Annotated in this window: 55 protein-coding genes and 2 pseudogenes (1 of these 57 running past the window's edge); 30 read left to right on the top strand and 27 right to left on the bottom strand. The window is 61.9% G+C overall.

All coding sequences use genetic code 11. From position 1 onward, the window contains the following. The 4 genes from ggt to AC07RO_RS22950 form a co-directional block, all read right to left on the bottom strand. Nucleotides 1-445, bottom strand: partial view of a gamma-glutamyltransferase gene (gene ggt, locus AC07RO_RS22965; protein ID WP_495087175.1) — the beginning only. Its footprint begins 1,289 nt before the window's first position; 445 of the gene's 1,734 nt are visible here — the first part of the coding sequence; the start codon lies at nt 443-445; the stop codon falls past the left edge of the window. Between the two features lie 87 nt (nt 446-532). Beyond that, nucleotides 533-784, bottom strand: coding sequence for a YfhL family 4Fe-4S dicluster ferredoxin (locus AC07RO_RS22960; protein WP_065991092.1), 252 nt, complete (start codon nt 782-784; stop codon nt 533-535). 99 nt (nt 785-883) lie between these two features. Continuing rightward, a complete protein-coding gene (coaD, locus tag AC07RO_RS22955; protein WP_282368658.1) occupies nt 884-1,366 on the bottom strand; it encodes a pantetheine-phosphate adenylyltransferase in 483 nt (160 codons plus the stop codon). Between the two features lie 345 nt (nt 1,367-1,711). Then, entirely contained in the window at nt 1,712-3,151 is a 1,440-nt protein-coding gene (locus AC07RO_RS22950; protein ID WP_495087136.1) for a coniferyl aldehyde dehydrogenase, read from the bottom strand. Nucleotides 3,152-3,298: 147 nt separating this feature from the next. Between AC07RO_RS22950 and AC07RO_RS22945 the strand changes: the two genes are divergently transcribed. From AC07RO_RS22945 to AC07RO_RS22935, 3 genes are all read left to right on the top strand, one after another. Continuing rightward, nucleotides 3,299-4,495: an MFS transporter gene (locus AC07RO_RS22945; protein ID WP_346627259.1), complete on the top strand. Its 1,197-nt coding sequence runs from the start codon at nt 3,299-3,301 to the stop codon at nt 4,493-4,495. Nucleotides 4,496-4,567: 72 nt separating this feature from the next. Beyond that, complete coding sequence (locus tag AC07RO_RS22940) at nt 4,568-5,254, top strand: TetR/AcrR family transcriptional regulator (protein WP_346627258.1); 687 nt, start codon at nt 4,568-4,570, stop codon at nt 5,252-5,254. A 62-nt stretch (nt 5,255-5,316) separates the two neighbouring features. After that, a complete protein-coding gene (locus AC07RO_RS22935; protein WP_346627257.1) occupies nt 5,317-6,171 on the top strand; it encodes a sulfurtransferase in 855 nt (284 codons plus the stop codon). An 18-nt stretch (nt 6,172-6,189) separates the two neighbouring features. Here the strand turns inward: AC07RO_RS22935 and AC07RO_RS22930 are convergent, their stop codons facing one another. The 6 genes and pseudogenes from AC07RO_RS22930 to AC07RO_RS22905 all read right to left on the bottom strand — a co-directional run bounded on the left by AC07RO_RS22930 (nt 6,190) and on the right by AC07RO_RS22905 (nt 11,769). After that, complete coding sequence (locus AC07RO_RS22930; RefSeq protein WP_495009668.1) at nt 6,190-6,513, bottom strand: AzlD domain-containing protein; 324 nt, start codon at nt 6,511-6,513, stop codon at nt 6,190-6,192. Next, complete coding sequence (locus AC07RO_RS22925) at nt 6,510-7,238, bottom strand: AzlC family ABC transporter permease (RefSeq protein ID WP_495087135.1); 729 nt, start codon at nt 7,236-7,238, stop codon at nt 6,510-6,512. Before AC07RO_RS22925 ends, AC07RO_RS22930 begins: the two co-directional genes overlap by 4 nt. 68 nt (nt 7,239-7,306) lie before the next feature. After that, the gene (locus AC07RO_RS22920; protein ID WP_192172992.1) at nt 7,307-8,323 is read right to left on the bottom strand and encodes a hydrolase; all 1,017 of its coding nucleotides are present in this window, start codon (nt 8,321-8,323) and stop codon (nt 7,307-7,309) included. Beyond that, entirely contained in the window at nt 8,307-8,927 is a 621-nt protein-coding gene (gene rsmD / locus AC07RO_RS22915; RefSeq protein ID WP_065991110.1) for a 16S rRNA (guanine(966)-N(2))-methyltransferase RsmD, read from the bottom strand. Before rsmD ends, AC07RO_RS22920 begins: the two co-directional genes overlap by 17 nt. Continuing rightward, nucleotides 8,927-10,303, bottom strand: a pseudogene (locus AC07RO_RS22910) (M16 family metallopeptidase); the annotation flags it as partial. The pseudogene AC07RO_RS22910 and the gene rsmD, both read right to left, overlap by 1 nt. 113 nt (nt 10,304-10,416) lie before the next feature. Further along, nucleotides 10,417-11,769, bottom strand: a complete 1,353-nt coding sequence (locus AC07RO_RS22905) for a M16 family metallopeptidase (protein ID WP_108121025.1) — start codon at nt 11,767-11,769, stop codon at nt 10,417-10,419. A 250-nt stretch (nt 11,770-12,019) separates the two neighbouring features. On the opposite strand from AC07RO_RS22905, the gene ftsY reads away from it, so the two are divergent. From ftsY to rpoH, 4 genes are all read left to right on the top strand, one after another. Then, entirely contained in the window at nt 12,020-13,573 is a 1,554-nt protein-coding gene (ftsY, locus tag AC07RO_RS22900) for a signal recognition particle-docking protein FtsY (RefSeq protein WP_346630916.1), read from the top strand. Continuing rightward, nucleotides 13,570-14,241 (top strand): cell division ATP-binding protein FtsE, encoded by a 672-nt coding sequence (gene ftsE / locus AC07RO_RS22895; RefSeq protein ID WP_037018829.1) that lies wholly within the window; start codon nt 13,570-13,572, stop codon nt 14,239-14,241. Before ftsY ends, ftsE begins: the two co-directional genes overlap by 4 nt. Next, nucleotides 14,238-15,263: a permease-like cell division protein FtsX gene (gene ftsX, locus AC07RO_RS22890; RefSeq protein ID WP_192172988.1), complete on the top strand. Its 1,026-nt coding sequence runs from the start codon at nt 14,238-14,240 to the stop codon at nt 15,261-15,263. The genes ftsE and ftsX overlap by 4 nt, the downstream gene beginning before the upstream one ends. Nucleotides 15,264-15,410: 147 nt before the next feature. Next, on the top strand, nt 15,411-16,265 hold the full coding sequence (rpoH, locus tag AC07RO_RS22885) for an RNA polymerase sigma factor RpoH (RefSeq protein ID WP_065991120.1): 855 nt from the start codon (nt 15,411-15,413) through the stop codon (nt 16,263-16,265). Between the two features lie 206 nt (nt 16,266-16,471). Here the strand turns inward: rpoH and mtgA are convergent, their stop codons facing one another. Then, complete coding sequence (gene mtgA / locus AC07RO_RS22880) at nt 16,472-17,182, bottom strand: monofunctional biosynthetic peptidoglycan transglycosylase (protein WP_346630917.1); 711 nt, start codon at nt 17,180-17,182, stop codon at nt 16,472-16,474. A gap of 75 nt (nt 17,183-17,257) precedes the next feature. On the opposite strand from mtgA, the gene AC07RO_RS22875 reads away from it, so the two are divergent. From AC07RO_RS22875 to AC07RO_RS22855, 5 genes are all read left to right on the top strand, one after another. Beyond that, nucleotides 17,258-17,641, top strand: a complete 384-nt coding sequence (locus AC07RO_RS22875) for a DUF423 domain-containing protein (RefSeq protein ID WP_065991125.1) — start codon at nt 17,258-17,260, stop codon at nt 17,639-17,641. Nucleotides 17,642-17,779: 138 nt separating this feature from the next. After that, nucleotides 17,780-17,980: a sulfur carrier protein ThiS gene (gene thiS / locus AC07RO_RS22870; RefSeq protein WP_346630918.1), complete on the top strand. Its 201-nt coding sequence runs from the start codon at nt 17,780-17,782 to the stop codon at nt 17,978-17,980. A 66-nt stretch (nt 17,981-18,046) separates the two neighbouring features. After that, entirely contained in the window at nt 18,047-18,841 is a 795-nt protein-coding gene (locus tag AC07RO_RS22865; protein ID WP_192172986.1) for a thiazole synthase, read from the top strand. Between the two features lie 55 nt (nt 18,842-18,896). Then, nucleotides 18,897-19,610, top strand: coding sequence for a tRNA (guanosine(46)-N7)-methyltransferase TrmB (trmB, locus tag AC07RO_RS22860; RefSeq protein ID WP_282368673.1), 714 nt, complete (start codon nt 18,897-18,899; stop codon nt 19,608-19,610). Between the two features lie 206 nt (nt 19,611-19,816). After that, nucleotides 19,817-20,260, top strand: a complete 444-nt coding sequence (locus AC07RO_RS22855; protein WP_495087134.1) for a hypothetical protein — start codon at nt 19,817-19,819, stop codon at nt 20,258-20,260. Between the two features lie 92 nt (nt 20,261-20,352). Here the strand turns inward: AC07RO_RS22855 and AC07RO_RS22850 are convergent, their stop codons facing one another. The 8 genes from AC07RO_RS22850 to AC07RO_RS22815 all read right to left on the bottom strand — a co-directional run bounded on the left by AC07RO_RS22850 (nt 20,353) and on the right by AC07RO_RS22815 (nt 26,795). Beyond that, complete coding sequence (locus tag AC07RO_RS22850; RefSeq protein ID WP_192172985.1) at nt 20,353-20,676, bottom strand: DUF3392 domain-containing protein; 324 nt, start codon at nt 20,674-20,676, stop codon at nt 20,353-20,355. Nucleotides 20,677-20,698: 22 nt separating this feature from the next. Further along, entirely contained in the window at nt 20,699-21,913 is a 1,215-nt protein-coding gene (gene hemW, locus AC07RO_RS22845) for a radical SAM family heme chaperone HemW (RefSeq protein WP_346627250.1), read from the bottom strand. Continuing rightward, complete coding sequence (rdgB, locus tag AC07RO_RS22840) at nt 21,910-22,518, bottom strand: RdgB/HAM1 family non-canonical purine NTP pyrophosphatase (RefSeq protein ID WP_346627314.1); 609 nt, start codon at nt 22,516-22,518, stop codon at nt 21,910-21,912. The genes hemW and rdgB overlap by 4 nt, the downstream gene beginning before the upstream one ends. A gap of 141 nt (nt 22,519-22,659) precedes the next feature. Continuing rightward, nucleotides 22,660-23,280, bottom strand: a complete 621-nt coding sequence (gene metW, locus AC07RO_RS22835; RefSeq protein ID WP_192172983.1) for a methionine biosynthesis protein MetW — start codon at nt 23,278-23,280, stop codon at nt 22,660-22,662. Nucleotides 23,281-23,287: 7 nt separating this feature from the next. Continuing rightward, a complete protein-coding gene (metX, locus tag AC07RO_RS22830) occupies nt 23,288-24,427 on the bottom strand; it encodes a homoserine O-succinyltransferase MetX (RefSeq protein ID WP_192172982.1) in 1,140 nt (379 codons plus the stop codon). 237 nt (nt 24,428-24,664) lie between these two features. After that, the gene (locus tag AC07RO_RS22825; protein ID WP_192172981.1) at nt 24,665-25,255 is read right to left on the bottom strand and encodes a YggT family protein; all 591 of its coding nucleotides are present in this window, start codon (nt 25,253-25,255) and stop codon (nt 24,665-24,667) included. A gap of 10 nt (nt 25,256-25,265) precedes the next feature. Next, the gene (proC, locus tag AC07RO_RS22820) at nt 25,266-26,084 is read right to left on the bottom strand and encodes a pyrroline-5-carboxylate reductase (RefSeq protein WP_346630920.1); all 819 of its coding nucleotides are present in this window, start codon (nt 26,082-26,084) and stop codon (nt 25,266-25,268) included. Between the two features lie 24 nt (nt 26,085-26,108). Beyond that, entirely contained in the window at nt 26,109-26,795 is a 687-nt protein-coding gene (locus AC07RO_RS22815) for a YggS family pyridoxal phosphate-dependent enzyme (protein WP_463582502.1), read from the bottom strand. Between the two features lie 54 nt (nt 26,796-26,849). Between AC07RO_RS22815 and AC07RO_RS22810 the strand changes: the two genes are divergently transcribed. Then, nucleotides 26,850-27,884 (top strand): type IV pilus twitching motility protein PilT, encoded by a 1,035-nt coding sequence (locus tag AC07RO_RS22810; protein WP_192172978.1) that lies wholly within the window; start codon nt 26,850-26,852, stop codon nt 27,882-27,884. Nucleotides 27,885-27,955: 71 nt separating this feature from the next. Here the strand turns inward: AC07RO_RS22810 and AC07RO_RS22805 are convergent, their stop codons facing one another. Beyond that, nucleotides 27,956-28,687, bottom strand: coding sequence for a C40 family peptidase (locus tag AC07RO_RS22805; protein WP_133775605.1), 732 nt, complete (start codon nt 28,685-28,687; stop codon nt 27,956-27,958). A gap of 250 nt (nt 28,688-28,937) precedes the next feature. Between AC07RO_RS22805 and AC07RO_RS22800 the strand changes: the two genes are divergently transcribed. Next, entirely contained in the window at nt 28,938-29,354 is a 417-nt protein-coding gene (locus tag AC07RO_RS22800; RefSeq protein ID WP_346630922.1) for an NINE protein, read from the top strand. A gap of 283 nt (nt 29,355-29,637) precedes the next feature. Here AC07RO_RS22800 and AC07RO_RS22795 read toward each other — a convergent pair whose 3' ends face one another. From AC07RO_RS22795 to gshB, 7 genes are all read right to left on the bottom strand, one after another. Next, complete coding sequence (locus AC07RO_RS22795) at nt 29,638-30,909, bottom strand: dihydroorotase (protein ID WP_346627247.1); 1,272 nt, start codon at nt 30,907-30,909, stop codon at nt 29,638-29,640. Continuing rightward, on the bottom strand, nt 30,906-31,910 hold the full coding sequence (locus AC07RO_RS22790) for an aspartate carbamoyltransferase catalytic subunit (RefSeq protein WP_037018862.1): 1,005 nt from the start codon (nt 31,908-31,910) through the stop codon (nt 30,906-30,908). The genes AC07RO_RS22795 and AC07RO_RS22790 overlap by 4 nt, the downstream gene beginning before the upstream one ends. Before the next feature lie 12 nt (nt 31,911-31,922). Then, nucleotides 31,923-32,444: a bifunctional pyr operon transcriptional regulator/uracil phosphoribosyltransferase PyrR gene (pyrR, locus tag AC07RO_RS22785; RefSeq protein ID WP_495087133.1), complete on the bottom strand. Its 522-nt coding sequence runs from the start codon at nt 32,442-32,444 to the stop codon at nt 31,923-31,925. A 76-nt stretch (nt 32,445-32,520) separates the two neighbouring features. Beyond that, nucleotides 32,521-32,958 carry a Holliday junction resolvase RuvX gene (ruvX, locus tag AC07RO_RS22780; RefSeq protein WP_192172976.1) on the bottom strand — a complete coding sequence of 146 codons (438 nt, stop codon included), beginning with the start codon at nt 32,956-32,958 and terminating at the stop codon, nt 32,521-32,523. Next, complete coding sequence (locus tag AC07RO_RS22775) at nt 32,958-33,527, bottom strand: YqgE/AlgH family protein (protein WP_192172975.1); 570 nt, start codon at nt 33,525-33,527, stop codon at nt 32,958-32,960. The genes ruvX and AC07RO_RS22775 overlap by 1 nt, the downstream gene beginning before the upstream one ends. Nucleotides 33,528-33,634: 107 nt before the next feature. Next, nucleotides 33,635-34,537, bottom strand: coding sequence for an energy transducer TonB (locus tag AC07RO_RS22770; protein WP_192172974.1), 903 nt, complete (start codon nt 34,535-34,537; stop codon nt 33,635-33,637). A 382-nt stretch (nt 34,538-34,919) separates the two neighbouring features. Then, nucleotides 34,920-35,876 carry a glutathione synthase gene (gene gshB / locus AC07RO_RS22765; protein ID WP_495087132.1) on the bottom strand — a complete coding sequence of 319 codons (957 nt, stop codon included), beginning with the start codon at nt 35,874-35,876 and terminating at the stop codon, nt 34,920-34,922. Nucleotides 35,877-36,117: 241 nt separating this feature from the next. Between gshB and pilG the strand changes: the two genes are divergently transcribed. The 16 genes and pseudogenes from pilG to madM all read left to right on the top strand — a co-directional run bounded on the left by pilG (nt 36,118) and on the right by madM (nt 54,955). After that, a complete protein-coding gene (gene pilG, locus AC07RO_RS22760; RefSeq protein WP_065991170.1) occupies nt 36,118-36,528 on the top strand; it encodes a twitching motility response regulator PilG in 411 nt (136 codons plus the stop codon). Between the two features lie 45 nt (nt 36,529-36,573). Then, the gene (gene pilH / locus AC07RO_RS22755; RefSeq protein ID WP_065991171.1) at nt 36,574-36,939 is read left to right on the top strand and encodes a twitching motility response regulator PilH; all 366 of its coding nucleotides are present in this window, start codon (nt 36,574-36,576) and stop codon (nt 36,937-36,939) included. Nucleotides 36,940-36,955: 16 nt separating this feature from the next. Then, nucleotides 36,956-37,495, top strand: coding sequence for a chemotaxis protein CheW (locus AC07RO_RS22750; RefSeq protein WP_346627243.1), 540 nt, complete (start codon nt 36,956-36,958; stop codon nt 37,493-37,495). Between the two features lie 75 nt (nt 37,496-37,570). Beyond that, nucleotides 37,571-39,607: a methyl-accepting chemotaxis protein gene (locus AC07RO_RS22745; protein ID WP_192172971.1), complete on the top strand. Its 2,037-nt coding sequence runs from the start codon at nt 37,571-37,573 to the stop codon at nt 39,605-39,607. A 78-nt stretch (nt 39,608-39,685) separates the two neighbouring features. Next, entirely contained in the window at nt 39,686-45,664 is a 5,979-nt protein-coding gene (locus AC07RO_RS22740; protein WP_495087131.1) for a hybrid sensor histidine kinase/response regulator, read from the top strand. Then, a complete protein-coding gene (locus tag AC07RO_RS22735; protein ID WP_423573795.1) occupies nt 45,657-46,145 on the top strand; it encodes a chemotaxis protein CheW in 489 nt (162 codons plus the stop codon). The genes AC07RO_RS22740 and AC07RO_RS22735 overlap by 8 nt, the downstream gene beginning before the upstream one ends. Nucleotides 46,146-46,648: 503 nt before the next feature. Then, nucleotides 46,649-47,500, top strand: a pseudogene (locus tag AC07RO_RS22730) (Fic family protein); the annotation flags it as partial. 98 nt (nt 47,501-47,598) lie between these two features. After that, complete coding sequence (gene mdcA / locus AC07RO_RS22725) at nt 47,599-49,275, top strand: malonate decarboxylase subunit alpha (protein WP_346627240.1); 1,677 nt, start codon at nt 47,599-47,601, stop codon at nt 49,273-49,275. Then, entirely contained in the window at nt 49,275-50,183 is a 909-nt protein-coding gene (locus AC07RO_RS22720; protein WP_495087130.1) for a triphosphoribosyl-dephospho-CoA synthase, read from the top strand. The genes mdcA and AC07RO_RS22720 overlap by 1 nt, the downstream gene beginning before the upstream one ends. 2 nt (nt 50,184-50,185) lie before the next feature. After that, nucleotides 50,186-50,485 carry a malonate decarboxylase subunit delta gene (locus tag AC07RO_RS22715; protein ID WP_133775589.1) on the top strand — a complete coding sequence of 100 codons (300 nt, stop codon included), beginning with the start codon at nt 50,186-50,188 and terminating at the stop codon, nt 50,483-50,485. Continuing rightward, nucleotides 50,478-51,329 carry a biotin-independent malonate decarboxylase subunit beta gene (locus tag AC07RO_RS22710; RefSeq protein WP_495087129.1) on the top strand — a complete coding sequence of 284 codons (852 nt, stop codon included), beginning with the start codon at nt 50,478-50,480 and terminating at the stop codon, nt 51,327-51,329. Before AC07RO_RS22715 ends, AC07RO_RS22710 begins: the two co-directional genes overlap by 8 nt. Further along, nucleotides 51,326-52,129, top strand: coding sequence for a biotin-independent malonate decarboxylase subunit gamma (gene mdcE, locus AC07RO_RS22705; protein ID WP_495087128.1), 804 nt, complete (start codon nt 51,326-51,328; stop codon nt 52,127-52,129). Before AC07RO_RS22710 ends, mdcE begins: the two co-directional genes overlap by 4 nt. Further along, on the top strand, nt 52,129-52,755 hold the full coding sequence (locus AC07RO_RS22700) for a malonate decarboxylase holo-ACP synthase (protein ID WP_495087127.1): 627 nt from the start codon (nt 52,129-52,131) through the stop codon (nt 52,753-52,755). The genes mdcE and AC07RO_RS22700 overlap by 1 nt, the downstream gene beginning before the upstream one ends. Beyond that, complete coding sequence (gene mdcH / locus AC07RO_RS22695) at nt 52,752-53,687, top strand: malonate decarboxylase subunit epsilon (protein ID WP_282368576.1); 936 nt, start codon at nt 52,752-52,754, stop codon at nt 53,685-53,687. The genes AC07RO_RS22700 and mdcH overlap by 4 nt, the downstream gene beginning before the upstream one ends. A 67-nt stretch (nt 53,688-53,754) precedes the next feature. Further along, entirely contained in the window at nt 53,755-54,189 is a 435-nt protein-coding gene (madL, locus tag AC07RO_RS22690) for a malonate transporter subunit MadL (RefSeq protein WP_192172962.1), read from the top strand. A gap of 1 nt (nt 54,190) precedes the next feature. Further along, a complete protein-coding gene (gene madM, locus AC07RO_RS22685) occupies nt 54,191-54,955 on the top strand; it encodes a malonate transporter subunit MadM (protein ID WP_122624431.1) in 765 nt (254 codons plus the stop codon). Nucleotides 54,956-55,460 lie beyond the last annotated feature (505 nt).

Here is a 55,460-nt window from a genome sequence, read left to right as displayed (position 1 = left end):
AAAGCGGCAATCGGCCATAGCGTTCGGCGAGTTCGACCAGCGCAGCGGGAAGCCCGGGAATCGCGGCCGCCAGAGGTCCGTTGAGGGACAGGTCCGGCTGGAGGATCCCTTTGCGGTGGAACATCTTGGGTTTGGATTTGAGCGGCGCCTTTTCCCGCGCGTCGAGAAATTGATACTGAACGGGGATGCCGGATTGGCGCAGCAGGAAAAACCCGCCGCCGCCGAGGCCCGACCCGTAGGGCTCCACGACGGCGAGGGTCGCGCTGATGGCGATTGCGGCATCGAATGCGTTGCCGCCGTCGACCAGGATTTCCTGACCGGCGGCCGTCGCGATGGGGTGCGGACTGGCAATGGCGGCCTGATCAGGGTGATCGGGGCTGGCCTGGGCCGAAAAAACGCACAGCAGAAACACTGCGCCTGACAAAACAGGTATCCGTTCCAGCATAGAGATCATGCGTATCTCGCTCAATTCAACAGGCGTTAAGCCAGTGTCTTCGGCGAAAGCACGTATGCCGACAGGATATGCGTTCGGTTATGCCTTGCTTGTGATCAGGTTGTACTTGGCCATGAGCTCGTCCTTGCTCTCCACGTGGTTTTCATCCAGCGGGATGCAGTCCACAGGGCAGACTTGCTGGCACTGCGGCTCGTCATAGTGACCCACGCATTCGGTGCACAGGTTGGGATTGATCACGTAGATCTCTTCACCCTGGGAAATCGCTTCGTTCGGGCACTCGGGTTCGCAGACGTCGCAGTTGATGCAATCGTCGGTGATGATCAGGGACATGGATACTCCTGCCACGGTCGACACCGGGGCATATCAAAACGAATGCGGCGGATTGTGCCGCATTAGCGCTCGGTATGCACCTCGCCTCGACGCAAGGCCTCAGGCTTTTTTGAAGCGTTCGCTTAGCGCCTGGGCCACGGCGGGGTGTACGAATTTGGTGATATCACCACCTAACGCTGCGATTTCCCTGACCAGCGTAGATGAAATGAACGAATAGCGTTCGGACGGCGTAAGAAAAAGACTTTCGATGTCCGGGGCCAGTTGCTTGTTCATGTTGGCGAGCTGAAATTCGTACTCGAAATCCGACACCGCACGCAGGCCGCGCAGCAGGATGTTGGCGTTCTGTTCCTGGGCGAAGTGCGCCAGCAGTGTCGAGAATCCTACGACTTCCACGTTTTGCAGGTGTTTGGTCGCTTCGCGAGCAAGCGCAACCCGTTGCTCCAGCGGAAACAGGGGGTTTTTCTTGGGGCTGGCGGCGACGGCAATGACCACTTGATCGAACAGGCGCGAAGCGCGCTCGACCAGATCGCCATGACCCTTGGTGATAGGGTCGAAGGTGCCGGGGTACAACACTCGGTTCATCGCGTCGTCCTGGTCGGAGTTCGTTGGGGACTGGATGGTAGCGCAGCACGCTGAGCCGGCCAAGTCGCGCAAGTCTGGAGTGGGCCTGCCGGCGTGATAACCCTTGGTTTTACGGCGTGACGCCAAATGCATTCCCGGCTAAAGCCGGCCCCACAATGTTCCACAGCCATCCCCGCCGACTGCATGCGGTCTCATAGTAGGACCGGCTTCAGCCGGGAAGAGGCCGGTGTGGGCGCCAACAGATTTGCGGGGTGACGCGAGACGCCTTCCCGGCTAAGCCGGCCCCAGAATGTTCCACAGCCAGTCCTGCGGGGCGCGTTGTGTCGGTGTGAATTCGCACACGCATCAGCGCACGAACAGTCGCTGAATCAATTTCTGGATCGCCTTTCCATAGGGCGGGTAGATCAGGCGTGCGGCGTTGAAGCGTTGTTTGATCAGCACGCCTTTGGCATGACTGAACGTCAGAAACCCTTCGTGCCCGTGGTAATGGCCCATGCCCGACGCGCCGATGCCGCCGAAAGGCAAGTCGTCCTGGGCGACATGCAGCAGGGTGTCATTCAGGCAGACGCCGCCCGAATGCGTCTGCTCCAGCACGCGGTTCTGTTCATGTCGGTCGTAGCCGAAGTAGTACAGCGCCAGTGGCCTTGGGCGTTGATTGATGTAGGCGAACGCGTGCTCGATGTGGTCATAGGGCACGATCGGCAGCAGCGGTCCGAAGATCTCGTCCTGCATGATCAGCATGTCGTCGCTCACATCCAGAATCAGGCTGAACGGCATTCTGCGGTCCTGCCCCTCGGCGAACAGCTGAACCACCCGGGCACCCTTGGTTTGCGCGTCGGCGAGATACGAATTCAGCCGTGCGACATGCCGCTGATTGATGATTGCGGTGTAGTCCGGGTTGTCGGCCAGCGTGGGATAAAAACGCGTGACGGCTTCTTTGTAGGACTCAACGAATTCGTCAACGCGGTCCCTGGGCACCAGCACGTAGTCGGGCGCTACGCAGGCTTGTCCGGCGTTGAGGGTTTTGCCGAAAGCGATGCGTTCGGCGGCGTCCTTGAGCGGGACGTCGCGGGACACGATGGCAGGGGATTTACCGCCCAGCTCCAGCGTCACGGGCGTGAGGTTTTCCGCCGCCGCGCGCATGACATGCCGCCCGACGCTGGTGGCGCCCGTGAACAATAAGTGATCAAACGGCAACCTCGAAAAGGCCGCGCCGACCTCCGCCTCCCCCAGCACAACCCCGACGTGATCCTCCGCAAACACTCGTGCCAGCAGGCTTTTTAGCAAAGCGCCGGTGGCGGGCGTGGATTCGCTGAGCTTGAGCATCACGCGGTTACCCGCCGCCAACGCGCCCACCAGCGGCCCGATGGCCAGATACAGCGGGTAATTCCACGGCACCACCACGCCAATCACGCCTAGCGGCTGGTAAACGACTTTCGCGCTCGCGGGCTGGAACGCCAGGCCGACGCTTCGGCGGGAAGGCCGCATCCATTGCTTCAAATGACGCTGGGCATGGCGGATGTTGTGCAGGCAGGGCATCAGCTCGGCGAGGAGCGTTTCATCGGCGCTGCGGTGGCTGAAATCAGCGCTGATCGCGTCAATGATCGCCTGACGTTCAGTGCTGAGCAGCCTGTGCATGCGGTCGAGCCATTGCTTGCGTTCTTGCAGCGTCGGCATCGGATTGGCCGCGAATGCGCGACGTTGTTCATCGAATACCTGCTCCAGGCTGCTGCGAAAGGGAGGGGCATCGTCTGCATAGGGCAGAAGCTTGGATTCGGCGGGCATCGCAGCAGTCCTTATTAAAGTTATGCACTGGTTTTTAGAGTCATTGCTCTACGAAGTCAACGGTCCTTGCATTCGCTCGCAGACGCACGCCAGACTGTCCCGGCTAAAACTAAACTGCCGCCCTGCAACACCTGACACGGAGTCTCAATGCGCACGGACTATCTGGCGTTTTTCATTTCCTTGTTTCTCTCCCGCCTGGCCGATCAGGTTCTGCTGTTTCTGGTGCCGCTGATTGTCTTTCAAACCACCAACAGCGCGTCCCTGGCGGGGCTGGCGTTTTTCGTCGAGACATTGCCGCGCTTCCTTGCCTTCCCGATTTGCGGCGCGCTGTGCGACAAATACTCGCCCATCCGGTTGCTGCACATCAGCCAGATCTACCGCGCATTGATCTGTCTGGTCGCGATGGGGCTGTACGGCCTGTTTGGCGGCATCGGCTGGCTGATCGGGCTGTCGGCGATCTGCGGCGTCCTGACCACCCAGGGGATCATGGCCCGGGAAGTGGTGATGCCGCATATTTTCCCGGATTACCGCTACGGCAAGACGCTCTCCTACTCTCAGATCGCCGACCAGACCGGCCTGGTGCTCGGGCCTTTGCTGGCCGCGCTGGCCCTGGAAATCTGTCCGTGGTGGGGCGTTGTCATCGGTGTGGCGCTGGTGTTCGTTGCGGCGGATCTCGCCATGGGCGTCTGGCAACGCAAGAGCGACGTCACGCTGGAGCGCTTTGATCAGCACGCAGGCCGCTGGACCCAGCCACTGAAAATCGCTTTCGGACACATCTTCCGACTAGCCGAACTGAAGAAGATCATTTTGCTGGCGGTCGGCGTCAACCTGATCGTCGGCGTCACCCTGGCCAGCTCGGCGGCCATGGTGATCGGCTCGTTTGGCGAGAGCAAAGATTTCTACGCCGGTCTGCAGGCGGCGGGCGCCTTGCTGACCATCGCGATTCTGTTTGTTCTGGCCCGAGTCAGCCTGCCGCTGAAACTGCTCGGTGCGATGTCATACATCGCCTTGCTGCTGGGTGCATTCATTACCGCCACGAGTGCGTCATCCGAGGTCTACCTTGTCGGCTTTCTGCTGATCGTCGGCTTCGACAAGATGTTCAACGTCTACATGCGCAGCATTCGTCAGCGGGTCATTCCGGCGCGGGACTTCGGCAAGACCGTCGGCGTCATCACGCTGCTGAACAACCTGTCGCAACCGCTGGCCGGGTTACTGGTGGGAGTGCTGACGGCGCCGATCGGTCTGCGCGGCGTCATTTTAATCAACGTGCTGGCGGCAGCCGTGCTCGGTGTTGGCGTCGCAGCGGTGGTTCGGCTCAGGGTGGCAACGGCCGTGGAGCGATGAAGTCTGCAACGGATCCGACGCTTGCGTTAAGATCCGGCACATCCCTGTTACGTTTCGACGTTCGAGTTGAACATGGCGCCGCGCATCAAAACCGTACGCATCAACACCCGTGAACGCATCGTGCACAGCAGCCTGGAACTGTTCAATCAGCAGGGCGAGCGCAGCGTCAGCACCAATCACATCGCTGCGCACATGGAAATGTCGCCCGGCAATCTGTACTACCACTTCCCCAACAAGCAGGCGATCATCGCCGAGTTGTTCACCGAATACGAAACGCTGGTCGACAGCTTTCTTCACCCGCCCAAGGGCCGTCTACCGGGTGTCGAAGACAAACGCCATTACCTGATGGCGATCATCGACGGCATGTGGCGCTACCGTTTTCTGCACCGCGACCTCGAGCACCTGCTTGAAACCGATCCCGAGCTGGCAGTGCGTTACCGACGCTTTTCCCAACACTGCCTGATCAAGGCGATGTCCATTTACAGCGGCTTTGTCGACGCGCAGATTCTGAGCATGGACAAGGTCCAGATCGAATCGCTGACGCTCAATGCGTGGATCATCCTCACGTCTTGGGTGCGTTTTCTGTGCACCACCCGGGAAAACGCCGCTTACCTGAATGAGGACGCGATACGTCGCGGCGTTTATCAGGTGCTGATGCTGGAACTGGCCTACGTCACGCCCCAGGCGCGGGAAGCAGTGAATGCGCTGTGCGCGGAGTTTTACGTGCCGCTGGCCAAGGCACTGGAAGACGCTGGCTGACTCGGCCCGGTTGTCTCACTCGATTGTCATATCGCCCTTTTTACTGCCTGCAGGAGCCTGTCATGTCCATCGCGCAATTGATCAGCCCGCAACAATTGTCAGAACGCCTGACCCAGCCTGGACTTGTGATACTGGATTGTCGTTCGTCGCTGGACGATCTGGACTACGGCCAGCGCAGCTACGCAGAGGGCCATATCGAAGGCGCGTCCTACGCTGACTTGCTCAATGATCTCAGTGGTGCCATCACCAAGGGTGTGACCGGTCGCCACCCGCTGCCGGATCCGCAGACGCTGATCGAGCGCTTGCGGTTCTGGGGTGTGAACAACCACAGCGATATCGTGCTGTACGACGATGGCCCGGGTGCGTATGCCGCCCGAGCCTGGTGGTTGCTGGCGTGGCTGGGCAAGCGCGACGGCGTGTATGTGCTCGATGGCGGGCTCAAGGCCTGGCATGGGGCGGGTCTGCCGCTGAGTCTTGATCCACCGCACCAACCCGAGGGTTCATTCGACGGCGTGCCAGATGAATCGATGGTGCTGACGGCCGAGCAACTGCAGGCCCGCATCGGCGATCCCGCCATGACGCTAATTGACGCACGTGCCCCCGCGCGGTTCCGGGGTGAGGTCGAGCCCATCGACCCTATTGCGGGGCACATTCCGAGCGCACAGTGCGCGGCATTCACCGACAACCTCGGGCCGGATGGCCGCTTTCTCCCGGCAGAGCAATTGAAGCAGCGCTTCGCCGAGGCACTACAAGGCCGTCCTGCCCATGCGCTCGTCGCCTATTGCGGTTCCGGCGTGACGGCCTGCCACAACCTGTTTGCCTTGGCCCTCGCCGGGTATCCGTTGGGGGCGCTGTACGCGGGATCGTGGAGCGAGTGGATCAATGATCCGCAGCGAGGCGTCGCGACCGGGGACTAAGGTCGCGGCGTATGTGCCTCACATCTGGCCCATCGCCCAGCGCAGCAAGAAGAACACCAGCAACCCGCCGCCGATTGTCGCCAGAAGGTTACGGCTGAATGCCGCAATGCCAATCGACACGATCCCGGCCAGCAAGTAGGTGTTGTCCAGGGACAACTGCCAGTGCGCGCCGTCGGGCAGCAACATGCCAGGGACGACGATGGCGGTCAGCACAGCGGTGGGTACGTAATGCAGGCCTTGGCGCACCAGCGGCGGGAAACGCAGGTTCGGCCAGGCGAACAGGCTGTAGCGCATCAGAAAAGTGATCGCCGCCATGCCCAGAATCAGCCACCAGTACGTCATGGACGCACCTCGTTCGGGGTCATGTCGTCCAGCCTTGCCGCTTGCCTTCTCTCCAGAAACACCCCCGCCGCGATGCCACTGAACGCTGCGGCCATGAGCCCCAGCTTGTAGGGCCATGACCATGTCAGCAGGGCAACCGCGCCAGCGACCAGCGCGGCGGCGATTTGTGGGTGGGTGCGCAGTAGCGGCACGACGATACCGATGAAGGTCGCCAGCATCGCGAACTCCAGGCCCCAACTGGCCATGTCGGGAAAAGCCTGACCAAACAGCACGCCCACCAGCGAGCTGCTTACCCAGCAGGCATACAGCGAGCTCGCCACGCCCAGCCAGTACCAATGCGCGAGCGGCGTCCGGCCGTGGACCAGGTAGTGGCGTTGAACAATGGCGAAAGTTTCGTCCGTCAGCCAGAACGCCAGCAGCAGTCGCCAGCGCTGGGGCAGCCCCTGAACCTGTGGCTGCAGGGTGGCGCTGTACAGCACGTGGCGCAAATTGACGATAAACGTCGTCAACAGAATCACAACCGCGCCGGCCCCGGCGCCCATCAGGCTGATGACGATAAACTGCGCCGATCCTGCGTAAACGAACATCGACATGCCGACCGCCTGCCACAGGGTCAGCCCACCCACACCGGCGAGGGTGCCGAAGATAATGCCGAATGGGGCAATGCCAACCAGCATCGGCACGCTGTCGCGAAGGCCGCGGACGAAGAGTTGATGACGGGACATGGTTTTTCTCCTTATGCCCCGGATGGTAAGCGGGCGGCGCACACGTGTCTTGAACGATCGTGCAGGCGTTAGCGGCTTGGCTGCGTGCCATGGACGTCCGTCAACCACGCCGGAATCCGTTGCTCCAGGTAATACGTCGGCTTTCTAATCGTGCCGCCGACAAAACCCACGTGACCGCCTTTTTTCTGCAGGTCGAATTCGGTGCTGGACGACAGCTCCGAGCCTTCAGGCAGGCTGTGCTTGAACACGAACGGGTCATCAAGAGATTGAATCAGCAGCGTTGGCGTGCGGATGGCGCCGAGGAAGTACCGACTGGAGGCGCGCTGGTAGTAATCATGGGCGTCCACGAATCCATTGAGCGGCGCTGTCACGCGCCCGTCGAAATCCCAGAACGTGCGCATGTCTTTCAGGGAGCCCAGTGCCGCCAGTTCTGCCAGCCCGTCACTGAGGCCTTCGTGCTGAAAGCGTCGCTGCTTGTCTTTGATGTAGCCGACCATCTCGCGCATGAAGTGCCGTTGGTAAACCCGGGAAAACCCCAGCCCGATCCGGTCGGCGCACTCGTCCAGTCGAAACGGCACCGACACCGCCGCAGCCCCCTGCAGGTGGCTGTCGAACCCGGTTTCGCCAAGGTGCTTGAGCAAAATGTTGCCGCCGAGGGAATACCCGACCGCGTAAAGCGGCGCCAACGGTCGAGCCTTGCGCAGATGATCGATCACGGCGGCAAGGTCTTCGCTGGCGCCGGAGTGATAGCTACGGGGCAACAGGTTCGGCTCCCCTGAACAACCTCGCCAGTTGAGGGCAACGCTGGCCCAGCCGCGTTTTTCCATGGCGTGCTGCAGCCCGGCGACATAGGGGGAGTTGGACGAGCCGGTCAGACCGTGCAGCACCAGCACGACCGGCACAGTGGCGTCGTGCGGGCCGTGCCAGTCCATGTCGAGGAAATCACCGTCTTCCAGCCAGATGCGCTCGCGCCGACGCTCGAGGTGAGTGGTCGGCCGCCAGAGCGGTCCCCACAGGGTCTGCAAGTGCGGGTTGCCCAGGCCGAATGCCGGGACAAACCCGGGAAGGTCAGCTCGCGACCGCACTGCGTTCCCACACCGCGTAGTGAACCTGACCGGCTTTCTTTTCACGGTGCAGGCGCCAGTTGGCGGGCATGCCCAGCGTCGACGGCGCGGTTTCGCTTTCGGTGTAGATCCACGCGCTGTCCGCCAGCCAGTTGCGCTCTTCCAGCAGCGTGCAGGCAGGCATCAGCAAGTCCTGGTGGAACGGCGGGTCGAGGAACACTACGTCGAACTGTTCGGCCGGCTGGGTCTCCAGATGACGGAGCGCGTCGCCGGTAGCGGTTTTGCCGACGGTGCAACGCAGCGTGCCGAGGTGTTCGCGCAGGCTGGAGATCGCCATCGAGTTGGTGTCCAGCGCCAGACCCATGCTGGCGCCGCGGGACAGGGCTTCAAGGTACAGCGCGCCGCTGCCGGCGAACGGATCGAGCACGCGCGCGCCCTCGATGTACGGGGCCAGCCAGTTGAACAGGGTTTCCCGCACACGGTCCGGCGTCGGACGCAGACCGGGGGCGTCAGGGAAACTCAGACGGCGACTGCGCCATTCGCCGCCGATGATCCGCAGTTGGCCCAGGCCCGTGTGGATTTTGTGCCCTTTGTGGATACGCGGCGGCTTGGAAGTCGAGGTCATCAGTGCTCCGGAACACCGAGCGGTTGCTCGGCGGGTTTGTCAGTAGGGGGTGGCAGTGGCTTCTGCGGGACGGTCGGACCTGCGGTCACGATCACCAGCTTGTCGGCGTCCAGATGTTTGTTCATCACGGTCTTGATCTGCTCGACCGTGACGCTCTGGGACTGCGTCATGAAATCTTCGAGGTAGGTCAGCGGCAGATTATAGAAGCCGACTGCGCCCAGTTGGCCAACGATGGCCGCATTGCTGGCAGTCGCCAGTGGAAAGCTGCCGGCCAGTTCGCGCTTGGCATCATCGAGCTCTTTTTGGGTCGGGCCGTTGGCAAGGAAGTCACGGGTGATGTCCTTCACCAGCTTGAGGGTGTTTTCGCTGAGTTCGGCCCGGGTCTGCAGGCTGATCATGAACGGACCTTGTGCCTGCATCGGCGTAAAGCCCGAAGAGACGCCGTAGGTCAGGCCACGTTTTTCCCTCACTTCGCTCATCAGACGGCTGCCGAAGCCGCCGCCACCGAGGATCGAGTTGCCCAGTGACAGGGCCGCGTAATCAGGATCGCCGCGAGTGATGCCCAGTTCAGCCAGCATCAGGTGCGTCTGCTTGGACGGAAACTCGATGTGAGTCTCACTCGGCTTGGGTTCGGTGGGTGCGACGGTTGGCGCCAGCGCCGGGCCTTTGGGGAGCGCAGCGGAAACTTGCGCCGCAACGGCTTCGGCTTCCGCTCGCGTCAGGTCTCCGGCCAGCGCAATCACTGCGTTGCCAGCGGCGTAGGCCTTGGCATGAAAGGCCTTCAGTTGAGCCAAGGTCAGAGGCGCGATGCTTTTGGCCGTGCCCATGCTCGGATGCGCGTAGGGATGATCGCCGTACAACCGCTTGAACAGCTCATCGCCTGCGAGCTTGCCAGGGTTCTGCTTTTGATATTCGAAGCTCGCCAGCAACTGGTTTTTGATCCGCGCCAGCGAGTCCGCTGGGAAGGTCGGTTTGCCCACCACCTCGGCAAACAGTTTCAACGCGGGCTCGCGCTTGTCGGCGGCGCTCAGGCTGCGCAGCGAAGCGATCGCCATGTCGCGATAGGATCCGTTGCCGAAATCAGCGCCCAGCCCTTCGAAACCTTCGGCGATGGCGCTGACGTTCTTGCCTTTGACGCCCTCGTTGAGCATCGCGTTGGTGACCAGCGCAATACCAGGATTGGCGCCGTCCTGGCTGCTGCCGGCCGCGAACAGCAGGCGCATGTCGAACATCGGCAGTTCATGGGCTTCGACGAAGAGCACGCGAGCGCCTTCGGCGGTATTCCACGACTGGATGTTCAGCGAGCGGCGAGCCGGCGCTTTACCGTCCAGCTCTTTCAGGGATTCCAGCGTGTTGGCGGCCTTATCGATGGCTTTCGGGGCTTCGGCGGTCTCTGCCATCGCCGATGCCGCACCGAACAGACCAAACGTGACGGCAAGTGCGAAGGAGCAGGTCCGCGTTCGCGCAAAACGGGATTCGTTGCGCTGGTTCATTGGGCTTTCTCCTCAGGCAAAACATGCGCAACGGCAAGGCGCTCGCGGGTGAAGTACGTACGGGCGGCTTTCTGAATGTCTTCCGGCGTCACGCTTTGCAGCGCGGCCAGTTCCTGATCGATGAGTTTCCAGGACAGGCCGACTGTTTCCAGTTCGCCAATGGTGCTGGCCTGACTGGTAATGGAATCGCGCTCATAGACCAATCCGGCAATCACCTGGGCCCGGACCCGTTCCAGCTCTTCCTTGGCGGGCGGCTTGGTTTTCAGCTCGTCGAGCAGGCGCCAGATGCCGGCTTCAGCGTCGGCGAGGGTTTTCTTCTTCTGCTGATTGGGCGTGGCGCTGATGGTGAACAGGCTGTCGCCGCGGGTGTAGGCGTCGTAATCGGATGAGGCGCCGGTTACCAGCTCTTCGCCACGCTCCAGGCGGGTCGGGATGCGCGCACTATAGCCGCCGTCGAGCAAGGCCGAAATCAGGCGCAGTGCGTTGACCGACTGTGGATCGGTGGCGGTGGCCAGGCTCGGCACATTGAAGCCATACATCAGGCTCGGCATCTGCGTGGCGACATGCACGGTGATCTGGCGCAGGCCGGGCTCGGCCAGCTCCAGCGGCTTTTTCGACGGCGGTACATCGCGGCGCGGCACCGGGCCGAAGAAGCGCTCAGCCAGGGCTTTTACTTCATCGGGCTTCACGTCACCGACCACCACCAGCGTGGCGTTGTTGGGGACGTACCAGGATTCATACCAGTGGCGCAGCTCCTCGACCTTCATACGCTCAAGGTCCGCCATCCAGCCAATGGTCGGCGTGTGGTAGCCGCTGGCGGGGTAAGCGATGGCCTTGAAGCGCTCGTAGGCCTTGGCGTTCGGCTTGTCATCGGTGCGCAGGCGGCGCTCTTCCTTGATGACTTCGATCTCCCGGGCGAACTCTTCAGGGGGCAGGCGCAGGGTGGCCATGCGGTCGGCTTCCAGTTCGAAGGCAACAGCCAGTCGATCACGGGCCAGCACTTGGTAATAAGCGGTGTAATCATCGCTGGTGAAGGCGTTCTCTTCAGCGCCCAGGTCGCGCAGGATCAGCGATGCTTCGCCCGGACCTGCCTTGGAGCTGCCCTTGAACATCATGTGTTCCAGCGCGTGGGAAAGGCCCGTCTGGCCAGGCGTCTCGTAACTGGAGCCGACCTTGTACCAGACCTGTGAAACCACGACCGGCGCGCGGTGATCTTCACGGACGACGACCTTCAGGCCGTTGTCCAGCGTGAATTCGGTGGTGGGTTGTGGGTCGGCAGCCGATGCGGCGAAGGGCAAACAGATTGTGCTGAGCAGCAGGCCTGCGGCACAGCGGGCTAGAGCATTCATTCGTGATTTGAACCTTGGAGACGGCCTGCTTAGCGTCAGCGGGCGCGGGGGTGTTAGGATAGCGGCCAGTTCGCTCGGCGACTATGGCTGTGACGTAGGACTCTTCGTCCAGTGCCGGAAGGCGATGCGCAAAAGGCGTAAACGGAAGGGCTCTGGCTGAACAAGCGGGCTCGATTACAGTCTGTTTCGCATACAGAATTTTTCAGAGGCGCCGCTCTGGCGCGTCGTTACCGTGAGATAGCCGTCCTCCATGTTTGGTTCCAACGACGACAAAAAGACCCCAGCCCCGGCTGGCGAGAAGAAAGGCCTGTTCGGATGGCTGCGCAAAAAGCCGCAGGAAGCCACTCCAGAACCGCCTCAGAATGCCCCCGCACCCGCGCCAGAATCCGTGCCCAACCAGGCGCCGGCTGTTGCTGAGCAGATCAACGCCCCGGTCATCCCCGCCGAGCGCGCGCCGCAACCCACGTCGCAGCCCTTGCCACAAACAGCGACGACTGAAGCGCTTTCGGCCCCGGTCGAAGATCCTTGGCTTCACCTGCCTGTTGCTGAAGAGCCCGTCGCTTTCACCGATGAGCGCGAGCCTCACGTTACGCCGCCCATCCCGGTTCACACCGAGTCCAACGTGGAATCTGCGGCCGCTCCCTTGGCTGAAGTCCCCGCTCAACCGGCGCTCATCGACACCACCTCGTTCGAAGTGGCTCCGTCTGTCGAGCCGACCCCGGTCGCGCTGCCTGATCCGGTGTCTGGCAATGATCTCCCGTCGCTGACGCCGCCGTTGACGACAGCGCCGAGGTTTCCAGCCGCAGCTGCGGTGCCCGTTCTTGAAACCAATGTGCCGCCTGTCCCGTTCGAAGGATCCGCCGCACCCAAGCAGCCTGGTTTCTTCGCGCGCCTGAAGCAGGGCCTGTCGAAAACCAGCGCCAGCCTGGGCGAAGGCATGGCCAGCCTGTTCCTCGGCAAAAAAGCCATCGACGACGACATGCTCGACGAGCTGGAAACCCGGCTGTTGACTGCCGACGTCGGCGTGGAAGCAACGTCGGCGATCGTGCGCAACTTGACGCAGAAAGTAGCGCGCAAGCAGCTCACCGACAGCGATGCGCTGTACAAGTCGCTGCAGAACGAGCTGACTGAAATGCTCAAGCCGGTGGAAGCTCCGCTGGTCATCACTTCGCAGCACAAGCCTTTCGTGATTCTGGTCGTTGGCGTCAACGGCGCGGGTAAAACCACCACCATTGGCAAGCTCGCCAAGAAGCTTCAGCTGGAAGGCAAGAAGGTCATGCTGGCGGCAGGCGACACCTTCCGCGCCGCAGCCGTTGAGCAGCTGCAGGTCTGGGGCGAGCGCAACAAGATCCCGGTCATTGCCCAGCACACAGGCGCCGACTCGGCATCGGTGATTTTTGATGCCGTTCAGGCCGCCAAAGCGCGCGGTATCGATGTGCTGATCGCCGACACGGCGGGCCGCCTGCACACCAAAGACAACCTGATGGAAGAGCTGAAGAAGGTTCGCCGCGTGATCGGCAAGCTCGACGCCGACGCGCCCCACGAAGTGCTTCTGGTGCTGGACGCCGGTACGGGCCAGAACGCGATCAACCAGGCCAAACAGTTCAACCAGACCGTCCAGCTCACCGGCCTTGCGCTGACCAAGCTCGACGGTACCGCCAAGGGCGGCGTGATCTTCGCCCTGGCCAAGCAGTTCGGTCTGCCGATTCGCTACATCGGTGTCGGTGAAGGCATCGACGATCTGCGCACCTTCGAAGCCGAGCCGTTCGTCCAAGCCCTATTCGCCGAGCGGGAGCGCCCATGATTCGTTTCGAACAGGTCGGTAAACGCTATCCGAACGGACACGTCGGCTTGCATGAGCTGAGCTTTCGAGTACGTCGTGGCGAATTTCTGTTTGTGACCGGTCACTCCGGCGCGGGCAAAAGTACCTTGCTGCGCCTGCTGCTGGCGATGGAGCGTCCGACCACGGGCAAGCTGTTGCTGGCGGGTCAGGACCTGGGTCAGATCAGCACCGCGCAGATTCCGTTTTTGCGTCGGCAGATCGGCGTCGTGTTCCAGAACCACCAATTGCTGTTTGATCGCACGGTGTTCAATAACGTCGCGCTGCCGCTGCAGATCCTCGGCCTGTCCAAAACCGAAGTGGTCAAGCGCGTCGACTCGGCCCTTGAGCGCGTTGCGTTATCGGACAAAGCCGAGCTGTACCCGGGCGATTTGTCCACCGGTCAGCAACAGCGCGTGGGCATCGCCCGCGCCATCGTTCACCGCCCGGCCCTGCTGCTGGCGGACGAACCCACTGGTAACCTCGACCCGCGACTGGCAGCTGAAATCATGGGTGTGTTCGAAGACATCAACCGTCTGGGCACCAGTGTGCTGATTGCAAGCCATGACCTCGCATTGATCGCGCGGATGCGCCATCGCATGCTGACGTTGCAACGCGGCCGACTGATCGGCGACGGGGAGGCTGGCGTATGAGTGCCACTCGCAGTCCCAAGGTGTCCGAACGCGTAGCGCCAAAAGCTTCAGACCCGGCGCCGCAAAAGAAAAAGAAACGCGATGACGACGATGGCCCGAGCTTCGGCGAGTTGTTCAACGCCTGGATCGAGGCCCACCGGTCAAGCCTGCTGGACAGCCTGCGCCGTCTCGGCAAGCAGCCCATTGGCAGCTTTTTTACCTGTCTGGTGATGGCCATTGCGCTGAGTTTGCCGATGGGCTTGTCGTTGTTGCTGAGCAATGTCGAGCGTTTGGGCGGATCCTGGCAGCGCGCGGCGCAGATATCTCTGTACCTGCAACTGGACGCATCGCCGAGTGAAGGCGAGGGCCTTGTCCGTCAGATCAAGGAAATGGGCGGCGTCGCCGATGCCGAATACATCAGCCGCGATGAGGCACTGAACGAGTTCCAGAAGCAGTCCGGTCTGGGCGAGGCACTGAAGGAGTTGCCTGAAAACCCGCTGCCCGGCGTTGTGCTGGTTACACCGTTGGAAGTTGACAAAGCCGCGCTGGAAGCATTACGTACGCATCTGGCCGAGTTGCCTAAAGTGCAGCAGGCCCAGCTTGATCTGGTCTGGGTCGAGCGGTTGGCAGCGATCCTCAAGCTGGGTGACCGGTTCGTGTTCGGCCTGACCGTGTTGCTCGTCGCGGCGCTCCTGTTGGTCATCGGCAACACCATTCGTCTGCACATCGAGAACCGTCGTACGGAAATCGAGGTCATCAAGTTAGTAGGCGGTACGGACAGTTACGTCCGTCGGCCCTTCCTTTATATGGGGGCGTTGTACGGGCTGGGTGCCGGAGTTCTTTCCTGGGGTGTTCTGGCTTTCGGGCTAGACTGGTTGAACGAAGCGGTGGTCCGGCTGGCCGGACTCTACGGCAGCAATTTTGCCCTTGCAGGCGTGCCAGTGTCAGACGGCGTGTCGCTCTTGCTTGGAGCGGTGCTGTTGGGGTATATCGGTGCGTGGATTGCAGTGGCACGCCATTTAAGAGAGTTGGCGCCTCGTTAGTGTTGAGTAGCTACAGTGTTCAGGCGCTGCGTCGTTAGTAAATTTTGTTTCACCTATTGACTTTTCAGCTAAGGGAACTTGTCTAGCGGTTCCCGGTCAATTTCGCAGTGCTGAACTGCACGAGTTATGTGTCGGAGGTTTTTCGTAATGACCAATTCTTTGCAACCTGCGTATGCCTTAGTCCCGGGTGCGAACCTGGAAGCCTATGTGCACACGGTTAACAGCATCCCACTGCTGACGCCAGAGCAGGAGCGTGAACTGGCGGAGAGTCTCTACTATGAGCAGGATTTGGGGGCGGCTCGGCAGATGGTGCTCGCCCACCTGCGATTTGTCGTGCATATCGCACGCAGTTATTCCGGTTATGGCCTGGCTCAGGCTGACCTGATTCAGGAAGGTAACGTCGGCCTGATGAAGGCCGTGAAGCGCTTCAATCCAGAGATGGGTGTGCGCCTGGTGTCCTTTGCCGTGCACTGGATCAAGGCCGAGATTCACGAGTTCATCCTGCGTAACTGGCGCATCGTGAAGGTCGCGACCACCAAGGCTCAGCGCAAACTGTTCTTCAACCTGCGGAGCCAGAAGAAGCGTCTGGCTTGGTTGAACAACGAAGAAGTCCATCGCGTTGCCGAAAGCCTGGGTGTCGAACCCCGCGAAGTGCGCGAGATGGAAAGTCGTCTGACCGGCCACGACATGGCATTCGACCCAGCGGCAGAAGCCGACGATGACAGCGCTTTCCAGTCGCCGGCCAACTACCTGGAAGACCATCGCTACGATCCGGCGCGTCAGCTGGAAGATTCCGACTGGACGGACAGCTCGACGGCCAACCTGCACGAAGCACTGAACGTGCTCGACGACCGCAGCCGCGACATTCTGTATCAGCGCTGGCTGGCGGAAGAGAAGGCCACGCTGCACGACCTGGCCGAGAAGTACAACGTCTCGGCCGAGCGTATTCGTCAGCTGGAGAAGAGCGCGATGAACAAGCTGAAGCTGTCGATTGCTGCCTGATCGTTACGCCGTTACGCAAAACGCCCCGAGATGATCGGGGCGTTTTTGTTTGTGGGATGTATCTCAGTAGGACCGGCTTCAGCCGGGAAGAAGCCGGGTTGAGCGCCATTAGGCTTGCGGCGTGACGTGTGACGCGTTCCCGGCTAAAGCCGGTCCTACGAAAGCTTAAAGCCAGTCCTACGAAAGCCATAAAGCCAGACTTGGGCTCACCACTTCCGGCTGTGATTCAACCCCATCAAATACTCATCCCCACCCAGCTGACGCATCTGCTGGCGGATCCAGCCTGCCCGCTGTGAGACATAGCCACTGGGGTGGCTGGCGCTCCATTCCCGTGGGTTGGGCAGGACGGCGGCCAAATAACTTGCCTGCTGCGTGGACAGCTGACTGGCATTCACATGGAAGTGATGCTGCGCGGCCGCTTGGGCGCCGAAGACGCCGTCGTCCCATTCGACGCTGTTCAGGTACACCTCAAGAATGCGCTGCTTGGACCAAAACACCTCGATCAGCGCGGTGAACCAGGCTTCCAGGCCTTTGCGGAAGTAGCTGCGGCCCGACCACAGAAACAGGTTTTTCGACACCTGCTGGCTCAGCGTGCTGGCCCCGCGCAGGGAGCCGCCGCGTTCGTTATGAACCAGTGCCGCCTGAATGGCGTCGATATCGAAACCCCAGTGCTCGGCAAACTTCTGGTCCTCGCCGGCAATGACAGCGATTTTCAGGTCATCGGAGATGTTGTCCCATGACTCCCAGTCGCGCTGCAGGTCAATGGGCTGACCGTCGAACCAGGATTCAATTTTGCGCTCGACCATCAAGCCGGTAAACGGAGGAGGGACCCAACGGAAAATCAGCACCAGCACGACACTCGTCGCTGCAAACCAGAGCAGGCCTTTGGCGACACGACGGAGAAGTAATTGCAGCATAGAGATGGCTTGGCCGAAGCGTTTGAGCGGGCCATTATACAGACCACGCGTCATTGAACTTGCCTGGAGTTGTACATGTTACGAACCTTTCTGATGCTGGCCTCCTTCTTCGGATTCACCGGCGTCGCCCTTGGCGCGTTCGCTGCCCACGGCCTGAAAAACCGCCTGACCCCCGAGTACCTGGCGGTCTTCCACACCGGCGTGCTCTACCAGCTGATTCATGCGCTGGCGATTTTCGGCGTGGCGCTGCTGGCGATGCAGATCCAGGGCCGGCTCGTCACCTACGCAGGCATCTCCTTCACACTGGGCATCATCCTGTTTTCCGGCAGCCTCTACTTGATGACGCTGACCGGCGCGACCAAGCTGGGCATCATCACCCCCTTCGGCGGCCTGTTTTTCCTGATCGGCTGGGCGATTCTCGGCTGGACGGCATGGCGCCTGGGGCTCGACACGCTTTAATCCCGCCTGGGGCGCGCGCCTGTCGCGGACGCGCCCCATACCCAGGCTACGCCCGAGACGAATGGCGTGGCTTTGCCTTGGTCATACCGGCCGATCGGGCTAGAATGCTCGCCCCCTAAAATGATGGCTGCCCCTCGCATGCGCATTCAGTTGAACGGTGAATCCTTTGAGCTGCCCGACGGCGAAACCGTCGCGGGATTGCTCACACGTCTGGATCTGGCCGGGCGCCGAGTCGCCGTCGAGCTCAATCTGGACATCGTCCCGCGCAGCCAGCATGCCGCCACGACGCTGACCGAAGGCGATCAGGTCGAAGTGGTGCACGCCATCGGTGGCGGCTAGCCTTCGACGTGCCGCCGGCCTGATCCGCAGGCACTGCAAAAACCTCAACCGTAAAGAGGATTTCAGATGAGCAACGTTCGCAGCGACAAGCCGTTCACCGTGGCCGGTCGTACTTTTCAGTCGCGCCTGCTGGTCGGCACTGGCAAGTACGCGGATATGGAACAGACCCGACTGGCCATCGAAGCCTCGGGCGCCGAGATCGTCACCGTTGCCGTGCGCCGGACCAACCTGGGCCAGAACCCGGGCGAACCGAACCTGCTCGACGTGCTGCCGCCGGACCGCTACACCATCCTGCCGAACACCGCCGGTTGCTACGACGCCATCGAAGCCGTGCGCACCTGCCGCCTGGCTCGCGAGCTGCTCGATGGCCACAATCTGGTCAAGCTGGAAGTCCTCGCTGACCAGAAAACCCTGTTCCCCAATGTCATCGAAACTCTCAAGGCCGCCGAAACGCTGGTCAGGGACGGCTTCGACGTCATGGTCTACACCAGCGATGACCCGATCATCGCCCGCCAGCTCGCCGAAATCGGTTGCTGCGCGGTGATGCCCCTCGCGGGCCTGATCGGTACTGGCCTGGGGATCTGCAACCCGTACAACCTGCAGATCATCCTCGAAGAATCGAAAGTCCCGGTGCTGGTCGATGCCGGTGTCGGCACTGCGTCCGATGCCACCATCGCCATGGAACTGGGGTGTGAGGCGGTGCTGATGAACTCGGCCATCGCCCACGCGCAACACCCGGTGCTGATGGCCGAAGCCATGAAACACGCCATTCTGGCAGGCCGCATGGCCTACCTGGCCGGCCGTATGCCCAAGAAACTCTATGCCAGCGCGTCTTCGCCGCTGGATGGTCTGATCAAGTAAGAGCCTGTTGATGATTGATTCGCAAACGCCCGACCCACTTCCGGACGATGAAGTGATGAACGACGAGAACACCAAAGCCCAAGGCGATGACAGCCACCATCGGCGCATCAAGAGCTTCGTGATGCGTGCCGGTCGCATGACCGAAGGCCAGCAACGTGGTCTGGATCAGGGCAAGGAGCGTTTCGTGCTGCCGCTGGCCGACGCCCCGGTGGATTTCGATCAGGTGTTTGGTCGCTCGGCCCCGCGCACCCTAGAAATCGGCTTCGGCATGGGCCACTCGCTGCTGGAAATGGCCGCCGCCGCGCCAGAGCAGGATTTCATCGGCGTGGAAGTGCACCGTCCGGGCGTCGGCGCCTTGCTCAACGGCGTGCTGACCCAAGGGCTCACCAACCTGCGCGTTTACGATTGCGATGCGATCGAAGTGCTCAACCGTTGTGTGGCCGACAACAGCCTGGACCGGCTGATGCTGTTCTTCCCGGATCCCTGGCACAAGTCGCGCCACCACAAGCGCCGCATCGTCCAGGCCGAATTTGCCGAGCTTGTGCGCACCAAGCTGAAGCCGGGCGGCGTGCTGCACATGGCGACCGACTGGGAACCCTATGCCGAATACATGCTGGAAGTGATGAACGTGGCGCCGGGTTACCGCAACCTGGCCGAAGACGGCAAATGCGTTCCGCGCCCTGCGGAGCGTCCGATCACCAAGTTCGAGCGCCGTGGCGAACGCCTCGGTCACGGGGTTTGGGATCTGAAGTTCGAGAAGCTGGCCTGATCACTTCTCGACCAGAAGCGGTCCGGTAGCGGCCGCTTTTGAGTTTTTACATCACATTTCAGCCGCTTTTTGCCTTGTATGACGAACCCTTCGATTTCTTCCTAAGGAGGCTACAAGGTCTTCGGAATCGTCCGACATCCATTTTCAGTTCTGATCTTCATAGTCCCCGCCGTTGCATATATCAATATTGATGACGAGGAATGAAGATGAACAAGTTTTGGCAAATGGCTGCGATCGCCACGCTGATTGCGACCACCAGCGGCTGTGTCAGCTATAACGTCAGCCAGCCAAGCGCTTCGCTGTCCGGCGACGTGAAGACTGATCTGAAGGCTGACGTCAAAGTCGGTGAAGCCATCAGCGGCGAGTCGTCCACCAATGTTCTGTTCGGCTGGTTGAACATCGGCGGCGATACGCAATTTGCGGACGGCGTGACCTACGGCGGCGCGAGCGGTGGTGGCGGCATCGACCTGCCTCTGCCGGACCCGATCTCCTCCACCAAGGCCGCCGCAGCGTTCAAGGCCGTCAAATCGTCCGGCTCCGACCTGATCGTGGCGCCGCGTTACGAAGTCACCGTCAACGATTACTTCATCTTCAAGCAAGTGAACGTGAAAGTGACCGGCAACAAAGGCAGCATCCAGAGCATCCGCTGATGGGCTGATCGCACTCGGCAACCGCGGAGTGTGATTCTTGAGAGCGCCCTTCCCGCCATCGCGGGCAAGGGCGCTTTTGCATGTCCGGTCGGTTACTTCCGATCGGCCACCACCCCGATCAACACCAGCACTACCACCAATACCGGTGCCAGGCTGTAGTTGTTGAACTGGCTCAGTGCGCGAACGACCCACGGCGTTGCATAAATCAGCGCAGCGCCACTGCCGACGGTGCAGAGCAGCGCCATGATCGGAATGCGCAGGGCGCCGGCAAAACCGCCGATGCGGCCTTCGATCCAGCCCTTGATGTCAGTTCCGAACAGAATCAGCAGACAGCCCACCAGTGCCAGGGCGATTTCCGACAAATTGCTGCGACTCCAGCGCGAGACAGTGGCCAGCAAGTCGAGTACGAATTCCATTCAGTGTCCTTAGTGTTGAGCCTTACAGAAGAAAGTGCTGCAGCAGGTCGTTGAGGAATAACTGGCCGCGAGCGGTTGCCACCAGCCGTGTCGGATCAGTTTCCAGCAGGCCGCGTTGTTCCGCCTCAAGACGGGCGCTGGCGAGCGAATCGACGCTTAGACCGGTGCGGCGCTGAAATAATGCAGCGTCCACACCATTTGTCAGGCGCAGGGCGTTCATCAGGAATTCAAACGGCATCTCATCCAGTGGCAGCAGCTTTTCGCCAGCCTGATAGGCCTTGGCGGGATTCAAATAGTCTTTGGGCAAGCGGGTTTTCCAGGTGCGGATGATGCGCCCATCCGGGTGGCTGAGCTTGCCATGGGCGCCCGCTCCGATCCCGATGAAATCCCCGAAGCTCCAGTAATTCAGGTTATGCCGCGCTTCGCGTCCCGGCTGCGCGTAGGCCGACACTTCGTATTGGCCGTAGTCGTTTTCCCGAAGCAGCGTCTGACCGGCCTCTTGAATGTCCCAGAGGATGTCATCTTCCGGCAGCGTGGGCGGCTGATTCCAGAACACGGTGTTCGGCTCAAGGGTCAGCTGATACCAGGACAGGTGCGTCGGGGCGAGGGCGATGGCCTGCCGCAGGTCGCCGAGGGCGTCTTCCTGGGACTGATCCGGCAGACCATGCATGAGGTCCAGATTGAAGTTATCGAAACCCGCCCGACGGGCCATGTCTGCCGCGCGCACGGCTTCATCGCCGTTATGGATACGCCCCAGCGCCTTGAGCTTGGCCTCCTGAAAACTCTGGATGCCGATCGACAGCCGATTGATGCCCAGGCCGCGATAAGCGCTGAATTTCACCTGCTCAAAGGTGCCAGGGTTGGCTTCCAGCGTGATCTCGATGTCGGGCGCGAAACGGATGCGTTGTTCCACGCCGCGCAGCAAACGGCCCAGCGCGTCGGCGCTGAACAGACTGGGCGTGCCGCCACCGAAGAAAATCGTGCTCAGCTCGCGGCCGTAAACGTGGGGCAGGTCCTGGTCGAGGTCGGCCAGCAACGCGTCGACGTATTCCTGCTCCGGCAACACCGGGCTCGCGGTGTGGGAGTTAAAATCGCAGTACGGGCATTTGCGCACGCACCACGGAATATGGATGTACAGCGACAGCGGCGGCAGCTCGGCAAGCGGCGCCCGCGGCTGCTCAGAGGAGAAACCGGTCGCGCCCAGAATCAGCGGCCGGGTGTTGGAATCCTGAGTCATTGCTGATCAGGGCTCAGCCCCAGACGCTGACGCAGGATGGCCATGGCGCGGGCGCGGTGGCTGATCTGGTTCTTGTCGGTCGGGGTGAGTTCGGCGCTTGAACAGTTGCGCTCCGGCACCCAGAACAGCGGGTCATAACCAAAGCCGTGTTCGCCGCTGGCGGCGGTGAGGATGCGGCCGTGCCACAGACCTTCGCAGAGGATCGGCAGCGGGTCGTCGGCGTGGCGTACCAGTGCCAGAACGCAGACGAACTGGGCGCCGCGCTGTTCGGCGGGGACGTCGTTGAGGGCGTCCAGCAATTTGGCGTTGTTCGCCGCATCACCCTGGCCGTCGGCGTAACGCGCGGAGTAGATGCCCGGCGCACCGCCCAGGTAATCCACCGCCAGCCCCGAGTCATCGGCCAGCGCCGGCAGGCCGGAAATTCGCGCCGCATTGCGCGCTTTGAGGATGGCGTTTTCGACGAACGACAGCCCGGTTTCTTCGGGTTCCACGGTGCTGAACTCGCCGATCGAGCGCAGCTGTACGCTGGCGCCGAGCATGGCCTGAAGTTCTTTGAGTTTGCCGGCGTTATGGCTGGCCAGTACAAGCTGGGTGAGATTCATGATGAGTCCGTATAAATCGGCTGCGCGAAAACTGCTGCGTTTAAATCCGCTGATTGAAGCTGAGCCCGTTGCGTTGCTGTCGCCCGCTTTCTTCACTTGGGTGCTAACGCTGGCTGGCAGGGCTTTACTGCCCTGCGGCACCGGTCACACGGCTATCTGATGGTCCTGCAAGCCCGGGCTGCTGACGCGATAGATGCCGATTTCACCCAACAGATTAGGCCAAAGCTTGCTGGCCCAGCCGTGCCGGTGCTGTTGATCGACCGCGAGCCGATCAATGACCTTCGCCGAGCGACCGCGGCACAGCTCTTCGAAATCTTCGAAGGTGCAGAAGTGGATGTTCGGCGTGTTGTACCACGTGTACGGCAGGAACTCGGAAACCGGCATCCGCCCCTTGCTCGCCAGGTACCAGCGGCAGCGCCAGTGCCCGAAATTGGGGAAGGTGATGATGCACTGACGGCCCACGCGCAGCATTTCATCAAGGATGCGGTCCGGGTAGTGCACGGCCTGAAGCGCCTGGGTCATCACCACGACATCGAAACTGTTGCTGGCGAAGTTGCCCAGCCCCTTGTCCAGATCCTGTTCGATGACGTTGACGCCCCGCGCCACGCAACGGGCGATGTTGTCAGCGTCATTTTCCAGGCCATAGCCCGTCACTTGCTTGTGCTGCTGCAGCCAGGACAGCAATTCGCCGTCGCCGCAGCCGAGGTCGAGCACACGGCTGCCAGCCGGTATCCAGTCTTGGATGATGTCCAGGTCGGCTCTCATGGTGTCCTCAGAGTGCAATTCGGTTCATGTAGCTGGAGAAGGCCTGCAAATAGCGCGGGATCGGGATCAGGAAGGCGTCGTGGCCCTGGGGCGCATCGATTTCCAGATAACAGACGTCCTTTTTCGCCGCCATCAGCGCATCAACCAACTCCCGCGAGCGGGCCGGGGAGAACCGCCAGTCGGTGGTAAACGACATCACACAGAACTTGGCACTGGCATTGGCGAAGGTGGCGGCGAGGTTATCGTTGAAGTTGGCGGCCGGATCGAAGTAGTCCAGCGCTTTGGTCATCAGTAGATAGGTGTTGGCGTCGAAACGCCCGGAAAACTCCTCGCCCTGATAACGCAGATAGCTCTCGACCTGAAACTCGACGCTGTGAAAGTCGTAGTTGAGGTTTTCGTTCTTCAGGCCCCGGCCGAATTTCTCACCCATCGAGTCATCGGACAGATAAGTGATATGCCCGACCATGCGCGCCAGCATCAGGCCGCGCTTGGGGATCACGCCGTGTTCCTGAAACGAGCCGCCGTGGAATTCCGGGTCCGTCAGGATCGCCTGCCGCGCGACTTCGTTGAACGCGATGTTCTGCGCCGACAACTTGGGCGCGGAGGCAATCGCCAGACAGTGCCGCACGCGCTCGGGGTAGGTGATCGTCCATTGCAGCGCCTGCATGCCGCCCAGGCTGCCGCCGACGATGGCGGCCCATTGATCGACGCCCAGCCGGTCGGCCAGACGCGCCTGGCTGTGCACCCAGTCTTCGACCGTCAACACCGGGAAGTCGGCGCCGAAGGGCCTGCCGGTTTCCGGGTTGAGGCTGCTGGGGCCGGTGGAGCCGTTGCAGCCGCCGAGGTTGTTCAGGCTGACGACGAAGAACTTGTCGGTGTCGATGGGCTTGCCGGGGCCGATGCAGCTGTCCCACCAGCCCGGCTTGCGGTCTTCGGCGCTGTGATAACCCGCCGCGTGGTGATGACCCGACAGCGCGTGGCAAATCAGCACCGCGTTGCTTTTGGCGGCGTTGAGCTGACCGTAGGTTTCGTAGATGAGGTCGTAGGCAGGCAACGAGCGTCCGCAGGCCAGGGCCAGCGGCTCATTGAAATGCGCCGTTTGCGGCGTGACTAGACCGACAGAATCTTTGGGAAAGACCGTGGACATCGACCTGCTCTCGCTGAAATGAGGCGTAAGTCTAAAGATCGCGCGGGGGTGCGGCAACAAAGTAAATGGCTGATTTCGCGGAGGGTGACGCTTTGGATTTTTGCCGGCGCGACATTCATCAGACTGGGAAAAAGGCGACGGCTGCTGGCGCCGTCGCCCCAAGATCTAAAGCTTCCCGGCTGAAGCCGGTCCTGCTGTCAGAGTTACCGCGTTCTCATTGGCTGCATGCGGCGGCAGTCAGATCAACCGCCAAAGCTCTTGCGGCATGCCGGCGTAGGCCGCCAGTTCAGGCATGACGTAGGACTGCAGCACCTGGATCGCCAGGAAGGCGAAGATCGGCGAGATGTCCATGCCGCCCAAGTTAGGGATGATGCGACGGAACGGCGCCAGGATCGGTTCGCTGATCTGGTAGGCCAACTCGGCGGCCGGGTTGTGGCTGCCCGGTGCAATCCAGGAAACGATGACCATGATGATCATCGCGACCCAGAAGATCTTCAGCAGCAGCGACGTGATGCCGATGATCGACCACATCAACAGGTGCGGGATATCGCCGATGGTGCCGTAGGTCATCATCAGTACGAAGGCCATCAACAGCGCCTGAATGACGATCGCCAGCAGCAGCGAGGAAGTATCGAGCCCGAAGACGCTCGGCACGATGCGCCGGATGGGCTTCAGCAACGGCTGGGTCGCACGGACGGCGAATTGGCACAGCGGATTGTAAAAGTTGGCTTTGACCAGCTGCAGCACAAAGCGCAGCAGAACGATGGTCAGGTACAGGCTGATGAGCGTCTGGATGACGAAAATAGTGGCGCCGGTGAGTGCATTCATGAGTGGTTCCTTATTTGCCCAGCTGTTCGGCGAGTTCGGCGGAGCGATGTGCAGCGGCGCCCAGCGCCTTCTCCACAATTGTTTCGAAGCCATCGGCCTGGAACGATTTGATGGCCGCTTCGGTGGTGCCTGCAGGCGAGGTCACACGGCGACGCAGTTCAGCGGCATCGACGTCGCTGCCGGTCGCCATCAGTGCAGCGCCCAGTGCGGTTTGCAGGGTGAGCTTGCTGGCAACGTCAGCCGGCAGGCCGAGTTTGACGCCTGCGGCCGTCATGGCTTCGATCAGCAGGAAGAAATACGCCGGGCCGCTGCCCGACACCGCCGTTACGGCGTCGATGTGGGCTTCTTCATCGACCCACAGTGCAATCCCGACCGCCGACAGCAGCATCTCGGCCTGCTCGCGCTGGGCCGGGGTAACATCCGCCGTCGCATACAAGCCGCTGACACCCTGGCGCAACAGCGCCGGGGTATTCGGCATGCAGCGCACGAGGGGCTGCTCGCCCAGCCACGACCGCATGCTGGCGCAGGTAATCCCGGCGGCGATGGACACGATCAGTTGATGCGGTTTGAGCGCCGGCTTCAGTGCTTCGCACACGGCTTTCATCATTTGCGGCTTGACCGCCAACAGCACCACATCGGCGCCTTCAATGGCCTCGGCGTTGTCGGCGACCACCTTGATGCCGTGTTCTTTTGCCACGCGCTCGCGGGTCTCTGCGCCAGGGTCACTGGCGCGAATCAGCTCAGCGTCGACGCCCTGGGCGCGCATGCCGCCAATCAGGCTGGCGGCCATGTTGCCGGCGCCGATGAACGCGATACGGGTTTTGCTCATGAACGGTTTCCTGTGGGGCAAAGGTTAAGGCTGCCCATAATTGCGGGCGCCAAAGAGGGCAGTGCCAATCCGCACCCAGGTCGCGCCTTGTGCGATGGCGGCTTCGAGGTCGTGGCTCATGCCCATGGAAAGCGTGTCCAGCGGCAGGCCAAGTTGCGCCTGCAGCGTGCTGACGGCGGCGAACGAAGCGTTCTGTTCGTCGCGGTCATCGGTGGGTTCGGGAATGGCCATCAGGCCGCGCAGTTTCAGATTCGGCAGCGCGCTGATGGCCTCGGCCAGTGCGGGCAGGTCTTCAGGGCTGCAGCCTGACTTGCTGGCCTCGCCGCTGACGTTGACTTGAATGCAGATGTTCAGCGGCGGCAGTTCCGGCGGACGCTGTTCGGACAGCCGTTGTGCGATTTTCAGACGGTCCACGGAATGCACCCAGGCAAAGTGCTCGGCGATGGCGCGAGTCTTGTTGGACTGGATGGGGCCGATGAAATGCCAGATCAAGGGCAGGTCACTCAATTCGGCCTGTTTGCCGAGAGCTTCCTGAAGGTAATTTTCGCCAAAATCGCGGAGGCCGGCGTCGTAGGCCTCCCGCAGATCATTCGCCGGCTTGGTCTTGCTCACCGCCAACAGGCCGACAGACGCCGGGTCGCGCTGTACTGCTTGCGCCGCGCTACGAATTCGCTCGGCGAGCGTTGAAATGTTCTCTGCTATCGTGGACATTGATTTGCGCCAGCAGGGCTAAAGTCTGCGGCATTCTATGTGATGAGGAGCTGTATGGATATTACCGAGCTGCTGGCCTTCAGTGCCAAGCAAGGCGCGTCGGACTTGCATCTCTCTGCCGGCCTGCCGCCGATGATCCGCGTCGATGGCGATGTGCGGCGGATCAACCTGCCCGCACTGGACCAGAAAGAGGTTCAGGGGCTGATCTACGACATCATGAATGACAAGCAGCGCAAGGACTTCGAGGAAGATCTGGAGACAGACTTCTCATTCGAAGTGCCGGGAGTTGCGCGCTTCCGGGTCAACGCGTTCAACCAGAATCGCGGCGCGGGTGCCGTGTTCCGGACCATTCCGTCGAAGGTCCTGAGCATGGAAGAGCTGGGCATGGGCGAAGTGTTTCGCAAGATTACCGACGTGCCGCGCGGCCTGGTTCTGGTCACCGGTCCGACCGGCTCGGGCAAGTCGACCACCCTGGCTGCCATGGTCGACTATCTGAACAGCAACAAGCATCACCACATCCTCACCATCGAAGACCCGATCGAGTTCGTACACGAGTCCAAGAAAAGCCTGATCAACCAGCGCGAAGTCCATCGCGACACCCACGGCTTCGCCGAAGCGCTGCGTTCGGCACTGCGGGAAGACCCTGACGTGATTCTGGTGGGTGAGCTGCGCGACCTCGAAACCATTCGTCTGGCGCTGACGGCGGCAGAAACCGGCCACTTGGTGTTCGGCACGCTGCATACCACGTCCGCAGCCAAGAGCATCGACCGTATCGTCGACGTGTTCCCGGCGCAGGAGAAGTCGATGATCCGCTCGATGCTCTCCGAGTCGCTCCACGCCATTGTTTCTCAGGCGCTGCTGAAGAAGGTCGGCGGAGGTAGGGTTGCGGCCCACGAGATCATGATCGGCACGTCGGCGATCCGTAACCTGATCCGCGAGGACAAGGTGGCGCAGATGTACTCGTCGATTCAGACCGGGGGATCGCTGGGGATGCAGACGCTGGATATGTGCCTGAAGGACCTGATCAGCAAGGGGCTGATCACGCGCGAGAGTGCGCGGGAGAAGGCGAAGACGCCTGATAATTTCTGATCAGGAATACAAACGACTGTGGGGAGCGAATGAATTCGCTCCCCACAGTGTTTTTCAGGCGGCGGGTGCGATCAGCGCTGGGCGATGCGCACGGTGCCTTTCTGACTCGGCGGCTGCTTTGGCAGCACACGCTTGGCGACGACGTAATGGCTGTCCCAATACGGCTTCTTCAGCGTGTCGATCGTCACGGATTTGCCACGGCGTGGCGCGTGAACGAATCGGTCGTTGCCGAGGTAAATCGCAACATGGTTCACCGTGCGGCTCTTGATGTTGAAGAACAGCAAGTCGCCCGGCTTCAAATCCTTGCGGTCAACCTTCTGCCCGTGACCTTCGGCCATGGCGTTGGACGTGCGCGGCAAATCGACTTCGCTCACGTCGTTGAAGGCGTATTTCACCAGTCCGCTGCAGTCGAACCCTTTTGTTGGGCTAGTGCCGCCCCAACGATAAGGTGTACCGATGGCGTTAACGGCCCGGTTGACCACGGTGCTGCTCTGTTTGGTACCCATCTGCGCCGTGTTGGCCAGGGCGACAGTGTTCTGCGAAATCTTGCGAGTGCTGCGGGATGGTTTTCCCTTAACAGCTTTGGCTCGCTTGCCAGAGGTCTCGAGTGGAGTAGCCGTCTGTTCCAGTGCAGCCATTGCAGCTCGTTGAGCAGCGATGTTGCGTGAAACGGATTCCGGCGACTCGGACCTGGCGGTGAAACCGGTGAAGCTCGGTGGAAGCGTTTGCTCACGATTGGTGGCGTGGGCGGCCAGTGGCATAAATAGACAAATAGTCAGCCATGTCTTGAAAAATGGACGCATTAGGCAGGGCTCTTGTTGGTCAGCGCGCAACTTTATAACAGCTTTTTGCGAAATTCTGAGCCCCCTTGTCGAACAATTTACTGCCCTCAAAGTCAGTTTTGGCTGCAGAATCGTCATCTCAGTGTGCTGATCACCTGGCAGAACAAGGGTTTGCACGATTGAAAAGAGGTTCAAGCCATACGTCGGACGGCGTCACGAAAGTCACAAAACTTACGCATATTTTTTTCTATTGCAGCAAGCGAGGTCAACAATGAACACCTATCAACCCGACGTTCAACGTCCGGACACCCACAGCAAGGTCATGGGCTATCTGCTCTGGATTGTGGGATTTACCGGGGCGCATCGCTTTTATTACGGCAAGCCGGTGACCGGCACGATCTGGTTTTTCACGCTGGGCCTGTTTGGCATTGGCTGGCTGATCGACGTGTTCCTGATCCCTGCGATGGATCGGGAAGCGGACCTGCGATTCAACGCAGGCTCGACCGATTACAGCCTCGCCTGGATTCTGCTGACCTTTCTGGGCGTGTTCGGCGTGCACCGGATGTATCAGGGCAAATGGATCACCGGGATCATTTACCTGTTCACGGGAGGTCTGGCGCTGCTGGGCGTGCTGTACGACTTCTGGACGCTGAATGACCAGATCTCGGTGAAGAACGCCCGTAGGTAGCAGGAGCTGCATGTGGAAGCGACCGCAATGGCGCTCTCCCTAGCTCGCGATGAAGCCGTGACATTCAGCCGTTTTCTCTGGGACTGAAAGTAAGCCTTCGCGAGCAAGCTCGCTCCCACGGGGTAGTGGGTCGGCTTGATGTCTCAGGTTGCCGCTGGACCTGTGGGTGTGAGCTTGCTTACGAAGGGGCCGGTGCATTCAGCCGTTTTCTCTGAGGCTGAAAGTAAGCCTTCGCGAGCAAGCTCGCTCCCACATAATCAACGTCTGCCTGAGGTTGGGCATCTCACCCGTTATAGCTAACCCGCCCATCCACAAACGTGTACTTCACGGCGCTTGGCAGGCAATGGCCGAGGAATGGGCAGTTCTCGCCTTTCGACAGCCATTTCTCGCCCGCCACCGTCGACGCAGCGGGGTCGAACAGCACCAGGTCCGCAGGTGAGCCAGCAATCAGCGTTCCGGCCGGCAGGCGCAGCGCAGCGGCCGGCCCGGAGCTGAGGCGTGCCAGCAGCGTCGGCAGGTCCAACAGGCCGTCTTCGACCAGCGTCATCGCCAGTGGCAGCAACAGCTCCACGCTGCTGATGCCCGGCTCGGTTGCGCCAAACGGGGCCAGCTTCGCATCACGCTCATGGGGCTGGTGGTGACTGGAGATCGCCTGCACCACGCCCGACTTCACCGCCTCACGCAATGCGTCGCGATCCGCGCGGGTGCGCAGCGGCGGCTGCACATGATAAAGACTAGAGAAGCCTGTCAGCGCCTCGTCGGTCAGGATCAACTGATACAGCGCCACATCTGCCGTCACCGGCAGTCCTCGCGCCTGCGCCTGGGCAATCAAGGCCACGCCGCGCGCACTGGTCAGTTGCGTGAAATGGGCGCGCACACCGCTTTGCTCGACCAGCAGCAGGTCACGCGCCAGTGCCACCGTCTCAGCCGTTTCCGGAATGCCCGGCAAACCCAGAAACGCAGCCGTCGGGCCGTCGTGGGCCAGGCCGCCTTCAGCAAGGTCGTGGTCCTGAGAGTTGAAAATCACGGTCAGATCGAACGTCGCCGCGTATTCGAGCGCGCGGCACAACGTGCGGTTGCTGCGGAAATTGACCATGCCGTTGGTGAACGCCACGCAACCGGCGTCGCGCAGGGCAATCAGCTCGGCCAGTTGCTCGCCTTCCAGACCCTTGCTCAACGCGCCGATCGGATAGACCTTGCTGTGGCCGGCTTCGCGGGCGCGGTCGAGGATCAGCTCGGCGACGGCGGACGTGTCGAGCACCGGTTTTGTACGCGGCGGACAGCACAGGCTGGTGACGCCGCCGGCCGCCGCTGCGCGGGTTTCGCTAGCGATATTGCCCTTGCGGCTGTAACCGGGCTCGCGCAACGACACGTTCAGGTCGACCAGCCCGGGGGCGGCGATCAGGCCGGCGGCGTCGATGGTTTCCATAGGGCTGAAGCCGGCAGGTGCCGCGCCGAGGGCGAGAACCTTCCCCGCTTCAAGATGGATGTCGGTGACTTGATCCAGACCGCTGACAGGGTCGATGACGCGAGCGCCGAGGATGCTGAACTTCACTGGGCGATCTCCTGCTCGAACTGACGTTGTGCGGTTTGGCCACTCATGGCCATGGACAGAACGGCCATGCGCACGGCAATGCCGTAGGTCACCTGATTGAGAATGACCGAGTGCGCACCGTCCGCTACGGCTGATTCGATTTCCACGCCGCGGTTGATCGGGCCCGGGTGCATCACGATGGCATCGGGCTTGGCGCCGGCCAGACGTGCCGTGGTCAGGCCGAACAACCGATAGAACTCACCCTCGCTCGGCAGCAGACCGCCCGACATGCGCTCGCGCTGCAGGCGCAACATGATCACGACGTCGACGTCCTTCAGGCCTTCGTTCAGGTCTGTGTAGACCTTCACGCCGTATTGCTCGACGCCCACTGGCAGCAGGGTTTTTGGCGCGACCACGCGGATGTCCGGGCAGCCCAGCGCTTTGAGCGCGATCATGTTCGAGCGCGCGACGCGGGAATGCAGGATATCGCCGACGATCGCCACCGAGAGGTTTTCGAAATTGCCCTTGTGGCGACGGATGGTCAGCATGTCCAGCATGCCCTGGGTCGGGTGGGCATGACGGCCGTCGCCGCCGTTGATGATCGCGACCTGAGGGCTGACATGTTCGGCGATGAAGTGCGCCGCACCGGAGTCACCGTGGCGCACCACGAACATGTCGGCGGCCATGGCTTCAAGGTTGCGCAGCGTATCGAACAGCGTCTCGCCCTTGCTGGTCGAGGAGGTTGACACGTTCAACGTAATGACGTCCGCCGACAACCTCTGGGCCGCCAGTTCGAACGTGGTGCGGGTGCGTGTCGAGTTTTCGAAGAACACGTTGCACACGGTCTTGCCGCGCAGCAACGGGACCTTCTTCACCGCCCGGGCGCCAACTTCGAGGAAGGAGTCGGCGGTGTCGAGGATTTCGGTGAGCAGTTCGCGGGGCAAACCGTCGAGGGAGAGGAAATGCTGCAGCTGGCCCTGATGGTTCAGTTGCAGCGGGCGCTTGGCGTCGAGAGGCGTCATCGCAAAGGACTCTTAGAGGGCGGCGGAATCGGTGGAGAGGTCTTGCAGTTCGAGCGTCAGCGGCGTTGGCCCGGACAGCTTGACCCGTTCATTCGGCCCCAGTGACAGGGTCGCGCCCGTCACGTTTGGCCGGATCGGCAGGTCAGTAGCGTCCAGATCCAGCAGCGACACCAGGGTCACGCTGGCCGGGCGGCCGTAATCGAACAGTTCGTTGAGCGCCGCACGAATGGTGCGCCCGCTCATCAGCACGTCATCGATCAGCACCAGATGCTGGCCTTCGATCTCGAACGGCAGTTCCGAAGGGCGCACTTGCGGGTGCAGGCCGTTCTGGCTGAAGTCGTCGCGGTAAAAAGAGACGTCCAGCGTGCCCAGCGGCGACTGGATGTTGAGGGCTTCAAGGAGCGCCTGCGCGACCCACACGCCACCGGTGCGAATGCCGATGAAGCGAGGCTCCTGGATGCCGCGTTTGTTCAGGTGCGCGTTGAGATCAATCGCCATCTGGCTGATCAGTTCGGCGGGATTTGGCAGACTCATGGTTGCTCCTTCAGGTGCCCCGGCGTGCGCTGCACGAACGTCCTGGGTAAATCGAATTCGGTTCAGCGTAGATGGATCAGGTTTCAAACAGCGCGGCGTTGGCTTCCAGCCAGCTTTGCAACAGCAGCGCTGCGGCGATGGCGTCCACGGGATTGTCCCGGTAGCTGCCGTGCTGGCCGCGAGAGGCGCGTTCGCCCTTGGCTTCGAAGGTGGTCAGGCGCTCGTCGTGGGTGTAGACCGGCAGGTTGAAGCGGCCATTGAGCTTGCGCGAAAACTTCTCGGCGCGTGCGCTCATCTCGCTCGGCGTGCCGTCCATATTCAGCGGCAGGCCGACGACGATGGCGTCCGGTTTCCATTCGGTAATCAGCGCCTGCACTTTGTCCCAGTCGGGCACGCCGTTCTGCGCTTTCAATGTGCAAAGCTCGCGGGCCTGCCCGGTGATCACCTGGCCGACTGCCACGCCGATCTGTTTGGTGCCGTAGTCGAATCCCAGTAACAGACGCAGTCCGGCCATCAGGCGTGACCCGCCTGACTGGTCAGCAGATTGAGGTTGACGCCCAGTTTGGCGGCAGCGGCGTCGAGGCGGTCTTCGCTTTCGACGTCGAAAAGGATCGCCGGGTCGAATGCGCAGTTGAGCCACGCATTGGCGGCGAACTCGGCGTCAAGCTGGCCGGCGTCCCAGCCGGCATAGCCTAGGGTGATCAGATTTTGATCAGGGCCGTAGCCATCTGCGATGGAGAAGAGGACGTCCTGAGAGGTCGAGAGCGAAATGCCGCCCAGGTCCACGGTCGCCTGGAACACCTGGCCGGAAGGGTGCAGGACGAACCCTCGATCGGTTTGCACCGGCCCGCCAAGGTGAATGGCGATGTCCTTGCAGCGCGCAGGTGGCGGCAATTCGGGGCGCAGCTGTTCCAGAATGTCTGCCAGCGACAGGCTTTGCGGTCGGTTGATGATCAGACCCATGGCGCCATTGGCATTGTGCTCGACGATGTAGGTCAAGGTCTGAGCGAAGTTCTCATCGTGCATGTGGGGCATGGCGATCAGAAACTGGTGTTTGAGGTACGACGGAGAGACGTTTTTCATGAGCCCTAGTGTGGCGTCGCGGGGCTGTTGTGACAACTGGCAGAACCGACTCACGGGCGGATAAATCGCGACGCAGGTCAGGTTTCATATTGCACGGCATTGGCTGATCAATTACTCGACAGTTTGTCCCCGCGCGCGAATTTCCAGGTGCGGATGATCTCGAGCCGGTCGATATCGGCCAGATCGCCACTGAATGGCGCAAACGGTGCTGCCAGCCGGACAATCTTCTGCGCCGCCTGATCCAGCAGCGGCTGGCCTGATGACTCGAGAATCAGCACTTCATAGAGTGAACCGTCGCGGTTGATCGACACCATCATCCGCAGGCTGCCGTAGATCTGCTTGCGGCGCGCTTCGTCCGGGTAGTTCAGGTTGCCGATGCGCTCGATCTTCTTGCGCCAGTCCTCTTTGTACCAGGCGCCCTTGTCGCGCATCGTTGAGGCCGCGCTCAGGCGGTGGATCTTCGGACGCTTGGCGTACGCCTGCTGCTCATCCGCCAACTCGGCTTCGAGGCTGGCGATTTCGCTGTTCAGCTGCGTGCTGTCGATGGTCGGCGCGACCTTCTTCTGTTCTTCCGGCTTGACCTCATCGCGCCTGGCGACGGTCTTCTGCGGAGACTGCGCTTTCGTGGCGACAGCGGTCTTCGGCGCGTCCTGCTTGATCACCGGTTTGGCGGCAGGCGGTGGCGTGACCTTGTTGATCTGGTTGTCTTGATACGGGGCGATTTCGGTGGTCTTGGGCACCGCTTTCTTGTCGAGGGTGCCGCTGCCCTGCTGGTTTTCCTGGGCGAGGAAGTCGGCGTCCTTGGGCTTGGTGTCGCTTCTGAAGGGGGCGAGGGTGATCTCCAGGGTCTGGCTGATCTTTTCCGGTTTGACGTAGGTGAAACCGACGCCAAGGATCACCGCCAGATGCACCAGTGCGGCGATCATCAGGGTAAACCCGAGGCGATCGGCAGGGCGCACGCCGGTGCGGGTCAGGGACAGGGGGAGATCATCGTCGACCGCAGCGTTCATCCACGCTCCGGCAGCACATGTGCCAGCATTACTACTCACCTAGCGCAAAAATTCAGGCCGCGCATGATAACGCAATGTCAGGACTGGCTTGGCGTTTGATGTCACCGGGCCGATTAGTGGGCGGTGCCTTTCCCGTTGGGAGCTTGCTCACAAAGACCTGCTTCAAGCCCCAGAGAAAGAGGATGAATGTCCTGGCCTCTTCGTGAGCAAGCTCACTCCCGCCGGTTCTGCGACTTTCCCGATACCTCGAACAGACGAATATCCTGTGGGAGCGAGCTTGCTCGCGAAGCGGCCTGAGCATCCGCTGAATCCTCGGCGGCTGGAACGCCGCCTTCGTGAGCAAGGTGGAGCGCCACCCCGGTCACTCCCACAAGGAGCCGGGTTAAACCCTGGCCTGCAGCTTCTTCTCGATCACATCCATCAACATGCCGCCAATGTCCGTCCCGAACGCGTTGTCGATTTCGCGGATGCACGTCGGGCTGGTGACATTGATTTCGGTCAGGTGCTCGCCAATCACATCAAGCCCTACAAACAACAAACCTTTTTCCCGCAGCGTCGGGCCGATTTCGGCGGCGATCGCGCGATCGCGGTCCGTCAGGGGGCGGGCTTCGCCACGACCACCTGCTGCCAGGTTGCCTCGGGTTTCGCCGGCGGCCGGGATGCGCGCCAGGCAATACGGCACGGGTTCGCCGTCGACCATCAGAATGCGCTTGTCGCCGTCCTTGATGGCGGGCAGATAGGCCTGCGCCATGATCTGCTCATGGCCGTGCTTGGTCAGGGTTTCGAGAATCACCGACAAGTTCGGATCACCGACGCGGTGGCGGAAGATCGACGCGCCGCCCATGCCGTCCAGCGGCTTGAGAATGACATCGCCGTGCTTGGCGGCGAACTCGCGAATGATGTCCGCGCGACGGCTGACCAGCGTGGGCGGGGTGCATTGCGGGAATAGCGTGGCGAACAGCTTCTCGTTGCAGTCACGCAGGCTTTGCGGCTTGTTGACCACCAGCACGCCGGCGCGCTCGGCTTGTTCGAGCAGATAGGTGGAGTAGACGAATTCCATGTCGAACGGCGGATCCTTGCGCATCAGGATCACGTCGAGGTCGTCCAGCCCGCTGTCGACTTCGGCCTCCAGCTCGAACCAGTGGGCCGGGTCGGCGAAGACTTTCAGCGGCTTCATGCGGGCGCGGGCCTGGCCGGCGTCCTGATACAGGTCGTGCTGCTCCATATAGAACAACGACCAGCCGCGGGCTTGCGCTGCCAGGAGCATGGCCAGCGAGCTGTCCTTTTTATAGGAGATGCGCTCGATGGGGTCCATGACGATTCCCAGGCGAATGCTCATGGGTAATATCCTCTGATCGGTAATGGCCACGACAGGCCGAAAATAGGCGTCAGGGTGGCGCCGCGCCGGCTTTGGGTCAAGGGGCAAGGCTTTATGGATTGACCGTGGAGAGTGTGCTAAAAAGGCTCGGCATCCGGTGTCGCGCCAGCTGTCTTTGGCGCCTCCCGATGATCCCGACCCAAAACCAGATGCCCGGCAGAAGGCAACCCATCTGATTCGCCGCGGCGATGGTAGAGCAGATATGGAACAGCATTCAGCCCCATTGAAAGTGATGGTCATCGACGACTCCCGGACGATTCGTCGCACCGCCGAGACCCTGCTGAAAAACGTCGGCTGTGAAGTGATCACCGCCATCGACGGCTTCGACGCACTGGCCAAGATTGCCGACAATCATCCCAGAATCATCTTCGTCGACATCATGATGCCCAGGCTCGACGGGTATCAGACGTGCGCGTTGATCAAGAACAATCGGGCGTTCAAATCCACGCCGGTGATCATGCTGTCCTCAAGGGACGGGCTGTTCGACAAGGCCAAGGGGCGCATCGTCGGTTCCGATCAGTTTTTGACCAAACCGTTCAGCAAGGAAGAACTGCTCAGTGCGATCAAGGCCCACGTGCCCGGTTTCGTTGCAGTAGAACAACAACTATCTTGATGCCGACCCCCTCGTGCGGGACGGCTGTTTCTATGGGGAAGCACCATGGCTCGAATTCTCATCGTCGATGACTCGCCGACCGAAATGTACAAGCTGACCGGCATGCTGGAGAAGCACGGCCATCAGGTCCTCAAGGCCGAGAACGGTGCCGATGGCGTGGCCCTGGCCCGTCAGGAAAAGCCCGATGCCGTCCTGATGGACATCGTCATGCCGGGCCTGAACGGTTTCCAGGCGACCCGTCAGCTGACCAAAGACGCTGACACCAGCATGATCCCCGTGATCATGATCACCACCAAGGATCAGGAAACCGACAAAGTCTGGGGCAAACGCCAGGGCGCGCGGGATTACCTGACCAAGCCGGTGGACGAAGAAACCCTCATGAAAACCCTGAACGCGGTGCTCGCGGGCTGACCCCCGGCTGACGCTCATGGCTCAGTCACAAACCGCCTTCCAGCTGCTGCTCGATATCGACCAGCGCTGCCGCTCCCTCGCTGCCGGCCTGCCGCTGCAGGAAACCCGCCAGCAAGGCTGGAGCGGCATTGGCTTTCGCATGGGAGAGCGCCATTACGTGGCGCCCATGGGCGAGGTCGACGAAATCCTCCACGAGCCGCGCTGTGCGGTGTTGCCGGGTGCCAAGGCGTGGGTCTGCGGGATCGCCAATCTGCGCGGCCGCCTATTGCCGATCATGGATCTGTGCGCCTTCTTCGGCCACGAACTCTCACCCCTGCGCAAACACCGCCGCGTGCTGGTCATCGACTTCGAGGGTGTGTTCGTCGGTCTGCTCATTGACGAGGTGTTGGGCATGCAGCATTTCAGCGAGCGCAGCCTGATGCCTGAACTGGCGCACGACGGCGAACCCCGCGTCGCGCCCTACATACAAGGACGGTTCGTCCGTGAGCAGGCCTGGCAGGTGTTCAGCCCGCGCGCGCTGGTGCAGTCGGGCGAGTTTATGGACGTGGCGCTCTGATGCGCCGGGCTGAACAGTGCAGGTCCAGAAGGCTGATGCCCTCCCTCAATCGAACATCAGGCGGAGCCCTGAGCAATGAGTAATACCGGCAAGTCACTGGAAGGCGCGCGCAGCCGATCGCAGATCGTTGTGCTGTTCATCTGCCTCATCGTTTTCATCATGCTGCTGTTCGTCAACTTCGCGTACCTCAGCACGCAGTCCAACTACGACAAACAATATATCGGCCACGCCGGCGAGCTGCGCGTGCTGTCCCAGCGCATCGCCAAGAACGCCACGGAAGCGGCGGCGGGCAAGGCGGCGGCATTCAAGTTGCTGGCCGATGCGCGCAACGACTTCGACACGCGCTGGCAGTATCTGAAGAAAGGCGACAAGAACACCGGCCTGCCTGCTGCGCCAGCTGCGGTGAGCGATGAGCTGAAAGCGGTGCAGACCGACTGGGAAAACCTGCGCAAAAGCACCGACGTGATTCTTGCCCGTGAGCAGACCGTGCTCTCGCTGCATCAGGTGGCGGCAACCCTTGCCGAGACCATTCCGCAATTACAGATCGAATCGGAAAAGGTCGTCGACATCCTTCTTCAAACCCGTGCGCCCGCCAGCCAGGTGGCCCTCGCCCAGCGCCAGTCCCTGCTGGCCGAGCGGATACTGGGCGCGGTCAACACCGTGTTGTCCGGTGACGAAACGGCGGTTCAGGCAGCCGATGCGTTTGGTCGCGACGCCAGCCAGTTCGGGCGCGTACTCAACGGCATGCTCGAAGGCAACGCCACCCTGAAAATCGCCCAAGTCGAAGACCGCGATGCGCGGGCGCGGCTGGCCGAGATTGCCGAGCTGTTCCAGTTCGTCTCCGGGTCGGTCGACGAAATCCTCGAAACCTCGCCGGAGCTGCTGGAAGTCCGTGAAGCGTCGGGTAGCATTTTCAACCTCTCGCAAACCCTCCTCGACGAAGCCTCGGTGCTGGCCAACAGTTTCGAGCACATGGCCGGTGGTCGCGCAGCCTATAGCTATGGCGGCTACATTCTGGGCCTGCTGGCGCTGGCGTCGATCATCCTGATTGGCTTGGTGATGGTGCGCGAAACCAACCGGCAACTGCGCGAAACCGCCGAGAAGAACGAGCGCAACCAGAACGCGATCATGCGCCTGCTCGACGAAATCGAAGACCTTGCGGACGGCGACCTGACCGTGGCCGCCTCGGTCACCGAGGATTTCACCGGCGCCATTGCCGATTCGATCAACTACTCCATCGATCAACTGCGCGAATTGGTGTCGACAATTAACCTCACCGCCGAGCAAGTGTTCGGCGCCGTGAAGGACACGCAGACCACCGCCACCCAACTGGCCGCGGCGTCCGAGCATCAGGCGTTGCAGATCGCCGCGGCGTCCAATGCCATCAACGACATGGCGACTTCCATTGATCAGGTCTCGGCCAATGCGTCCGTGTCCGTCACGGTGGCCGAGCGGTCCGTGACCATTGCCAACAAGGGCAACGAGGTGGTGCACAACACCATCACCGGCATGGACAACATCCGCGAGCAGATTCAGGACACCTCCAAGCGCATCAAGCGTCTGGGCGAGTCGTCCCAGGAGATTGGCGACATCGTCAGCCTGATCGATGACATTGCCGACCAAACCAACATTCTTGCGCTAAATGCCGCGATCCAGGCGTCGATGGCTGGCGATGCCGGGCGCGGCTTTGCGGTGGTGGCCGATGAAGTGCAGCGGCTGGCCGAGCGCTCGTCGTCGGCGACCAAGCAGATCGAGACCCTGGTGCGCGCGATTCAGAACGACACCAACGAAGCAGTGATCTCCATGGAGCAAACCACGGCGGAAGTGGTGCGCGGTGCGCGGCTGGCGCAGGATGCCGGTGTCGCGCTCGAAGAAATCGAAGGCGTGTCGAAGATCCTCGCCGGGCTGGTCGAAAGCATCACCAACGCGGCGCAGCAGCAGGCTGCATTGGGTCAGCAGATTTCCTCGACCATGCTGGTGATCCAGCAGACCACCACACAGACCACTTCAGGCACGGCGGCGACCGCCCGAAGCATGGGCAATCTGGCGAAGATGGCCAGCGAGATGCGCCGCTCGGTGTCCGGCTTCAAGTTGCCGGCCTCGCGACATTGATGGCCTGCTTGATAGCCCGGTTAATAATCCAGTCAATGCACATGAAGCAGCGTCAAGGCACAGGCAACCGGAGTCACCATGGCTGACCGTCACGATTACGTGGCCCTGGAGTGGGTCAAAGGCGAAATAGCCGAAACCCTCACACACGCCCGACAGGCGCTGGACACGTTCGTCACCCTGCCGCACGACGCCGCGGCAATGGACGAGTGCCTGGAGCTCATCCATCAGGTTCACGGCAGCCTGCAGATGATCGAGTTCTACGGCGCCGCGCTGTTCGCCGAGGAAATCGAACAGCTGGCGCTGGCGCTCAAAGAGGGCCACGTCGCCCAGGAAAGCGAAGCGATCCAGCTGCTGAATCTGGCGATGACGCAATTGCCGGTTTACCTGGAGCGTGTGCACTCCGCCCGCCGTGACCTGCCGCTGGTGGTGCTGCCGCTGCTCAACGATTTACGCAGCGCCCGGGGCGAAAGCCTGCTGTCGGAAACCAGTCTGTTCTCGCCGCAATTGCTGTCTATCCCCGCTCTTGATGCTCAGGCATTGGCCGAACGCGACAATCCCGAATTGCCCGTGAAATTGCGCAAGCTGCGGCAGACGCTGCAAACCGCGCTGGTCGGGCTGCTTCGCGATCAGGACGTGCAGACTCAACTCGGTTACATGGGCAAGGTGTTCGCGCGGCTTGAGGTGCTGTGCGAGGACGCGCCCCTCGAACCGCTGTGGCGTATCGCGTCCGCGCTGGTCGAAACCATGCTCAGCGGCAATTTCACCAACAGCCCGGCGCTGCGCAGCCTGTTCAAGGATGCCGACAAAGAACTCAAACGTCTGCTGGATCAAGGCATTGAAGGCATCAATCAGCCTGCGCCCGACGAACTCCTGAAAAGCCTGTTGTTTTACATCGCCAAGTCCGACAGCGAGGCGCGGAAGATGACGGACTTGAAGGATCAGTACGCCCTCGCCGATGCGCTGCCGCACAGCGCCTTGGTCGCCGAAGAACGTGCGCGCATGGCCGGACCGGATCGCGACGCCATGCGCTCGGTGATCATCGCCCTGTGCGATGAGCTGGTGCGGACCAAGGAGCGGCTCGACGTTTTTGTGCGCGGGGACCGTCAGCACGTCAGCGAGCTGAACGCCTTGCTGCCCCCGTTGCGGCAGATCGCCGATACCCTGGCGGTGCTGGGTTTCGGCCAGCCGCGTAAAGTCATCATCGATCAGATGACCGTGGTGCAGGGCATGGCCCAGGGGCAACGCGCACCCGACGATGCCACCTTGATGGACGTCGCCGGTGCGCTGCTGTACGTCGAATCCACCCTCGCGGGCATGGCCGGAACGGTTAACCAGAGCAGCCCTGAAGAAAGCCGTCTGCCGACGACTGATCTCAGTCAGATTCACCAACTGGTCATCAAGGAAGCGCGCATCGTTCTGCAGCAGGCCAAGGACGTGATCGACGAGTACGTCGACGGTGAAATGGACCGGGCACGTCTGCTGCCGCTGTCGGAGCAATTGATTCAGGTGCGCGGCGCGCTGGCGATGATCCCGCTGGCGCGGGCATCCGGACTGCTGGCGGCCTGTAACGACTACATTACCGAACACTTGCTGGTTGACACCGAAAGCCCGGCGGCCTCGCAGCTCGATCACCTGGCGGACGTGATCATCGGCGTCGAGTATTACCTCGAACGCATGGCCGAAGACCCGGAAGCGCCGGGCGAACACGTGCTGGATCTGGCCCAGGAGAGTCTCGCCCGGCTTGGTTACTCGCCGGTCCCCGATGCACTGGATGTGCCGGTGCTCGAAGAAGTCATCAGCGAAGAAGAGCTGCAGGATTTGCACGAGCGGCAGGCCTTGGTCAGCCCAAGCCAGACCATCGCCGAAGTGCTGGCCAGCCCGCTGTCGGCGGTCAACCCGCCGGCGCGGAACATGCCGGCCAGTCTGTTGCCGCCGCCGAAGGGTGAGCAGGCGATCGATGACGAGCTGCGCGAAGTCTTCCTCGAAGAAACCGACGAGATGCTCGAAGCGTTGCGCGAGTACGTGCCGCGCTGGCTTGCCGATCCCGGCAACCTTTCGGCGCTGGGCGAGATTCGTCGCGCGTTTCACACGCTCAAGGGCAGCGGCCGGATGGTGCGCGCGCTGATTCTGGGCGAACTGGCGTGGTCGGTGGAAAACCTCCTTAACCGCGTGCTGGAGCACAGCGTCGAGCCGGACGCGCGGGTGCAGCAGTTGCTCACGGACGTACAGGCGTTGCTGCCGGACGTGATTCGCGATTTCGCCGAGGACGTTCAGCGTCAGCGTGACGATGTCGACCAACTGGCCGCCCAGGCCCATGCGCTGGCCCAAGGCGAAGCGAGTGACGTCGAGCCTGCGCAACGGCTGAGGGACGAAGAGGGTTTCGATCCGCAGTTGCTGGAGATCTTCCGTCAGGAAGCCCACACACACCTGAACACGGTGAGCCGTTATCTCGATGCTGCTCAGGGTGCCGATGCGCCGGTGTTCAGCAACGATTTGCTGCGCGCGCTGCACACCCTCAAGGGCAGCGCGTACATGGCGGGCGTCCTGCCGATCGCCGAGCTGGCGAGCCCGCTGGATCAACTGGTCCGCGAGTTCAAGACCAACCTGATCGAGGTCGGCCAGGCCGAGATCGGCCTGCTGCGTGCGGCCGGGCCTTTGTTTCATCTAGGCCTCGCCCAGCTGAATGTCGACCCGCTGATGCCCATCGAAGGCGCAGCCCCCCTGATTCAACAGGCCCAGGAGCTGCTCGACGCACGGCTGGCCGATGCCTTGAGCGACGACAGCAATGGCCTGCGCACGCGGCGTAATCCGCAGTTGATCGCGAGCTTTCTGGCCGAAGGCATGGACATCCTGCTGGACGCCGACAACTTGCTCAAAGACTGGCGCCAGCACCCCGGCCACCGCCAGGAATTGAACGCGTTGCTCGACGAACTGACCATGCTCGGCCACGGCGCGCACGTCGCCGACCTGCCCCAGGTCGATGAGCTCTGCGAAGCGCTGCTCGACCTGTATGGCGCCGTAGAGGAGAGCAGCCTTGCCGTCAGCGAGCGTTTTTTCGACGAAGCCGAAAAAGCCCACGAAGCACTGATCAACATGCTTGATCAGGTCGCCGCCGGACAGGAAGTCCAGCCGTGCCCTGAGCGCGTGAGCGCCTTGCGCGGTCTGCTCGCCGAGGCGCTGGACCCCGGCGCGATGGGGGTGATCAAAAGTAATGGCGCCGGAGCAACAAGCATCACGGAGATGGAAGAGGTCAGCGAACGCCTCGCTCAACCCGCCCGGCCTTCGCGCGATGATTTCGATCAGGAAATCGTCGAGATCTTCCTCGAAGAGGCGGTGGATATTCTCGACATCGCCGGTCCTGCGCTGCAACGCTGGCTCGACGACCCGGAAAACCCGCTGCCGCTGTCATCGTTGCAACGTGACCTGCACACCCTCAAAGGGGGCGCGCGCATGGCCGAAATCGGGCCGGTGGGCGACCTCGGCCATGAGCTGGAATCGCTCTACGAAGGCCTGATTGATCGACGTTGCGGTTACTCGCCACAACTGGCGGAGCTGTTGGTGCACAGCCACGATCACCTGTCGCTGATGCTTGAACAGCTGCAGCACCGTTCGGCATTGACCAGTCCCGCGCCGCTGATCGAGAAGATTCGCGAGTTTCGCCAGCGCAATTGCTACCTCCTGCCCAATGACGGCCAGACGCGCAATGTCAGCTCGATGATTCACTCGCTGGACGAACGCGATCCGGAACTGCTGGAAATCTTCCTCGAAGAAGCCGACGACATCATCGAGAGCAGCAGCGCGGCGTTGGTGCGCTGGCAGACCGATCCGCAGAACATGCTGGAAGTGGAAAACCTGCTGCGCGATCTGCATACGCTCAAGGGCGGCGCGCGCATGGTGGAGATTGCGCCGATCGGCGACCTGGCCCATGAGCTGGAGTCGCTGTACGAAGGACTGTCGACCGGCGCGCTGAAAAACAGCGCGCTGCTCAACGGCCTGATGCAAAGCGGCCACGACATGCTCGCCGACATGGTCGATGCCGTTCGCGGTTACGAGCCATTGCCCAACCCGGCGCTGCTGATCGAGAGCATCGGTCATTACACGTCATCCGGGGCCGCCCGCGAACCTGTCGAAAAACCTCAGGAGGCGCCGGCTGTGCTGCCCGCGCCGGTTGTTGATACGGCGGCGCAGGCCGAGGCCGACGGCGAGCGCACCGGCCCGGAGATGATCAAGGTACCGGCCGAGCAACTGGAAGACCTGGCGAATCTGGCGGGGGAAACCTCGATATTCCGGGGCCGTGTCGAGCAGCAGGTCAGCGACGCGCAGGTCACACTGGTCGAGATGGAAACCACCATCGAGCGGATGCGCGATCAACTGCGCCGACTCGATATCGAAACCCAGGGCCGTATTCTCAGCCGCGATCACCCCGTTGATCGGCGCGGTTACGAAGCATTCGACCCGCTGGAAATGGACCGGCATTCGCAGCTGCAGCAGTTGTCCCGCGCGCTGTTCGAGTCCGCGTCCGACCTGATGGACCTCAAGGAAACCCTCGACACCCGCGCCCATGAGGCCGAGACACTCTTGCAGCAACAGGCGCGAGTGAACACCCAGCTTCAGGAAAGCCTGATGCGCACGCGCATGGTGCCGTTCGAGCGCATGGTGCCGCGCCTGCGCCGGATCGTCCGTCAGGTGTCGGGCGAGCTGAACAAGAAGGTCAAGTTCGACGTCATCAACGCCGAGGGCGAGATGGACCGCAACGTGCTCGAACGCATGGTCGCCCCGCTGGAGCACATGCTGCGCAACGCCGTCGATCACGGGCTTGAGAGCGTCGAGGAACGCCTGGCCGCCGGTAAATCCGAGTGGGGCCATATCACGCTGAGCCTGGCCCACGAAGGCGGCGACATCGTTATCGAGATGCGCGACGACGGCGCCGGTGTCGACTTCGAGGCCGTGCGGCGCAAGGCGATCAAGCGCGGCATCATCAGCCCGGACGCCGAGCTGAGCGAGCACGACATCCTGCAGTTCATCCTGCGCCCGGGCTTTTCCACCGCCGAGACCATCACCCAGATTTCCGGGCGCGGCGTCGGCATGGACGTGGTGCACGCCGAGGTCAAGGATCTCGGCGGTTCGATGGTCATTGATTCCAAGGCGGGAGAGGGCGCGCGTTTCCGTGTCCGCTTGCCGTTCTCGGTGTCGGTCAATCGCGCGCTGATGGTGCAGTGCGGCGAAGAACAGTACGCCGTGCCGCTGAACAGCATCGAGGGTATCGTGCGCGTGATGCCGAGCGAGCTGGAGACCTGTTATCAGTCCGTGCCGCCGCGCTATGAATACAACGGGCGAACCTACGAGCTGCGTTATCTGGGCGAGCTGCTCAATAACGGTCATCCGCCGAAACAGGGCGGCCAGACACAGACCCAACCGCTGCCGGTGCTTCTCGTGCACGTACACGATCAATGGATTGCGGTGCAGGTGGATACGTTGGCCGGCTCGCGGGAGATCGTGGTGAAAAACCTGGGTCCGCAGTTTTCGTCGATACCCGGCATTGCCGGCGCGACTATTCTGGGCGACGGCCGCGTGGTGCTGATTCTCGACCTGTTTGCGCACATCCGGCGTTTTCACGCCAAGCTGCTGGCGTTGCAGGTCGCCGGGCATGCGCCGGTGCGCTATGTCGAACCCGAACAGGCGCGGCCGTTGCTGGTGATGGTGGTGGATGACTCGGTGACGGTGCGCAAGGTCACCGGCCGCCTGCTGGAACGCAACGGCATGAACGTGCTGACGGCCAAAGATGGGGTCGATGCCATGGCGCTGCTGCAGGAGCACACCCCGGACATCATGCTGCTGGACATCGAAATGCCGCGCATGGACGGCTTTGAAGTCGTCAGCAAGATCCGCGGAGACGACGCCCTGAAGCACCTGCCGATCATCATGATCACGTCGCGATCAGGGCAGAAGCACCGCGACCACGCCATGGCGCTGGGGGTGAACGAATACATGAGCAAGCCGTATCAGGAAGCCGCTCTGTTGCAAAGCATTGCTCACTGGAGCCACGTCCATGTCTGACACCACGACGCAAACGGCGCGGCTGACCAGCCTGACCGGATTGCTCATCCCCCTCAGTGATCGGCACCTGCTGCTGCCCAACGTTGCCGTTGCCGAACTGATCGACTATCAAGACAGCGTTGCCGACCCCGCCGCACCGCAGTGGTATTTGGGCCCGATCAACTGGCGCCACCGCAGTCTGCCGCTGCTCAGTTTCGAAGCCGCCTGCGGCAGCCGCGCCCGTGTCGGAGGCCGCGCCCGCATCGTCGTGCTCAACGCCCTCGGCGGCCGCCCTGACCTCAAATTCATCGCGCTGCTGACCCAAGGGATTCCGCGCTCCTGCAAACTCGACAGCCAACTCAGCTACGTCGACGTGCCGCTGGCCGAGCTGGAACTGGCCGCGGTGCAAGTGGGCGAGACAGTCGCGAAGATCCCGGACCTCGTGGCGCTGGAAGAGTGGCTGGTGGAGGCGGGGTTGGTTCAGATGACGCCGAATTTGTAAGAGACGCCCCGGCTTTCAAACGCCGCAGATTAAATGCTGGACACAGCCCCTGTGGGAGTGAGCTTGCTCGCGAAAGCTGCATTTCAAACGCTGAAGATTTCGTGCCGGACACAGCCCTTGTGGGAGTGAGCTTGCTCACGAAAGCTGCATTTCAAACGCTGAAGATTTAGCGGCTGTCCCGGCTCTTTCGCGAGCAAGCTCGCTCCCACCATTTGATCTCCAGCATGCTCAACTTGTGTCTGTCTGGAGCATCCAGGAACTGCCAGCGGAAGCCGGCTCATATCAGGCTGAAGTATTTCGCTTTTACAGATTCGATATCGGTAAGGTTTGCTGCGTTGGCATCTGCTATGCCGTCCGAAATAGCCTGCATCTGGCGCATCTCGGCTTCCAGGTAGCGGCTCAGTGCTTGCTGAAGGTGATATTGCCGATCACGCCCAATCCCTCCTAGACGATGAGCCGAATAAACCGCATATTCGGCTCATACCTTGAGCCGAATATGACGGGGTCTGGCAGAGTTGATGCTGGATGCCACCCAACAACATGACGCCCCGCTGACGTCCGAACGGCTGATGCATTGGCATCGCTTGTTGTTTCCCGAGACGAGCGCGCTGACGGCATATCCTGTTCAGGTCGGGACGCTCAGAGGGCTTGAGCCCATGCACGTTGTGTCCGGTCGCATCGACCGGCCCGTGGTGCATTTCGAAGCACCTCCGCGCGAAGGCCTGGAGCAAAAGCTCGATGACTTTTTCTACTGGTTCAACAGTAGCCGCGCCGACCCTACCCTCGACCCGCTGATCCGCGCGGGCGTCGCACATTTCTGGTTCGTGACGCTGCACCCGTTCGACGATGGCAACGGACGTTTGACCCGCGCAATCACGGATCTGGCCATGGCCCAGGGCGAACACCAGGCCATACGCTTTTACGCCATGTCCGTCAGCATCCTCGCCCGCCGTCAGGACTACTACCGGATTCTGGAGGCGACCCAGCGCGGTGGGCTGAATATCACTGAGTGGCTCGTTTGGTTTTTGCAGACGCTGCTCCATACGTTTGAGCAGGCCATCCAGCGCATCGACCGGGTTTTGGCGAAGGCGAGATTCTGGCAAGCCCATCGGGATGACGGGCTATCCACCGAGCAAATCAAAGTGCTCAACCGTTTGCTGAATGGCGACCTGTTGTCGGAGAGGCCGGACGCGGGCTTCACCGACGGCATCAGCGCCGCTCAATACCAGGCGGTCGCCAAGGTCAGTAAAGCCACCGCCACTCGGCATCTCGCAGATCTGTTGGGAAAAGACTGCCTGCATAAACTCCCGGGCGGCGGGCGCAGCACCCGCTATCAGATCAACTGGCCCGACTGATCATTACTCTCACGGTAATGATTCGCGCATTTGCTTGATTGATGCCGAGCCACCGCCCCTCCTAATCTGCCCCACGACAGCGAACTCGTGGAGTCAGCATGACCACAACAACGAAACTTGACCCGCGCTGGTCGCGTCGTCGCACTGAAAAACTGCGACGGCTCGACCTGGTGCGTTCCTTCGCCGATGGCGTTGTACTGCCCACCGACAAGATTGTCGCGGCGCTTGAGGCGCTGATTGCGCCGGGCGATCGCGTGGTACTTGAAGGCAATAACCAGAAGCAGGCGGATTTCCTTTCGCGCTCACTGGTGAAGGCCGATCCCGGCAAGCTCCACGACCTGCACATGATCATGCCCAGCGTGGGTCGGGCCGAGCATCTGGACCTGTTCGAACGTGGCATCGCCCGCAAGCTGGATTTCTCTTTCGCCGGTACCCAAAGCCTGCGCATCAGCCAGTTGCTGGAAGACGGGCTGCTGGAAATCGGCGCGATTCATACCTACATCGAGCTGTATTCCCGGCTGCTGGTCGACCTGATTCCCAACGTCGTGCTTTCGGCCGGTTTCATGGCTGACCGCGCCGGCAATATCTACACCGGCGCCAGCACCGAAGACACTCCCGCCCTGATCGAACCGGCCGCCTTCAGCGACGGCATCGTCATCGTGCAGGTCAACCAGTTGGTGGATGACGTCAGCGACCTGCCGCGCGTGGACATCCCGGCGTCATGGGTCGACTTCGTGGTCGTCGCCGACAAGCCGTTCTACATCGAGCCGCTTTTCACCCGCGACCCGCGTCACATCAAGCCGGTGCACGTGCTGATGGCGATGATGGCGATTCGCGGGATCTACGAGAAACACAACGTCCAGTCCCTCAACCACGGCATCGGCTTCAACACCGCGGCGATCGAACTGATCCTGCCGACCTACGGTGAATCTCTGGGCCTGAAGGGCAAGATCTGCCGCAACTGGACGCTCAACCCACACCCGACGCTGATCCCCGCCATCGAAAGCGGCTGGGTCGAAAGCGTGCATTGCTTCGGCACCGAACTGGGCATGGAAAACTACATTGCGGCACGGCCCGACGTGTTCTTCACCGGTCACGATGGCTCCATGCGCTCCAACCGGATGATGTGCCAGCTGGCCGGGCAATACGCGGTTGACCTGTTCATCGGCGCCACGCTGCAAGTCGACGGCGACGGCCATTCCTCCACCGTCACCCGCGGGCGCCTCGCCGGCTTCGGCGGCGCGCCGAACATGGGCCACGACCCGCGCGGCCGACGTCACGCCACGCCTGCCTGGCTGGACATGCGCCAGCAGAGCGGTGACGGGCCGGACGCCTATCTTGAGCGCGGCAAGAAGCTTGTCGTGCAGATGGTCGAGACGTTTCAGGAGGGCGGCAAACCCACGTTCGTCGAGACCCTGGACGCCGTCGAAGTCGCGAAAAAAAGCGGCATGCCTCTGGCGCCGATCATGATCTACGGCGACGACGTCACCCATCTACTGACCGAAGAAGGCATCGCCTATCTGTACAAGGCGCGCAGCCTGGAGGAACGTCAGGCCATGATCGCCGCCGTCGCTGGCGTGACCTCCATCGGCCTGCGCCACAACCCCAAAGACACCGCCCGGATGCGCCGCGAAGGGCTGATTGCGCTGCCTGAAGACTTAGGGATTCGCCGCACCGACGCCAGCCGCGAACTGCTTGCCGCCAAGAGCATCGCCGAACTGGTGGAATGGTCCGGCGGTTTGTACAACCCGCCTGCGAAATTCAGGAGCTGGTGATGCGCGCATTCAACGTAGCTTTCGATGCCTTCGATGCAACGACCAACCCTGCATCACTGGCAGAGCGCCTGGCCGATCTGGCGGTGGATGCACTGATCGACGAAGCCGACCTGTCGCCAAAACCGGCGCTGGTTGATCGTCGCAGCAGTGGCGCCCACACGGATTTGCACTTGGGTCTGATGCACGCATCAGCGCTGTCGCTATGGCCCGCGTTCAAGCAGATGGCCGACGCCGCCATTGCCATCGGCGAGATCAATCCGCTGTTGCGGGAAACCATCGGACGCCTCGGTCGCGAAGGCGAAGCGGCGATGATGCGCACGACCAACGGGGTGAATACCCATCGCGGCGCGATCTGGGCACTGGGTTTGCTGGTCACCGCTGCAGCGCTGAATCCCGATCACATTTCCCTGGAGGGGCTGTGCCAACGCGCCGGCCAGCTGGCATTGATCGAGGATCGTCACCAGACCGCCAACCAGAGCCACAGCCTGAGCCATGGCCAAACCGTTGCGCAGAAATACGGTGCAATGGGCGCCCGGGAGCAAGCGCAAGCGGGTTTCCCTGCCGTCACTCAAACCGGTTTGCCGCAACTCATCCGCAGCCGCGCCGCCGGGCATGGCGAGCAAAACGCGCGACTCGATGCATTGCTGGCGATCATGACCACGCTGTCCGATACCTGCGTGCTGTATCGCGCGGGTGAAGCAGGCCTGCACGCCATGCAACACGGTGCGCAGCGGGTGCTGGACGCCGGCGGCAGCGCGACCCTCAGCGGCCGTCGCGCGCTGAATCAGCTGGATCAACAACTGCTAGGCCTGAACGCCTCCCCCGGCGGCGCCGCCGATTTGCTCGCCGCTTGCCTGTTTATTGATCGCCTGGAGCCTACGCTCGGCGATGAAACGAGGAACGTCTGATCATGGAAACCCTGTCTTTTGAATTCCCCGCCGGGCAGCCGCCAAGGGGGCGTGCGCTGGTGGGTTGTGTCGGTTCGGGTGATCTGGAAGTGCTGCTTGAACCGGGCCAGCCGGGCAAGCTGACGATTCAGGTGCTGACGTCGGTCAACGGCAGTTCGGCGCGCTGGGAAAACCTCTTTCAGCGCATGTTCGACGGCCAAACGCCGCCGGCCATGAGCATCGACATTCATGATTTCGGCGCCACGCCGGGCGTGGTTCGGCTGCGCCTGGAGCAAGGTTTCGAGGAGGTCGGTCATGACTGACAGCACGCGGCTTCTGCAGCAGCACAGTTTCGTCGAGCTCGGCGCCCGGCAACGCGCGCGCGCACTGCTGGATGACGGCAGTTTTCGTGAGCTGATCGATCCCTTCGAGCGCTTCGTCTCCCCTTGGCTCGCCAAGCAAGGCGTCGTCCCCCAGGCCGACGATGGCGTGGTGATCGCCAAAGGCACGATCGAGGGCAAACCGGTGGTGATCTGCGCCATCGAAGGCGGCTTTCAAGGCGGGAGCATGGGCGAAGTCGGCGGCGCGAAGATGGCTGGCGCGCTGGAGCTGGCCGCCGAAGACAATCGCAAGGGCATTCCCACCGCAGCCGTTCTGTTGCTGGAAACCGGGGGCGTTCGCTTGCAGGAAGCCAATCTCGGACTGGCGGCCATCGCTGACATTCACGCCGCGATTGTTGATCTGCGTCGCTATCAGCCGGTGATCGGCGTAGTGGCAGGCAGCGTCGGCTGCTTCGGCGGCATGTCAATTGCGGCGGGCTTGTGCAGTTATCTGGTCGTCACTCAGGAAGCGCGTCTCGGCCTGAACGGCCCGCAAGTGATCGAGCAGGAAGCCGGCATTGAAGAATACGACTCCCGCGACCGGCCCTTCATCTGGAGCCTGACCGGGGGCGAGCAACGTTTTGCCAGCGGTCTGGTGGACGCCTTTGTCGCCGACGACATCAGCGCCATTCAGCAACAGGTGCATGCGTTGTTGCACAAGGGCAAGCCCGAGCAGGAACGCAGCAGTCGATACGCCTGGTTCCTCGAGCGTTTGTCGCACGTGGACACCGCCCAGCAGATAGCGCCCGCTTCGGTGCGCGCTGCCTATCAAGGAGACCGGTCATGAGTGCTTACTCACTCCGTGGATTGAACTGGTTTAACGCGCTGGCCGCAAACGCCGCTGAAGTGGCGGGGCTGCCTGCGTCGGTGAAAGCAGCGGATGGCGTACTGGGTGATCTCCCGGCGCGATTCCTGGCGGTGGTCGCTGACCCTGCCAACCGTTTCCCCCGCGCCCAAAACGGCGAAGTCGGATTGCTGGAAGGATGGGGTCTGGCCCAGGCCGTGGACGGCGCCATCGAACTGGATCAGAACAGCGACACCAAGCGCACGCTGATTGCGATCATCGACGTGCCGAGTCAGGCCTATGGTCGCCGCGAAGAAGTGCTGGGTATTCACCAGGCACTGGCCGGCGCGGTAGACGCCTATGCTCGGGCGCGCCTGGCCGGGCATCCGGTGATTGGGCTGCTGGTGGGCAAGGCCATGTCGGGGGCCTTCCTCGCCCACGGCTATCAGGCCAATCGGCTGATTGCCCTGCGCGATCCGGGCGTCATGGTTCATGCCATGGGCAAGGCATCTGCAGCGCGGGTGACACTGCGCAGCGTCGAGGAACTGGAAAAACTCGCCGCCAGCGTGCCGCCGATGGCCTATGACATCGACAGCTACGCCAGCCTCGGTTTGCTGTGGGAAACCCTGTCGGTCAGCCAGATCGAGCAGCCCAGCGTTTCGGATATCACCCTGGTTCAGGACTGCCTGATTGCAGCGATCAAAGACACCCTCGCCGGCGCCAATGACCTGAGTTCACGCCTCGGCGCGCCGAACCGTGGGGCGTCGTCGAAAGTCCGCGAGCTGTTGCGGACGCAGTGGTAATGAGTGCTTTCCAGCCGGTGCTGCCCCACGACCTGTTGTGGGGTCTGCCGACGGCTGCGTTGCCGATCGACGCGCCGGCGTGGGCGTTCGAGGCCATCGGCCTGGGTCATCCGGTGGTAGTGCGCCGCGCTCGTGTCGGGGCAGGACTGGTGGCGGTGGGCGTGAGAGGTCAGTCCCGGGATCAGCGCTACGCCACTCACATGAAACTTGATGATGTGCAGCGGCGCGTGCCGCCTGAAGAGTTGATCGCCATGGCGCCCGAAGCTGACTGGCCGGCGTTGCGCGCCTTGCAGCAGATTCGTCCAGTGATGGACGCGCTCGGCCTGTCGTGGGGCGTGGCGGGTGGCGCCGGTTTTGAGCTGGCGAGTGGCGTGGCCGTACTGCACGCGGACAGCGACCTCGATCTCATTCTGCGCACCCCTGAATGCTTTGATCGCCAGCACGCCGCGCGTTTGGTCGAGCAGCTTGCCGGCGCGGTCTGCCGCATCGACCTTCAGCTGCAAACCCCCTTTGGTGCAGTCGCGCTGCGCGAGTGGGCAGGACCGTCACGCCAGGTGCTGCTCAAAGCCGAAGACGGCGCGCGGCTTGTGGATAACCCTTGGCTGGCGCAGGCGGTTGCGGCATGAGCAGTTTCTGGGCGTTTCCCGGCCAGGGCGCGCAACAGCCGGGCATGCTCCATGGGCTGCCGGAGCATCCCTTGGTTGAACAGTGTCTGGCAGAAGCGAGCGCTGCATTGAGCGAGGACGTCCTGACGCTGGATACGGCCGCCTCCCTGCAATCGACGCGAGCTGTTCAGCTGTGCCTGTTAATCGCGGGCGTCGCGTGCGCCCGGGTGCTGATGGCCGATGGGAACACCCCCGACATGGTCGCAGGTTTGTCCATCGGTGCTTATCCGGCGGCAGTGATCGCGGAGGCTCTGGATTTTTCAGATGCGGTGCGTCTGGTGGCGCTGCGGGGTGAGCTGATGCAAAGCGCTTATCCACAGGGCTACGGCATGACCGCGCTGATCGGGCTGGACCAACCTACGGTCGAAAGCCTGATCGCACGCATTCACAGCGTTGAGACGCCGGTCTATCTGGCCAACATCAACGCTGATACCCAGTTCGTTATTGCTGGCCGAGACGAAGCCATGACGGCCGTCGCTGCGCTCGCAAAAGAGCAGGGCGCTGCGGCGGCCAAGCGGCTGGCGGTCAGCGTGCCGTCCCATTGCGAACTGCTGGCCGAACCGGCACGCGCCCTTGCCGATGCATTCGCACGAGTTTCCGTGAAAGCGCCGACGCTGAAATACCTCAGCGGCAGCACCGCGCGGCCGATGCTCAGTGCCGACAAGGTCCGTGACGATCTGGCGTTCAACATGTGCCGGGTGATCGACTGGCGCAGCACGGTGCAAACCGCCTACGAGCGAGGTGCGCGGCTGCACATCGAGTTGCCGCCAGGCACCGTGCTGACAGGCCTGGCGCGTCGCGTTTTCGAACAAGGATCGGTCGTCGCCTTTCAGGGCGCCCGGCTGGACACGCTCAGCGCGCTGTCGCGAGAGGAGGAACGCCGCCACTCATAAACCGACTGCTGCTTTCGAAGGAACACAAAAACAACAACTTCGACGATGCAATTTGAGGATAAGAACAATGGTGATTTATGGCGTGGCGTTACTCGCAATCTGCACCCTCGCGGGGGTGATTCTCGGTGATCTGCTCGGCGTGCTGCTGGGCGTAAAATCCAACGTGGGCGGCGTGGGGATCGCGATGATCCTGCTGATCTGCGCGCGGCTGTTCATGCAAAAGCGCGGCGGCATGAGCGAAGGCTGCGAAATGGGCGTCGGCTTCTGGGGCGCCATGTACATCCCGGTCGTCGTGGCCATGGCCGCTCAGCAAAACGTCGTCACGGCGCTCAAGGGCGGGCCGATCGCGGTCATCGCGGCGGTGGTGTCAGTAGTGGTCTGTGGCTGCACGATTGCAGTCATCAGCCGCATCAACAAGGGCGAGCCACTGCCCAAAGAAGACGAACTCGCGCACCCGCTGCCGGTGATCGCGCCGACTGTTTCGCCAGCAGGAGGCCGCTGATATGTGGGAGCTCATTCAGAAAGACCTGATCAGCCAGGGCCTGGTCACCGCGTTCGCCGTCGTGGGCGTGGTGATGTGGATTTCGGTGGTGCTGTCCAAGCGCCTGACGTTCGGGCGCATTCATGGCTCGGCCATTGCCATCGTCATCGGCCTGGTCCTGGCGTGGGTGGGCGGCACGATGACCGGCGGCCAGAAAGGGCTGGCGGACCTGGCGCTGTTCTCCGGGATCGGCCTGATGGGCGGGTCGATGCTGCGTGATTTCGCCATCGTCGCCACGGCCTTCGAAGTGCAGGCCACCGAAGCGAAAAAGGCCGGCTGGATCGGCGCGTTCTCGTTGCTGTTGGGTACGTTGCTGCCATTCATTGTCGGTTGCTGTGTGGCGTACGCGTTTGGCTATCGCGATGCGGTGAGCATCACCACCATTGGCGCGGGCGCGGTGACGTACATCGTCGGGCCGGTGACCGGTGCGGCGCTGGGCGCGACCTCGGATGTGATGGCGCTGTCGATCGCGACCGGTCTGATCAAAGCCATTCTGGTGATGGTCGGCACCCCGATGGCGGCGCGCTGGATGGGGCTGGATAACCCGCGTTCCGCGATGGTCTTCGGCGGTCTGGCCGGCACTGTGAGCGGCGTGACGGCCGGATTGGCGGCGACGGACCGGCGGCTGGTGCCTTATGGTGCGCTGACGGCGACCTTCCACACCGGGCTCGGCTGCCTGCTGGGCCCGTCGCTGCTTTACTTCATCGTGCGCGGGATTTTGGGCTGAGGCTTTGGGATGCGTGGCCTCAGCAACGTGCTGCCGTTCCGCGCCAGGACGCTGATGTATCTGCCGGCATCGGAATTGCGGGAGCGAGCTTGCTCGCGAAGGGGCCGGTACATCCGCTACAAATTTAGCGCTTGAAATGCCGTCTTCGTGAGCAAGCTCACTCCCACAGGGGATGTGTTTGATGCAAGAAAGCGCGGTGTAGAAGACGCCGCAGATGTATCTACTGACAGGTAATTTGTGGGAGCGACCGGGGTGGCGATCCACCTTGCTCGCGAAGGGGCCGGTACATCCACCAAACTTTCAGCGGCTGAAATGCCGTCTTCGTGAGCAAGCTCACTCCCACAGGGGATGTGTTTGATGCAAGAAAGCGCGGTGTCAGAAGGCGCCGCAGATGTATCTACTGACAGGTAATTTGTGGGAGCGAGCTTGCTCGCGAAGGGGCCGGTACATCCACCGAACTTTCAGCGGCTGAAATGCCGTCTTCGTGAGCAAGCTCACTCCCACA

The organism is Pseudomonas sp. GW821-FHT07F05 (assembly GCF_059418765.1).
This window is presented reverse-complemented; position numbering and strand designations above follow the sequence as displayed.

What these genes read in the sequence shown, in the direction of transcription:
- metW (WP_192172983.1), bottom strand. Translation starts at nt 23,280, where the DNA reads ATGAGAGCCGACCTGGACATCATCCAAGACTGGATACCGGCTGGCAGC.
- thiS (WP_346630918.1), top strand. Translation starts at nt 17,780, where the DNA reads ATGCGCATTCAGTTGAACGGTGAATCCTTTGAGCTGCCCGACGGCGAA.
- AC07RO_RS22945 (WP_346627259.1), top strand. Translation starts at nt 3,299, where the DNA reads ATGCGCACGGACTATCTGGCGTTTTTCATTTCCTTGTTTCTCTCCCGC.
- proC (WP_346630920.1), bottom strand. Translation starts at nt 26,084, where the DNA reads ATGAGCAAAACCCGTATCGCGTTCATCGGCGCCGGCAACATGGCCGCC.
- ftsE (WP_037018829.1), top strand. Translation starts at nt 13,570, where the DNA reads ATGATTCGTTTCGAACAGGTCGGTAAACGCTATCCGAACGGACACGTC.
- rsmD (WP_065991110.1), bottom strand. Translation starts at nt 8,927, where the DNA reads ATGACCTCGACTTCCAAGCCGCCGCGTATCCACAAAGGGCACAAAATC.
- AC07RO_RS22875 (WP_065991125.1), top strand. Translation starts at nt 17,258, where the DNA reads ATGTTACGAACCTTTCTGATGCTGGCCTCCTTCTTCGGATTCACCGGC.
- AC07RO_RS22960 (WP_065991092.1), bottom strand. Translation starts at nt 784, where the DNA reads ATGTCCCTGATCATCACCGACGATTGCATCAACTGCGACGTCTGCGAA.
- AC07RO_RS22925 (WP_495087135.1), bottom strand. Translation starts at nt 7,238, where the DNA reads ATGTCCCGTCATCAACTCTTCGTCCGCGGCCTTCGCGACAGCGTGCCG.
- pyrR (WP_495087133.1), bottom strand. Translation starts at nt 32,444, where the DNA reads ATGAGTCTGCCAAATCCCGCCGAACTGATCAGCCAGATGGCGATTGAT.
- metX (WP_192172982.1), bottom strand. Translation starts at nt 24,427, where the DNA reads ATGTCCACGGTCTTTCCCAAAGATTCTGTCGGTCTAGTCACGCCGCAA.
- AC07RO_RS22805 (WP_133775605.1), bottom strand. Translation starts at nt 28,687, where the DNA reads ATGCGTCCATTTTTCAAGACATGGCTGACTATTTGTCTATTTATGCCA.
- AC07RO_RS22740 (WP_495087131.1), top strand. Translation starts at nt 39,686, where the DNA reads ATGGCTGACCGTCACGATTACGTGGCCCTGGAGTGGGTCAAAGGCGAA.
- ruvX (WP_192172976.1), bottom strand. Translation starts at nt 32,958, where the DNA reads ATGGCCGGACTGCGTCTGTTACTGGGATTCGACTACGGCACCAAACAG.
- madM (WP_122624431.1), top strand. Translation starts at nt 54,191, where the DNA reads ATGTGGGAGCTCATTCAGAAAGACCTGATCAGCCAGGGCCTGGTCACC.
- trmB (WP_282368673.1), top strand. Translation starts at nt 18,897, where the DNA reads ATGAACGACGAGAACACCAAAGCCCAAGGCGATGACAGCCACCATCGG.
- AC07RO_RS22855 (WP_495087134.1), top strand. Translation starts at nt 19,817, where the DNA reads ATGAACAAGTTTTGGCAAATGGCTGCGATCGCCACGCTGATTGCGACC.
- mdcH (WP_282368576.1), top strand. Translation starts at nt 52,752, where the DNA reads ATGAGCAGTTTCTGGGCGTTTCCCGGCCAGGGCGCGCAACAGCCGGGC.
- gshB (WP_495087132.1), bottom strand. Translation starts at nt 35,876, where the DNA reads ATGAGCATTCGCCTGGGAATCGTCATGGACCCCATCGAGCGCATCTCC.
- AC07RO_RS22745 (WP_192172971.1), top strand. Translation starts at nt 37,571, where the DNA reads ATGAGTAATACCGGCAAGTCACTGGAAGGCGCGCGCAGCCGATCGCAG.
- AC07RO_RS22750 (WP_346627243.1), top strand. Translation starts at nt 36,956, where the DNA reads ATGGCTCAGTCACAAACCGCCTTCCAGCTGCTGCTCGATATCGACCAG.
- AC07RO_RS22710 (WP_495087129.1), top strand. Translation starts at nt 50,478, where the DNA reads ATGACTGACAGCACGCGGCTTCTGCAGCAGCACAGTTTCGTCGAGCTC.
- AC07RO_RS22905 (WP_108121025.1), bottom strand. Translation starts at nt 11,769, where the DNA reads ATGAATGCTCTAGCCCGCTGTGCCGCAGGCCTGCTGCTCAGCACAATC.
- AC07RO_RS22935 (WP_346627257.1), top strand. Translation starts at nt 5,317, where the DNA reads ATGTCCATCGCGCAATTGATCAGCCCGCAACAATTGTCAGAACGCCTG.
- pilG (WP_065991170.1), top strand. Translation starts at nt 36,118, where the DNA reads ATGGAACAGCATTCAGCCCCATTGAAAGTGATGGTCATCGACGACTCC.
- AC07RO_RS22930 (WP_495009668.1), bottom strand. Translation starts at nt 6,513, where the DNA reads ATGACGTACTGGTGGCTGATTCTGGGCATGGCGGCGATCACTTTTCTG.
- AC07RO_RS22770 (WP_192172974.1), bottom strand. Translation starts at nt 34,537, where the DNA reads ATGAACGCTGCGGTCGACGATGATCTCCCCCTGTCCCTGACCCGCACC.
- AC07RO_RS22950 (WP_495087136.1), bottom strand. Translation starts at nt 3,151, where the DNA reads ATGCCCGCCGAATCCAAGCTTCTGCCCTATGCAGACGATGCCCCTCCC.
- AC07RO_RS22940 (WP_346627258.1), top strand. Translation starts at nt 4,568, where the DNA reads ATGGCGCCGCGCATCAAAACCGTACGCATCAACACCCGTGAACGCATC.
- AC07RO_RS22865 (WP_192172986.1), top strand. Translation starts at nt 18,047, where the DNA reads ATGAGCAACGTTCGCAGCGACAAGCCGTTCACCGTGGCCGGTCGTACT.
- madL (WP_192172962.1), top strand. Translation starts at nt 53,755, where the DNA reads ATGGTGATTTATGGCGTGGCGTTACTCGCAATCTGCACCCTCGCGGGG.
- AC07RO_RS22720 (WP_495087130.1), top strand. Translation starts at nt 49,275, where the DNA reads ATGCGCGCATTCAACGTAGCTTTCGATGCCTTCGATGCAACGACCAAC.
- AC07RO_RS22815 (WP_463582502.1), bottom strand. Translation starts at nt 26,795, where the DNA reads ATGTCCACGATAGCAGAGAACATTTCAACGCTCGCCGAGCGAATTCGT.
- AC07RO_RS22790 (WP_037018862.1), bottom strand. Translation starts at nt 31,910, where the DNA reads ATGACGCCTCTCGACGCCAAGCGCCCGCTGCAACTGAACCATCAGGGC.
- mtgA (WP_346630917.1), bottom strand. Translation starts at nt 17,182, where the DNA reads ATGCTGCAATTACTTCTCCGTCGTGTCGCCAAAGGCCTGCTCTGGTTT.
- ftsY (WP_346630916.1), top strand. Translation starts at nt 12,020, where the DNA reads ATGTTTGGTTCCAACGACGACAAAAAGACCCCAGCCCCGGCTGGCGAG.
- AC07RO_RS22700 (WP_495087127.1), top strand. Translation starts at nt 52,129, where the DNA reads ATGAGTGCTTTCCAGCCGGTGCTGCCCCACGACCTGTTGTGGGGTCTG.
- hemW (WP_346627250.1), bottom strand. Translation starts at nt 21,913, where the DNA reads ATGACTCAGGATTCCAACACCCGGCCGCTGATTCTGGGCGCGACCGGT.
- AC07RO_RS22775 (WP_192172975.1), bottom strand. Translation starts at nt 33,527, where the DNA reads ATGAAAAACGTCTCTCCGTCGTACCTCAAACACCAGTTTCTGATCGCC.
- coaD (WP_282368658.1), bottom strand. Translation starts at nt 1,366, where the DNA reads ATGAACCGAGTGTTGTACCCCGGCACCTTCGACCCTATCACCAAGGGT.
- mdcE (WP_495087128.1), top strand. Translation starts at nt 51,326, where the DNA reads ATGAGTGCTTACTCACTCCGTGGATTGAACTGGTTTAACGCGCTGGCC.
- rpoH (WP_065991120.1), top strand. Translation starts at nt 15,411, where the DNA reads ATGACCAATTCTTTGCAACCTGCGTATGCCTTAGTCCCGGGTGCGAAC.
- AC07RO_RS22810 (WP_192172978.1), top strand. Translation starts at nt 26,850, where the DNA reads ATGGATATTACCGAGCTGCTGGCCTTCAGTGCCAAGCAAGGCGCGTCG.
- AC07RO_RS22850 (WP_192172985.1), bottom strand. Translation starts at nt 20,676, where the DNA reads ATGGAATTCGTACTCGACTTGCTGGCCACTGTCTCGCGCTGGAGTCGC.
- AC07RO_RS22715 (WP_133775589.1), top strand. Translation starts at nt 50,186, where the DNA reads ATGGAAACCCTGTCTTTTGAATTCCCCGCCGGGCAGCCGCCAAGGGGG.
- pilH (WP_065991171.1), top strand. Translation starts at nt 36,574, where the DNA reads ATGGCTCGAATTCTCATCGTCGATGACTCGCCGACCGAAATGTACAAG.
- mdcA (WP_346627240.1), top strand. Translation starts at nt 47,599, where the DNA reads ATGACCACAACAACGAAACTTGACCCGCGCTGGTCGCGTCGTCGCACT.
- AC07RO_RS22825 (WP_192172981.1), bottom strand. Translation starts at nt 25,255, where the DNA reads ATGAATGCACTCACCGGCGCCACTATTTTCGTCATCCAGACGCTCATC.
- AC07RO_RS22735 (WP_423573795.1), top strand. Translation starts at nt 45,657, where the DNA reads ATGTCTGACACCACGACGCAAACGGCGCGGCTGACCAGCCTGACCGGA.
- ftsX (WP_192172988.1), top strand. Translation starts at nt 14,238, where the DNA reads ATGAGTGCCACTCGCAGTCCCAAGGTGTCCGAACGCGTAGCGCCAAAA.
- AC07RO_RS22800 (WP_346630922.1), top strand. Translation starts at nt 28,938, where the DNA reads ATGAACACCTATCAACCCGACGTTCAACGTCCGGACACCCACAGCAAG.